46 protein-coding genes and 1 riboswitch (1 of these 47 cut by a window edge) are annotated in these 57671 nt (G+C 72.4%); of the genes, 13 read left to right on the top strand and 33 right to left on the bottom strand.

Going from position 1 to position 57671, the window contains the following annotated elements; genetic code table 11:
* Positions 1–602: the 3' portion of an amino acid ABC transporter permease gene (locus tag AB0877_RS10900; protein ID WP_366608374.1), read on the top strand. 385 nt of this gene lie to the left of the window's left edge; the window shows 602 of its 987 coding nt (coding positions 386–987); its start codon lies beyond the left edge, outside the window; its stop codon occupies positions 600–602.
* 99 nt (positions 603–701) lie between these two features.
* Here the strand turns inward: AB0877_RS10900 and rny are convergent, their stop codons facing one another.
* The 6 genes from rny to AB0877_RS10870 form a co-directional block, all read right to left on the bottom strand.
* Complete coding sequence (gene rny / locus AB0877_RS10895; protein ID WP_366608373.1) at positions 702–2468, bottom strand: ribonuclease Y; 1767 nt, start codon at positions 2466–2468, stop codon at positions 702–704.
* A gap of 555 nt (positions 2469–3023) precedes the next feature.
* The gene (locus AB0877_RS10890) at positions 3024–3728 is read right to left on the bottom strand and encodes a 3-keto-5-aminohexanoate cleavage protein (RefSeq protein WP_366608372.1); all 705 of its coding nucleotides are present in this window, start codon (positions 3726–3728) and stop codon (positions 3024–3026) included.
* Positions 3729–3765: 37 nt separating this feature from the next.
* Entirely contained in the window at positions 3766–4455 is a 690-nt protein-coding gene (locus AB0877_RS10885) for a regulatory protein RecX (RefSeq protein WP_366608371.1), read from the bottom strand.
* A 14-nt stretch (positions 4456–4469) separates the two neighbouring features.
* Entirely contained in the window at positions 4470–5516 is a 1047-nt protein-coding gene (gene recA, locus AB0877_RS10880) for a recombinase RecA (RefSeq protein ID WP_366608370.1), read from the bottom strand.
* 184 nt (positions 5517–5700) lie between these two features.
* Positions 5701–5901 carry a DUF3046 domain-containing protein gene (locus AB0877_RS10875; protein WP_366608369.1) on the bottom strand — a complete coding sequence of 67 codons (201 nt, stop codon included), beginning with the start codon at positions 5899–5901 and terminating at the stop codon, positions 5701–5703.
* Between the two features lie 5 nt (positions 5902–5906).
* The gene (locus AB0877_RS10870; protein ID WP_366608368.1) at positions 5907–7298 is read right to left on the bottom strand and encodes an MFS transporter; all 1392 of its coding nucleotides are present in this window, start codon (positions 7296–7298) and stop codon (positions 5907–5909) included.
* 114 nt (positions 7299–7412) lie between these two features.
* Here AB0877_RS10870 and AB0877_RS10865 point away from each other — a divergent pair, with 114 nt between their 5' ends.
* Positions 7413–7766, top strand: coding sequence for a nuclear transport factor 2 family protein (locus AB0877_RS10865; RefSeq protein ID WP_366608367.1), 354 nt, complete (start codon positions 7413–7415; stop codon positions 7764–7766).
* 6 nt (positions 7767–7772) lie between these two features.
* Here AB0877_RS10865 and AB0877_RS10860 read toward each other — a convergent pair whose 3' ends face one another.
* The 3 genes from AB0877_RS10860 to AB0877_RS10850 all read right to left on the bottom strand — a co-directional run bounded on the left by AB0877_RS10860 (position 7773) and on the right by AB0877_RS10850 (position 10507).
* A complete protein-coding gene (locus AB0877_RS10860) occupies positions 7773–7898 on the bottom strand; it encodes a hypothetical protein (protein ID WP_366608366.1) in 126 nt (41 codons plus the stop codon).
* A 199-nt stretch (positions 7899–8097) separates the two neighbouring features.
* A complete protein-coding gene (locus tag AB0877_RS10855) occupies positions 8098–8802 on the bottom strand; it encodes a UdgX family uracil-DNA binding protein (RefSeq protein ID WP_366608365.1) in 705 nt (234 codons plus the stop codon).
* A 364-nt stretch (positions 8803–9166) separates the two neighbouring features.
* Positions 9167–10507: an aminotransferase class I/II-fold pyridoxal phosphate-dependent enzyme gene (locus AB0877_RS10850; RefSeq protein ID WP_366608364.1), complete on the bottom strand. Its 1341-nt coding sequence runs from the start codon at positions 10505–10507 to the stop codon at positions 9167–9169.
* Positions 10508–10543: 36 nt separating this feature from the next.
* On the opposite strand from AB0877_RS10850, the gene AB0877_RS10845 reads away from it, so the two are divergent.
* Both AB0877_RS10845 and leuE read left to right on the top strand, forming a co-directional pair.
* The gene (locus AB0877_RS10845) at positions 10544–11788 is read left to right on the top strand and encodes a bifunctional pyridoxamine 5'-phosphate oxidase family protein/GNAT family N-acetyltransferase (protein ID WP_366608363.1); all 1245 of its coding nucleotides are present in this window, start codon (positions 10544–10546) and stop codon (positions 11786–11788) included.
* The gene (leuE, locus tag AB0877_RS10840; RefSeq protein WP_366608362.1) at positions 11788–12459 is read left to right on the top strand and encodes a leucine efflux protein LeuE; all 672 of its coding nucleotides are present in this window, start codon (positions 11788–11790) and stop codon (positions 12457–12459) included. The genes AB0877_RS10845 and leuE overlap by 1 nt, the downstream gene beginning before the upstream one ends.
* A gap of 388 nt (positions 12460–12847) precedes the next feature.
* Here the strand turns inward: leuE and AB0877_RS10835 are convergent, their stop codons facing one another.
* From AB0877_RS10835 to AB0877_RS10785, 11 genes are all read right to left on the bottom strand, one after another.
* On the bottom strand, positions 12848–13780 hold the full coding sequence (locus AB0877_RS10835; protein ID WP_366608361.1) for a sporulation protein: 933 nt from the start codon (positions 13778–13780) through the stop codon (positions 12848–12850).
* Between the two features lie 121 nt (positions 13781–13901).
* Positions 13902–14966 carry a hemolysin family protein gene (locus AB0877_RS10830; protein WP_366608360.1) on the bottom strand — a complete coding sequence of 355 codons (1065 nt, stop codon included), beginning with the start codon at positions 14964–14966 and terminating at the stop codon, positions 13902–13904.
* A complete protein-coding gene (locus AB0877_RS10825; RefSeq protein WP_366608359.1) occupies positions 14963–16318 on the bottom strand; it encodes a hemolysin family protein in 1356 nt (451 codons plus the stop codon). Before AB0877_RS10825 ends, AB0877_RS10830 begins: the two co-directional genes overlap by 4 nt.
* A 200-nt stretch (positions 16319–16518) precedes the next feature.
* Positions 16519–21534, bottom strand: a complete 5016-nt coding sequence (locus tag AB0877_RS10820) for a fibronectin type III domain-containing protein (RefSeq protein ID WP_366608358.1) — start codon at positions 21532–21534, stop codon at positions 16519–16521.
* Positions 21535–21713: 179 nt separating this feature from the next.
* Entirely contained in the window at positions 21714–22043 is a 330-nt protein-coding gene (mnhG, locus tag AB0877_RS10815) for a monovalent cation/H(+) antiporter subunit G (RefSeq protein WP_366608431.1), read from the bottom strand.
* Positions 22043–22306 carry a monovalent cation/H+ antiporter complex subunit F gene (locus AB0877_RS10810; RefSeq protein WP_366608357.1) on the bottom strand — a complete coding sequence of 88 codons (264 nt, stop codon included), beginning with the start codon at positions 22304–22306 and terminating at the stop codon, positions 22043–22045. Before AB0877_RS10810 ends, mnhG begins: the two co-directional genes overlap by 1 nt.
* Positions 22303–22914 carry a Na+/H+ antiporter subunit E gene (locus AB0877_RS10805; RefSeq protein WP_366608356.1) on the bottom strand — a complete coding sequence of 204 codons (612 nt, stop codon included), beginning with the start codon at positions 22912–22914 and terminating at the stop codon, positions 22303–22305. The genes AB0877_RS10810 and AB0877_RS10805 overlap by 4 nt, the downstream gene beginning before the upstream one ends.
* Entirely contained in the window at positions 22911–24416 is a 1506-nt protein-coding gene (locus AB0877_RS10800) for a Na+/H+ antiporter subunit D (protein WP_366608355.1), read from the bottom strand. Before AB0877_RS10800 ends, AB0877_RS10805 begins: the two co-directional genes overlap by 4 nt.
* Positions 24416–24895, bottom strand: coding sequence for a Na(+)/H(+) antiporter subunit C (locus AB0877_RS10795; protein ID WP_366608354.1), 480 nt, complete (start codon positions 24893–24895; stop codon positions 24416–24418). The genes AB0877_RS10800 and AB0877_RS10795 overlap by 1 nt, the downstream gene beginning before the upstream one ends.
* 114 nt (positions 24896–25009) lie before the next feature.
* The gene (locus AB0877_RS10790; RefSeq protein ID WP_366608353.1) at positions 25010–27844 is read right to left on the bottom strand and encodes a Na+/H+ antiporter subunit A; all 2835 of its coding nucleotides are present in this window, start codon (positions 27842–27844) and stop codon (positions 25010–25012) included.
* A 543-nt stretch (positions 27845–28387) separates the two neighbouring features.
* Complete coding sequence (locus AB0877_RS10785) at positions 28388–28774, bottom strand: hypothetical protein (RefSeq protein WP_366608352.1); 387 nt, start codon at positions 28772–28774, stop codon at positions 28388–28390.
* 178 nt (positions 28775–28952) lie between these two features.
* Between AB0877_RS10785 and AB0877_RS10780 the strand changes: the two genes are divergently transcribed.
* Complete coding sequence (locus tag AB0877_RS10780) at positions 28953–33656, top strand: DEAD/DEAH box helicase (protein ID WP_366608351.1); 4704 nt, start codon at positions 28953–28955, stop codon at positions 33654–33656.
* A 248-nt stretch (positions 33657–33904) separates the two neighbouring features.
* On the opposite strand, the gene AB0877_RS10775 is transcribed toward AB0877_RS10780, so the two are convergent.
* Positions 33905–34459: a hypothetical protein gene (locus AB0877_RS10775; RefSeq protein WP_366608350.1), complete on the bottom strand. Its 555-nt coding sequence runs from the start codon at positions 34457–34459 to the stop codon at positions 33905–33907.
* 102 nt (positions 34460–34561) lie between these two features.
* Between AB0877_RS10775 and AB0877_RS10770 the strand changes: the two genes are divergently transcribed.
* Positions 34562–35362 (top strand): SAM-dependent chlorinase/fluorinase, encoded by an 801-nt coding sequence (locus AB0877_RS10770; protein WP_366608349.1) that lies wholly within the window; start codon positions 34562–34564, stop codon positions 35360–35362.
* Between the two features lie 25 nt (positions 35363–35387).
* Positions 35388–35630, top strand: coding sequence for a CPCC family cysteine-rich protein (locus AB0877_RS10765; RefSeq protein ID WP_238671784.1), 243 nt, complete (start codon positions 35388–35390; stop codon positions 35628–35630).
* 33 nt (positions 35631–35663) lie between these two features.
* Here the strand turns inward: AB0877_RS10765 and AB0877_RS10760 are convergent, their stop codons facing one another.
* A complete protein-coding gene (locus tag AB0877_RS10760; protein ID WP_366608348.1) occupies positions 35664–36926 on the bottom strand; it encodes a hypothetical protein in 1263 nt (420 codons plus the stop codon).
* Between the two features lie 109 nt (positions 36927–37035).
* Between AB0877_RS10760 and AB0877_RS10755 the strand changes: the two genes are divergently transcribed.
* Together AB0877_RS10755 and AB0877_RS10750 are read left to right on the top strand one after the other, a co-directional pair.
* Positions 37036–37845 (top strand): DNA-formamidopyrimidine glycosylase family protein, encoded by an 810-nt coding sequence (locus AB0877_RS10755; RefSeq protein ID WP_366608347.1) that lies wholly within the window; start codon positions 37036–37038, stop codon positions 37843–37845.
* A gap of 165 nt (positions 37846–38010) precedes the next feature.
* Positions 38011–41622, top strand: coding sequence for a hypothetical protein (locus AB0877_RS10750; protein WP_366608346.1), 3612 nt, complete (start codon positions 38011–38013; stop codon positions 41620–41622).
* Positions 41623–41645: 23 nt separating this feature from the next.
* Here the strand turns inward: AB0877_RS10750 and AB0877_RS10745 are convergent, their stop codons facing one another.
* The 7 genes from AB0877_RS10745 to AB0877_RS10715 all read right to left on the bottom strand — a co-directional run bounded on the left by AB0877_RS10745 (position 41646) and on the right by AB0877_RS10715 (position 48096).
* Positions 41646–42431: a hypothetical protein gene (locus AB0877_RS10745; RefSeq protein ID WP_366608345.1), complete on the bottom strand. Its 786-nt coding sequence runs from the start codon at positions 42429–42431 to the stop codon at positions 41646–41648.
* A 22-nt stretch (positions 42432–42453) separates the two neighbouring features.
* Positions 42454–43326 carry a PspA/IM30 family protein gene (locus tag AB0877_RS10740; protein WP_366608344.1) on the bottom strand — a complete coding sequence of 291 codons (873 nt, stop codon included), beginning with the start codon at positions 43324–43326 and terminating at the stop codon, positions 42454–42456.
* 199 nt (positions 43327–43525) lie between these two features.
* Positions 43526–43960, bottom strand: a complete 435-nt coding sequence (locus tag AB0877_RS10735; protein WP_357195216.1) for a helix-turn-helix transcriptional regulator — start codon at positions 43958–43960, stop codon at positions 43526–43528.
* Between the two features lie 209 nt (positions 43961–44169).
* Complete coding sequence (locus AB0877_RS10730; protein WP_366608343.1) at positions 44170–44691, bottom strand: CinA family protein; 522 nt, start codon at positions 44689–44691, stop codon at positions 44170–44172.
* Positions 44692–44916: 225 nt separating this feature from the next.
* Positions 44917–45507, bottom strand: coding sequence for a CDP-diacylglycerol--glycerol-3-phosphate 3-phosphatidyltransferase (gene pgsA / locus AB0877_RS10725; protein ID WP_357195219.1), 591 nt, complete (start codon positions 45505–45507; stop codon positions 44917–44919).
* 77 nt (positions 45508–45584) lie between these two features.
* Complete coding sequence (gene rimO, locus AB0877_RS10720) at positions 45585–47093, bottom strand: 30S ribosomal protein S12 methylthiotransferase RimO (protein ID WP_366608342.1); 1509 nt, start codon at positions 47091–47093, stop codon at positions 45585–45587.
* Positions 47094–47172: 79 nt separating this feature from the next.
* Positions 47173–48096, bottom strand: a complete 924-nt coding sequence (locus AB0877_RS10715; protein WP_366608341.1) for an ornithine cyclodeaminase family protein — start codon at positions 48094–48096, stop codon at positions 47173–47175.
* Between the two features lie 91 nt (positions 48097–48187).
* Positions 48188–48259: riboswitch (guanidine-III (ykkC-III) riboswitch) on the top strand.
* Positions 48260–48320: 61 nt separating this feature from the next.
* Between AB0877_RS10715 and AB0877_RS10710 the strand changes: the two genes are divergently transcribed.
* Together AB0877_RS10710 and AB0877_RS10705 are read left to right on the top strand one after the other, a co-directional pair.
* Complete coding sequence (locus AB0877_RS10710) at positions 48321–48635, top strand: SMR family transporter (protein WP_112586602.1); 315 nt, start codon at positions 48321–48323, stop codon at positions 48633–48635.
* An 82-nt stretch (positions 48636–48717) separates the two neighbouring features.
* On the top strand, positions 48718–48963 hold the full coding sequence (locus AB0877_RS10705) for a hypothetical protein (protein ID WP_366608340.1): 246 nt from the start codon (positions 48718–48720) through the stop codon (positions 48961–48963).
* A 66-nt stretch (positions 48964–49029) separates the two neighbouring features.
* On the opposite strand, the gene AB0877_RS10700 is transcribed toward AB0877_RS10705, so the two are convergent.
* Complete coding sequence (locus AB0877_RS10700) at positions 49030–51489, bottom strand: DNA translocase FtsK 4TM domain-containing protein (protein WP_366608339.1); 2460 nt, start codon at positions 51487–51489, stop codon at positions 49030–49032.
* 113 nt (positions 51490–51602) lie between these two features.
* Here AB0877_RS10700 and AB0877_RS10695 point away from each other — a divergent pair, with 113 nt between their 5' ends.
* Positions 51603–52082, top strand: coding sequence for a YbjN domain-containing protein (locus AB0877_RS10695; protein WP_366608338.1), 480 nt, complete (start codon positions 51603–51605; stop codon positions 52080–52082).
* Between the two features lie 86 nt (positions 52083–52168).
* Positions 52169–53749 (top strand): YbjN domain-containing protein, encoded by a 1581-nt coding sequence (locus AB0877_RS10690; protein WP_366608430.1) that lies wholly within the window; start codon positions 52169–52171, stop codon positions 53747–53749.
* Positions 53750–53813: 64 nt separating this feature from the next.
* On the opposite strand, the gene AB0877_RS10685 is transcribed toward AB0877_RS10690, so the two are convergent.
* Genes AB0877_RS10685 through thyX form a run of 3 tightly spaced genes read right to left on the bottom strand, consistent with a single transcriptional unit; the run spans position 53814 to position 57269 of the window.
* On the bottom strand, positions 53814–55502 hold the full coding sequence (locus tag AB0877_RS10685; protein ID WP_357349902.1) for a ribonuclease J: 1689 nt from the start codon (positions 55500–55502) through the stop codon (positions 53814–53816).
* Positions 55503–55554: 52 nt separating this feature from the next.
* Complete coding sequence (gene dapA, locus AB0877_RS10680) at positions 55555–56481, bottom strand: 4-hydroxy-tetrahydrodipicolinate synthase (protein ID WP_366608337.1); 927 nt, start codon at positions 56479–56481, stop codon at positions 55555–55557.
* Between the two features lie 47 nt (positions 56482–56528).
* Entirely contained in the window at positions 56529–57269 is a 741-nt protein-coding gene (thyX, locus tag AB0877_RS10675) for an FAD-dependent thymidylate synthase (protein WP_124816891.1), read from the bottom strand.
* Between the last annotated feature and the right edge of the window lie 402 nt (positions 57270–57671).

The raw sequence follows: 57671 nt of genomic DNA, 5'->3' as shown, positions 1-57671 counted from the left end.
TGCTGTCGGCGGTCACCCGGGTCTGCGTCGAGGTGTTCCGCGGCCTGCCCGTCGTGCTCACCATCTTCTTCGTGGCCCGCGGTTTCCCCGAGTTCGGCCTCTATCTCGACAACTTCTGGTACCTGGTCATCGGCCTCACCATCTACAACTCGGTGGTGATCGGCGAGATCCTCCGCTCCGGCATGGAGGGGCTGCCCGGCGGTCAGGCGGAAGCCGCCGCCGCCATCGGGCTCGCCCCGGGACAGACCACCCGGATGATCCTGCTGCCGCAGGCCTTCCGGGTCATGCTGCCGGCGCTGATCAGCCAGCTCGTCGTCGTGCTCAAGGACACCTCGCTGGGATTCATCATCAGCTACGAGGAGACCCTGAACATCGGCAAGCAGCTCATCGGCGTGCTGAGCAACCCGATCCAGGTCTACGTCGTGATCGCCGTGCTCTTCATCGTGGTGAACTACTCGCTGTCGAAGCTCGCCCAGTACGTCCAAACGCGGCTCGCCCGGGGCCGCAAGACCGCCGGCACCCCGGCACAGAACCCGCCCCCTGCGGCCCTGATGTCCCAGGCCGAGGGCGGTGGAGGCGGCATCGGAGGCGGCGGCGTCTGAGCCACCCACACCGACCAGAAGCCCGAAGGCCGCCCCGAGCAGTTCGGGGCGGCCTTCGATCATCTGCCAGTGCTTGTTCGGCGAGCGCCGCCGGCCTACTCAGCGGGCGATCTCGGTGACCCGGGACTCGCGGACCACCGTGACCCGGATCTGACCCGGGTAGGTCAGCTCCTCCTCGATCTGCTTGGCCACGTCGCGGGCCAGCACCGCCGCCCCGATGTCGTCCACGTCGTCCGGCTTGACCATCACCCGGATCTCACGACCGGCCTGCATGGCGAAGACCTTGTCCACGCCGAGCTTGCCGGCCGCGATCTCCTCGATCCGCTCCAGCCGCTTGACGTACGCCTCCAGGCTTTCCCGGCGCGCGCCCGGCCGACCACCGGAACAGGCGTCGGACGCCTGGGTGAGCACGGCCTCGATGGTCTGCGGCGGCACCTCGTTGTGGTGCGCCTCGATGGCGTGCACCACGTCCTCGTGCTCGCCGTACTTGCGGGCCAGGTCCGCGCCGATGATGGCGTGGCTGCCCTCCACCTCGTGGGTGAGCGCCTTGCCGATGTCGTGCAGGAACGCCGACCGTTTGATGATCGGCACGTCCAACCGCAGCTCGGCGGCCATGATGCCGGCGATGTGGGCGGTCTCGACCAGGTGCTTGAGCACGTTCTGCCCGTACGAGGTGCGGTAGCGCAGCCGACCGAGCAGGGTCACCAGCTCCGGGTGGATCTCGGTGATGCCGACTTCGACGAGGGCGTCCTCGGCGGCCCGGAGACAGAGCTGCTCCACCTCCTGCCGGGCCAGGTCGTAGACCTCCTCGATCCGGTGCGGGTGGATGCGTCCGTCCAGGACCAGCTTCTCCAGGGTCACCCGACCCACCTCGCGACGTACCGGGTCGAAGCAGGAGAGCAGCACCGCCTCGGGGGTGTCGTCGATGATCAGGTTGACGCCGGTCACCGACTCGAAGGCGCGGATGTTGCGCCCTTCCCGGCCGATGATCCGCCCCTTCATCTCGTCACCGGGGAGGTGCAGGACGCTGACCACGCTCTCCGCGGTCTGCTCGCTGGCGACCCGCTGGATCGCGTCCACCACGATGTGTCGGGCGCGCTGCTCGGCCGTGTTGCGCGCGTCGGACTCGATGTCCCGCACGAGCAGCGCCGCTTCCCGCTTGGCAGACGTCTCGATGGCGTCGACCAGTTCCAGTCGCGCCGAGTCGGCGGTGAGACCGGCGACCCGCTCCAGCTCCCGGCGGCGTAGCTCCTCCGACTCGGTCAGCTCGGCCTCGCGCTGGGCGAGCGCGGCCTCCCGGGCGGCGAGGGCGGCCTTCGCGGCGGTGAGCTGCCGTTCCCGCTCGGCGAACCGCTCCACCTCCTCGGTGTGCATCCGTTCCCGCTCGTCCATCCGAGCGGCCCGACGTTCCACCTCGGCGGCCTGCTCCCGGGTGGTGGCGGCGAGCACGGCGACCTCCCGTTCGCCGCTGCGCCGGGCTGCCGTCCGCAACTGTTCGGCGTCCGTCTCGGCCTGCTTGTGGGCGCGCTCCAGAACGGTGTCCGCCTCAGCCCGGGCGTCGTCGAGGACCCGCCGTGCCTCGGCACGGGCCGCCTTCGCCTCGGCCTTCGCCGCCGCCGCCTCGGTACGGGCCGCCGCCGCCGCCGACTTCGCCACGTCGATCGTGCTGTTCGCCTCGTCGGCCGCGGTGCGCAGGGCGGCCAGCGACTGCTCCTGGCGGTCCTTCTCGGCGATGAAGGCGGGATCCTCCGGCGCCGGCGCGGCGCCCATCCGGCGCAGTGTCCGGATGCCGACCAGCACGGCCCCGATCACCACCACCGCGAGGACGAGGACGGCCGCGAGGAGCACGACGTCGAACGCGTTCATGCCGGGACCCCGTCGGGTCTACCGCTGAACCTGTGCCGCCGCCCCGCCATGGCCGCCTCCCCTAACGTCGAGACCGCAGCGACTGTGCCGGGGGCACACTCCTGCGGCTGTGGACGCCCGACCGGAGCGGCTGGCCGTGGGTAGCTTTCTCCGCCGGCGGTGCCCAGGGGGCAGCGTCGGCGACCGGGTGCAGTTGTCGCAGCGTTCCGGACCGGCCTGTCCGGAACTGCCGCCAAAGGCCGCGGAGTCGGCCAAAGTGATGCTGTCTTGTTACGCGATCTATGTTGTGCGCTTAGCCTGCGCTGGTCGGGCAATGTGAGCCTGTATGGCGAGGCTAGGTCTCCAGGGGTGTTCTGGTCAAGGACTCATGATCAAACCCCCCGAACGGAGAGAAGTTGAACCGTCACCACGAGCTGATATTTCGCCGGACAGGAGGGGACAAACTCCGCGAGGCGTGCGCGGGCCTTGACGTGTTGGGCCTGCTCAGCGCCGTCCAGCCGGCTGTCGGACGCGGCCGACGACAAGCGAGGTGTGACGGAACCGTCTCACCAGACGTCAGCCGGCTCCGACCGCCACCGCCGCGACGACCAGTGCCGCGTTGCCCCCGGCGGGTGAGCCGTCCGGCAGGCACAGGGTGTCCTCGAGCCCGATTCGGGTGTCCAGACCCCGGCGCACCGCCTCGGCGAGGACCGGCCAGGTCGCCGGACCCTCGCCGTGCAGCAGCACCGACGGCGCGCCCGCCGGCAGCGCGGCGAGAATCCGGGAGGCGTCGGCCAACGCGACAGCCACGTCCTCGGCCATGCACTCGACCAGAACCCGTCCGGCCGGCACCCGCCACCGCCGGTACGCCGCGAGCGCGTCGAGCGTCCACAGCCCTGCCTCGACGAGCACACCACGCTCGTGCAGGGCGGCCGCGACCACCTCGGCACCGGGCTCGTGCGCGTTGACCGAGGCGAAGTCGGGCAGCACCGGCCAGGCCCGGACGGCGGCCACGCGGGCAGCCGGATCCGGCGAGATCCAGGCGCCGGTGCTCACCCCGACCGGCAGCCCCGGCCGAGCGGCACGGATCGCGGTCAGCGCGTCGGCGACCACCGCCGGCCTCAGCGACTCGGCACCGGCCTCGTCCCGGGGATGGACATGGACGGCCGCCACGCCGAGCGCCGCGCAGCGGGCCGCGTCGGCGGCCAGCTCCGCCGCCGTCAGCGGCACGGCCGGATGGGCCTCCCGGCCGTGCCCGCCGTTCAGACATGCCTTCAACATCGGGCCCGCACCTCCATCGGGAGTCGCAGCGGACCGCTCACTCGACCAGACGGTTGTCGCGCTCGAGCTCACCCTCGGCGTCGGCGAGCGCGTCAGCGTCGATCTGCTCGGCGAACTCGGCCGCCTCGGCGCTCTGCGCGGCGAGCGCGTCCTTCACCGCCCGGATGGCCACGCCGGGCGGATAGCCCTTGCGGGCCAGCATGCCGACCAGCCGCCGGAACACCGCGTCCGGCTCGCCTCGGGCGGTGCGCAGCTTGCGCTCCACCAGGCTACGGGCGGTGTCCGCCTCGGTCTCCTCGTCCAGCTCACCGAGCGCCTCGGTGGCCACCTCGCCATCCACGCCCTTGCGGCGCAGCTCGTTGGCGAGTGCCCGGCGAGCGAGGCCACGCCCGGTGTGCCGGCTGGACACCCAGGCCCGGGCGAACGCGGCGTCGTCGATGATGCCGACCTCGTCGTACCGGTCGAGCACCTCGGCCGAGACCTCCTCGGAGATGCCCCGCTTCGCCAACGCCCCGGCCAGCTCGGCCCGGGTGCGGGGCCGGACGGCAAGCTGGCGCAGACAGATCTCGCGGGCCACCTCGGACTCGTCGCGGGGTGGGGGCGCCGGCTCGTCCGCCGGCGATTCGGCCCGGCGGCCCCGACGGGGACGCGGTGGGTCAGCGGCGTCGCCCGTACGAGGCGGACTGGCATCCCAGCCCCGCCCCGTACGAGCGCGTCGTCCTGCCATCGGTCAGCGACCGGTCAGAAGTCGACCGGCGGCAGCTCCGGGCCACCGGCGGCGTCACCCGCGCCGACCCCGACGCCGAGCTTCTCCAGGATCTTCTTCTCGATCTCGGCGGCCACGTCCGGGTTCTCCTTCAGGAACTCCCGGGCCTTCTCCTTGCCCTGGCCGAGCTGGTCGCCGTCGTACGTGTACCACGCTCCGGACTTGCGGATGATCGCCTGCTCCACGCCGACGTCGATCAGCGAGCCCTCACGCGAGATGCCCTTGCCGTACATGATGTCGAACTCGGCCTGCTTGAACGGCGCGGCGACCTTGTTCTTCACGACCTTGACCCGGGTGCGGTTACCGACCACGTCGGTGCCGTCCTTGAGGCTCTCGATGCGTCGCACGTCGAGCCGGACCGAGGCGTAGAACTTCAGCGCCCGACCACCGGTGGTGGTCTCCGGGCTGCCGAACATGACACCGATCTTTTCCCGCAGCTGGTTGATGAAGATCGCCGTGGTGCCGGTGTTGCTAAGCACACCGGTGATCTTCCGGAGCGCCTGGCTCATCAGCCGGGCCTGGAGGCCCACGTGGCTGTCGCCCATCTCGCCCTCGATCTCGGCGCGCGGCACCAGGGCCGCCACCGAGTCGATCACGATGATGTCCAGAGCGCCGGAGCGGATCAGCATGTCCGCGATCTCCAGCGCCTGCTCGCCGGTGTCCGGCTGGGAAACCAGCATCGCGTCGGTGTCGACGCCGAGGGCCTTCGCGTACTCCGGGTCGAGCGCGTGCTCGGCGTCGATGAAGGCGGCGATGCCGCCGTTGCGCTGGGCGTTGGCCACCGAGTGCAGTGCCACAGTGGTCTTACCGCTGGACTCGGGACCGTAGATCTCGACCACCCGGCCACGGGGCAGGCCGCCGATGCCGAGGGCCACATCGAGCGCGATGGAGCCGGTCGGAATGATCGCGGTCTGGACGACCGGCCGGTCGCCCAGCCGCATCACCGAGCCCTTGCCGAACTGCTTGTCAATCTGAGCGAGAGCAAGGTCGAGTGCCTTCTCCCGGTCAGGCCCTGCTGCCATGGTTGCCACCCCTGCCTTCGCCGGCGTCTTTGCTGAGCTTCGCGTCACGCGGACACGCTAGGCGCTAGGTCCGACAGAAAACCAGCCGACGGGCCGCGAGCTGTGGACGAGCACCCCGCTGTGGACAATAGCCGAACAGGTGTACGACTCGACAAGTGACACGCGGAACCGGCAAAAAGGCTGCTCAGCGTAGTCGCGCGGGCACTCGGTCGGGGTACGCGGCACAAACCGCCCGCCACACCACGTGCGTCTGCTCCCCCGATGCCAGGGCCTGCTCGATGGTCCGCCCGCCGAGCTGGGACAGCACCTGATCGCGGGCGAGGCTGGCCGCGTAGCCGGGCCCGAACGCCTCGTCCAGCCGCGTCCAGAAGTCGGTCAGCCGCACAGTGATCAGCCCTCCTCGTCCGGTGCCCCGGTCGGCACCGGGCGCAACGCTAGCGCCACCAGGGGCGCCACCGCGACCGCCGCGAGCAGGGTGAGCACGGGATAACCGGCGAACTGCATGACAAACCCGCTGAGCACGGCGGCCCCGGCCCCGGCCAACCCCATGATCAGGTCGGACAGCCCCTGGACGCTCGGCCGCACCGCCGCCGCCACCGACTCGGACAGCAGGGTCGAGCCGGCCACCATCGTTCCCGACCAGCCCAACCCGAGCAGAACCAGACCGACCGAGAGCCGAGGCGTGTGGTGCCCGGCGGTGCCGGCCACCGCGCAGGCCGCCAGCAGCAGCACGACCCCACCGAGGATCACCGCCCGTCGACCGAGCCGGTCGGTGAGCCAACCCACCACCGGGGAGAACGCGTACATGCCGGCGATGTGCAGGCTCAGCACGATCCCGACCAGCCGCAACACGTCGGCGTCGGCATGCGACTCACCGAGCCGGACCGGAGTCATCGCCATCACCGCCACCATCACCAGGTGACCCACCGCCACGGCGGCGATGCCGAGTCGGGCGGCGGGCTGTCCGCGTACCACCGACCAGGCCGCACGCATCCCGGCGCCGCGCGGCACGCGCGCCTTGACCGGCGCGGCGGCCGGCATCGCGCCGCCACCCGCCGCCGGCGCCTCGGCCGCCACAGCGGTCGCCGTCGCGTCGGCGGCCGGTGGCAGGTCGGTGGTCGGTGCGTCGGCCGCCGCGAGCCGCCGCGCCGTGAGCAGCGGGTCGGGCCGGAGCAACCCGAGGAGTACGACGGCAGCCAGCACGAAAGCGGCCGCGCTGAACGCGAACGGGCCGGCCAACGGGGGCAACCCCCACCCGGTGGTGACGCGATCGGCCAGCGCGGCGAAGTTCGGCGCGGCCACCGCACCGATGGTGGTGGCCCAGACGATCAGGGAGAGCTGCCGCCCCCGGCGGACCGGCTCGGCGAGGTCCACGGCCGTGTAGCGGGCCTGGAGGTTCGCCGCGGTGCCCCCGCCGAAGAGCAGCATGCCGAGGAAGAGCAGCGGCACCCAGCGGGTGGCAGCGGCCAGCACCACCAGCAGGCCGCCGACGGCACCGACCGAGTACGCCAGCACCAGGCCCGGCCGGCGGCCGTGCCGCGCCATGATCCGGGTGACCGGGACGGCGAGCAGCGCGGCACCGACCACCCCGGCGCTCTGCGCGACACCGGCCACCGCCGTCCCGGCGATCCGTGCCGCGAGCAGCGCGCCCACGGCGATGCCGATGGTCACGCCGATCCCGCCGATGATCTGGGTGGTGAAGAGCAGCCGCAGGGTACGGCGCTGGATGGACGCCACGTCGGGTCGGGCGACGGTACGCGGCGCGGTCAGGTCGGTCGCCATCGACGCTCCTGTCGGAAGGGGTGGCTCATCTTCGCGCACCCACATCTACCAGCGGCAGTGGATGTCGCCGCAACGGGGTCGCGACCGGCGCGCCCCCACGCCTATGGTGCCCGGGTGAGCGATGCCGGGATGGTGGTGGTCGAGCGGTTCAACGCGGCGTGGCACCGGGGCGACCTGGCCGCGGTGTCGGCCTGCCTCGCCGGGGACGTGAGCTACAGCCCGAGCGCCTGGGACGGGCCGGCGGTCACCCTGCGCGGCCGGGATGCCGTGTGCCGCGCCTTCGCCGACCAGCTCGGCCCCGGGCCGGCCCTCGAAGCGGTCCGCTCGGCCGGCGATCGGGTCTGGTGCGAGTGGAGCTGGCCGCCGGCGGAGGACGGGACCGTGCTCCGCGGAGTCGATCTCTATCTGGTGCGCGGTGGCCTGATCGCCGCCAAGGACGTGTTCAGCAAGATCACGGCGGGCGGCTGAGCCGCTCTACCCGCACGATCCTGGTGTCTCCGGTGGGTTGGGCGCGGCCAGCAGGGATGCCAGCCGACGGATCCGGGTCAGGGTACGTACGGCGACGGCCACACTGACGGCGGCGACCACACCGAAGATCACCGCGAAGCCCTCGTTGTCGGCGGCGAGCAGAGCGAGCAGGACCAGCCCGAGGCAGATGCCCAGGATGGCCAGCAGCGCCGCCCAGGTGGCCCGCCGCTGCTCGGCCAGATAACCGGGGAGCGCGGCCCGGGTGGCCTCGTCCGGCTGCCGGTTGTCGCCTGGGCCCGCCGCAGGCCGGCCAGGGGCTTTGACACAGTCCCTAGCCGGGCAGGGCGCGGGTGACGACGGTGAGGTCGGCGACCAGCCCCTCGTACGCCTTGTCCTGGTCGTCGGCCCGCAGGACGGCGGACGGGTGGATGGTGGCCAGCAACCGAGCCGGTGGCGCGTCGGCCCGCTTTCCGGCGTTGTCCACCGGCACCTGCTCGAAGTCCGCGGGGTGCTGGGCCGACTCCGGCCAGGGCAGCAGCTCGCCCCGCTGCCGGGTGACCCGGAAGGACGGGCCCAGCAGCGCCTTGGCGGCGGTCGCGCCGAGCACCACCACGACCTCCGGACGCAGCCGGGCGAACTCGGCGACCAACCAGGGGCGGCAGGCGGTGATGTGCGTCTGGTCCGGGGTCTGGTGGATCCGCCGCTTGCCGCGCAGCTCAAAACGAAAATGCTTTACGGCATTTGTCAAGTAAAGGTGACCCGGGTCCAGCCCGGCGTCGTCGACCGCGCGGCGCAGCAGGCGACCGGCCGGGCCGACGAAGGGCAGCCCCTTCTGGTCCTCCATGTCGCCGGGCTGCTCGCCGACGAGCACCACGCGGGCGCTCTCGTCGCCCCGGCCGAAGACCGTCTGCGAGGCGTCCCGGTACAGCTCGCAGCCCCGACAGCCGCCCGCGGCGGTGCGCAGGTCGTCAATGGTGTCGGCGTCGGGCGGGATGAACCGCTGGGCGCCCGGAGCGCTCCCGGTCTGCTCGGCCATGCCGACTGTTATATACCCGTTCGATGCTCACCGCCGGAAACGCCCCCGGCGTCCCGGCCCCAACGCGTCAGTACCCGTTCCCGCCGCCGTCGCCGCCGGACGCGATCGCGATCAGCACGATCACGATGATGATGATCGCCACCGCGATGGCGATCCAGATCCCCTTACGAGCCCCACCAGAAGCCATGTCCCCCACCTCCGGGCGCCCGCATACCCGTCCCCGCCGTCCCGAATCCCCGCGATCTTGCACTTTCTGTGCAGACCAATGCCCACACGCCGGACATTTCGACAACAGAAACTGCAAGATCGCGGGGGCGGGGTGGGGTGGGGCGGGGGCGGGGCGGGCGGGGCGGGGGCGGGGTTGTCAGGTGGGGAAGCCCTTGGTGGGGGGTGGGTTTTCGGCGTGGGCCAGGGCGGCGGCCAGCGGGGCCAGGTCGGCAGCGTCCAGGGAGCTGACGGTGATGCGCAGGGCCGGCGGGGCGGCGATCCGGTAGAGCGCGCCGGGGGCCACCGCCCAGCCGGCGTCGCGGAGCGCTGTCACGGTGCTGGTCTCGTCCGCGACCGGCAACCAGACGTTGATGCCGCTGCGGCCGTGTGCGGTCAGGCCGTGTTCGGCCAGCGCGGCGAGCAGCCCTTCGCGGCGCTGCTCGTAGCTCTGCGCCGCCCGCCGCACCAACTCGGTGACCGCCGGGTCCCGCCAGAGAGCGAGCACCAGACGTTGCAGCACGGTGGAGACCCAGCCGGCACCGACCCGGGTACGGCCGCTCACCCGGGCCACGGTCGTCTCGTCGCCGACCAGCACCGCCAGCCGCAGGTCCGGGCCGAAGGGCTTGCTCACCGAGCGGAGGAAGGCCCAACTCGCCGTCGCACCGGCGAGCGGATGCAAGGGTACGAAGGCCAGTTCGGCCGCGTGGTCGTCCTCGATCACCAACAGGTCCCGTCGGCCGGCGAGTAGCGTCCGCAGCGCCTCGGCGCGGGCCGCGGAGACGGCGGCACCGGTCGGATTCTGTGCCCGGCTGGTGACGATCAGCGCCCGCGCTCCGGCGGCGAGTGCCGCGGCCACCCCGGCGACCAACGGCCCCTCGTCGTCCACCGGTACGCCGATCGGGCGCAGGCCCAGCGCGGCGACGAGGTCGAGCAGGTTGGCCCAGCCCGGGTCCTCGACCGCCACCGCGTCGCCGGGACGCAGGTGGGCGCCGAGCAACCGCTCGATGCCGTCCAGCGCACCGCCGGTGAGGGTCAACTCCCCGGCCGGTACACCATCGGCGCGCAGCCGGGCGCGGGCCGCCTCGGCCAGTTCGGGCAGGACTCCGGCATCGGAGTAGCCGACCGTCGGGCCGTTCTCGGTGGCGAGCGCCGCCAGGTGCGGGCCCAGCGGCGGCAGCAGACGGGGGTCAGGTTCCCCGCGGGACAGGTCTCGGACGCCGGGCAGCGGTGGGGTGCGCAGTGCGGAGCGACGGGCGGCCACCGGCGGGCGGGGACGCACCCGGGTGCCGTGCCGACCAGCGGTGGCCAGCAGGCCGCGCTGGCGTAGCTCCTGGTAGGCGCGGGCGACGGTGGCCGGACTGACCCCCAACTCGGTGGCGAGCGCCCGCACGGGCGGCAGGGCGGCTCCCGGCGACAGGGCGCCGGCCCGGATGCCCGACTCGATGCTGGCCGAAATCTCGACGGCTGCCGTACCGGTGAACTGATACTGTGCTGACACAAATAAGGGATTGTACTAGAACAAAGGGGCGAGCGCATGTATCCACCCACCGCCCGGACCACACCTCACCGCTCCCGCGACAAGATGAGCTACGACCAAGCCGCTGCCCACGCCGTGCTCGACGAGGCGTACGACTGCGCGCTCAGCTTCACCGTCGACGGCCAACCACGGGTGCTGCCCACCCTGCACGTCCGCATCGGCGACACGCTCTACCTGCACGGCTCCACCGGCAGTCGGCCGCTGCTCGCCGCCCGGGGCGACGACGGGTTGCCGGTCTGCGTCGCGGTGACGATTCTCGACGGGCTGATCTACGCCCGCTCCCAGTTCCACCACAGCGCCAACTACCGCTCGGTCGTCGCGCACGGCACGGCCCGACTGGTCACCGACGAGCGGGAGAAGCTGGCCATGCTCACCGCGCTGGTCGAGAAGGTCGGCGCCGGACGCAGCACCGCCACTCGTCCGCCCAGCCGCCGCGAGTTGGCCGAGACCGCCGTACTGGCGCTGCCGCTGCGCGAGGTGTCCGTCCGGGCCCGCACCGGCGGGGTCCGCGAGGACGAGGCCGACCTGGACCTGCCGCACTGGGCCGGCGTACTGCCGCTGCGACTGACCGCCGGGGCGCCCGAGCCGGACGCCGGCGTCACCACGCCGCTGCCGGCGTACCTGCGCACGCCCCGCACGCCCTGGCACGACCCGGTGCCGCTGCACGGCGAACACGTTCGGCTGGAGCCGCTGGAGCTGGCGCAGGCCGACGAGCTGCACGCCGCCACCACCGACGCCGACGTCTGGCGGCACCTCAGCGTCCCGCCGCCCACCACCCCCGCCGAAACCGCCGAGGTGATCGGCACCGCCCTGGCCGCTCAGCACCGGGGCGAGCGGGTGGCCTGGGTGCAACGGTGCGCGGCAACCGGCGCGGTGGTGGGCAGCACCTCGTACTACGAGATCGACCCGCAGCGGCGGGCGGTGGCGATCGGGCACACCTTCCTCGGCCGGCCCTGGTGGCGTACCGGAATCAACACCGAGGCGAAGCTGCTGCTGCTGCGCCGGGCCTTCGACGACCTGGGCGCGGTACGGGTCACCTGGCACACCGACATCCGCAACGTTCGCTCGCAGACGGCCATCGAACGGCTCGGCGCGACCCGCGAGGGAGTGCTGCGGATGCACCGGCAACGCCCGGACGGCTCCTGGCGCGACACCGTGCAGTACGCGATGACCGTCGACGAGTGGCCGAAGGCACAAGCCAGGCTGCGAGAAAGACTTCTGCGAACGGCACCGGTGGCGTGATGATGGCGGGCGTGCTGGGGATCACCGACATCTGGACGTACGTGCTGGGCACCGTGGCCATCATCCTGCTGCCCGGGCCGAACTCACTCTTCGTGCTTTCCACCGCGGCCAAACGGGGCGTCGCGGTCGGCTACCGGGCCGCCGCCGGAGTGTTCGTCGGCGACGGGGTGCTGATGTTCCTCTCCGCCGCCGGGGTGGCGTCGCTGCTCAAGGCGTACCCGCCGCTGTTCTTGGTGATCAAGTACGCCGGCGCCGCGTACCTCGGTTATGTCGGGGTGACCATGTTGCTCGGCGCGGTACGGCGCTGGCGCGACCGCAACGACCCGAGTACGCCGCGGCTCATCGACGCCGCGGAGCCGGCGGCGATGCGTAGCCCGTTCCGCAAGGCGCTGGTGATCAGCCTGCTGAACCCGAAGGCGATCCTGTTCTTCATCTCGTTCTTCATCCAGTTCGTCGACCCCGGTTACGCGTGGCCGGCGCTGTCGTTCCTGCTGCTCGGGCTGATCGCGCAGGTGACCAGCGCGCTCTACCTGACCGCGTTGATCTTCGCGGGCACCTTCCTGGCCGCCCAGTTCCGCCAACGACGCCGCCTGGCGGCCGGTGGCACCACCGCCGTGGCAGCCCTGTTCCTGGCCTTCAGCCTCAAGCTGGCCACCGCCACCGCCGGCTAACCCCCGCGCCCCGCCCGCGCACCTCGCCCGCTCCCGCCCGCGCACCTCGCCCGCTCGCCCGCCCGCCCGCCCGCTCGCCCGCTCGCCCGCTCGCCCGCTCCCGCCCGCGATCTTGCACTTTCGGTTGTCGAATTGCGCGCTCTGAACCGATTTGTCGGCACAGAAAGTGCAAGATCGCGGAGGTCAGCGACGTCGCGCCCTCCGAAAGCCGTCGATCATGGAGTTGTGGCGCCTCATCAAAGGCGCGAAACGGGATGTTCATCCCACCACGACTCCATGATCGACGGGCGGGAGGGCGGCGCAGGCGCGAGGGCGGCCCGGGGCGGGGCGGAGGGCACGAGGCGGGGCGGGCGCGAGGCGGCGCGGGGCGGGGCGGGGGCGCGGGGGGTCAGGTGCCGTCGCCGCCGCCGGAGCCGCCGCCTCCTACGCCGGCGCCGCCGGCGGTGCCGCCCAGGCCGTAACCGGGGCGGATCGGCTCGTCGGGGTGGCGACTGACGTGGGCCGAATGCGTGATCTGCGCGGACCAGTCGGCGTGTGCGGCGGCTTCGGCGTGCCGGTTGATGGCCTGGCGGATCCAGCCGTCCACGGTGGCGACCCAGTCCCGCCGGTCGGCGTCCTCGTGCCAGATCCGGAACCGGCTGATGCTCTGGTGGGTTATACCGGCCAGGGCCAGCTTGCGATCCATCCAGAGGATCGCCTCCAGGCCCGCCGAGTTGGTCACGAAGATCACCTCCATCTCGGTGATCGGGCCGGCGTAGAGGGGACCCACCCAGAAGCCCCACCGCTGGTGCAATGGCAGGGTGTGCTCCACCCCCGGCAGCCCGCCCTCGACCAGGCCGGCTTGACGGATCATGAAACCCAGTGTGTCCAGCGCCGCCAACACGTGCTGCTGGGTCGGGATCGGGTGCACGAAGACCGGCACCATGGCCCCCTGGTCGAGGTCGGGGTCGAGGGACACCTCGGTCCGCAGACCCATCCGCAGGCTCAACAGCGGCACCCCGCCGAAGGTGGTCAGCGGGGTCTCCCACGGCAGCGGGAACGCGAAATCGACAGCCCGCCGCCGACCGGCCGGTACGACGAACCGGCCGGCGATCGGCACCTGATGGAACTGCATGAGACGGCGCGCCCCGGCGGGGTCGTCCGGCTCGACGGTGGTGACCAGGCCGAGCCGGATGTGCCGCACCAGCACGTTCTCCGGGCCGGCCGCGAGGGTCACCCGACCGGGCAGGCGCAGGCCCGGTCGGGTACTCGGGTTGGGCAGCGTGGTCTGCACGGAGAGCCCGGTCCCACCGGACTCCGGGGACACTCCCGTCAGCCGCACCGCACGCCCCCTCCCGGGACGGGGCCGTGTAGGCCCCCCGGCGCGCCTACCCGGTCGGCGTGACCTCACGCGTGCCGCGCCGACCCGGCCGCGCCTCCTCGGCGCGGCCGGGTCGTAGGGGTCACCGCAGTCGACGTCCGCGCGGCACCGTGTCGGTCTCGTCGTCGAACTCCCCGATGACCTCCTCCAGGAGGTCCTCCAGGGCCACGAAACCGATCGGCCGGGCCGGGCCGCCGCCGTTGCGGACCAGCGCGAGCTGTGACTGCCGGGCCCGCATCGCCGCCACCGCCTCGGTGACCGAGGACGTCGCGGGCAGGGTGAACGCGGGGGTCATCAGCTCCCCGGCGGTCGCAGCCCGGCCGGTGGTGACCACCCGTACCGCCTCCCGGACGTGCACGAGCCCGCACACGTCGCCCGCCTCGTCGAGCACCGCGAGCCGGGATCGGCCGCTGTCCCGACTGACCTCCTCGATCCGCTCGGCCGGGTCGTCGCGGCGGACGGTGACCATGGTCGAGAACGGTTCCATCACCTGCGCCACCGACGTGCCCTGCAACTCCAGCATGCTGGTCAGCAGTTGGTGCTGCTCGGCGCCGAGCAGCCCGTGCTCTCGGGACTGCTCCAGCAGGATCCGCAGCTCGTCCGGGCCGTGCACCTGGGCGAGCTGGTCCTGCTGATTGACGCCGAACAGCCGCAGGATCGCGTTGGCCAGGGCGTTGAGCGCGGAGAGCACCGGTCGGGAAACCCGGGCGAAGGCGCGGAACGGCAACGCGAGCAGCGTCGCCGAGCGCTCCGCGTCGGTGATCGCCCACGACTTCGGTGCCATCTCCCCCACCACCAGGTGCAGGAAGGTCACCACCCCGAGGGCGAAGATCAGGGCGATCAGGTGACTGGCAGCGTCCGGTAGGCCCACCCCGTGCAGCAGAGGGCTGAGGAGGTGCTCGATCGCCGGCTCGGCCAGCGCGCCGAGACCGAGGGTGCAGAGCGTGATGCCGAGCTGCGCGCCGGCCAGCATCAGCGACAGCTCACGGACGCCGTCCAAGGCGGCCCGTGCCGCCCGGCCACCGTTCGCCGCCGCCTGCTCCAGGCGGTAGCGCTTGCTGGCCACCAGGGCGAACTCGGCGGCCACGAAGAACCCGTTCAGCGCCAGCAGGATGACCGAACTGAACAGTGCGATCCCGGGGCTCATGCGGTCACCTCGGGCTTGGTCAGCTGCAACCGCACCGAGTCGGCCACGTGCCGGTCCACGGCCAGCACCTCGACCAGCGCCCGGGGCTCCGCCTCGTTGACCTCGCCGTCCGCGCCCTCGGGTTGCAGGCTGATCTCCAAGCGGTCGCCGACCTCGGGCACCCGGCCCAACTCCCGCATCACCAACCCGGACAGGGTGTCGTACTCGGGGGCCTCGGGCAGGGCGATTCCGGTGCTGTCGGCGACCTCGTCGATCCGCCAGCGGGCCGGCACCACCCAGGACCCGTCGTCCTGTCGGGCCGGTGCCCGCTCCGGTGGGTCGTCCTCGTCGCGGATCGGGCCGACCAGCTCCTCGGCGATGTCCTCGAGCGTGATGACGCCGGCGAAGCCGCCGTACTCGTCGACCACGCACGCCATCTGCCGGTGCCCGGACCGCAGGCGGTCGAGCACGGTCGGCAGGGGCAACGTCTCCGGTACGAGCAGCGGCGGCCCGGCCACCGCGCTCACCGGGGTGGTGGCCCGCTCCCCCGGGGGTACGCCGAGCACGTCGGCGATGCCGACGATGCCGAGCAGGTCGTCGACGCCCTCCGCACCGCGTACCGGGAAGCGGGAGTGGCCGGTGTCGAGCAGCTCGACCACCCGGCTCACCGGCTCGTGCGCCCGGAGGGTGTGCACGTCGACGCGGGGCACCATGGCCTCGCCGGCGGTCAGCTCACGGAAGTCCAGACCTCGGTCGAGCAGCGTGGACATCTCGGCGTCGAGGCTGCCCTCCTCGCGGGACTCGGCGATGATCTGCTCCAGGTCCGCCGGGGTGGCGCCGCTGGGCAGTTCCTCGATGGGTTCGATGCCGACCCGGCGGAGCAGCCGGATCGACGCCCGGTCGAAGAGCCGGATCAGCGGTCCGGCGATGGCCAGGTAGATGAGGGTGGACCGGCTCAGCGCGCGGGCCAGTTGCTCGGCCCGCGCGATGGCCAGGTTCTTCGGGGCCAGCTCACCGAGGACCATCTGCACGATGGTGGCGATGACCAGGGCCAACGCGACCGAGAGCGGCAGAGTGACCGCCTCGCTGACGCCGGCCACACCGAGCAGGTCGGCGAGGCCACCACCCAGGTACGGCTCGGCGACGTAACCGACCAGCAGGGCGGTGACGGTGATGCCGAGTTGGGCTCCGGAGAGCATGAAGGAGAGCCGGCTGGTGACGGTCAGGGCCCGGGCGGCGGCTGGATCGCCGTCATCGGCGAGCTGACGCAACTTGCCCCGGTCCACGGCGACGTAGCCGAACTCCTGAGCCACGAAGTAACCCGTGGCGGCAGTGAGAACAACGATCAAGAGGAGACCAACGACGATCAACACGGGTCGCTCAGGGCTCCCGGGGTCGTCGGTACGGGAATATGCCGGGCACGACCCGGCTGGCTACTGCTGCCCTCCTGGGCAGAAGAGTCGATCATGCCGCCATTTTATCCATCCCGGCTGAAGGGCCGCTGAGAGATGGTCGCGATGCCGGCGGCCGGCCCCGGACTGCGTCCGGGGCCGGCCGTCTGGTCGGTTCAGGGTCAGTACAACCAGTTGCACTCGGAGGTACCGCCGTAGCGACGCGCCGTATCGAAGACGAAGTATCCGCCCCAGTAGAGATTGGCCTCTTTCTCGAACCTGTTCCCCTCGTAGGCGTTCCCCGTCGTCAGTCTCGAGTAGGCCGACTGGACTCCGTAGTCCGCCAGGAAGTTTGCCGCGGACAGGTATCGCGAGTATGCGTCGGAGTGGATCACCTCGTGCCGTGGGAGATCCGGGCCCCTGATGTCGGCAGAGACGCGGCCATAGCCAAAGCGGATGTTCGCCCGCTTGTACGCCTCACACCGCAGACGGGACCGGTACGAACTCTCGCTCCCACCGTAGAAGAAGTAGTCTCCGACGGTTGCCGGTTGATCTCCTGCCGGGGAGGTGCCGTAGCACACCCGCGAGCCGAAGCCCGGGTCACACCAACTCCCGCCCCCCAACACCCGGGTGGCGACGAGGTTGCTGCCGTTGATGTCGTTTCCACCGCGGGTCCTCGCGTACTCGGACCGTTGGACGACCGCCTCGGCGATCGGGGAGTCGGCGCTCTCCCCGGACATGTTGAAGGCGACCACCCGGAACTCATGCAACTCGCCGTCCGAGAATCCGTACTTCAGGGCGGCGGAGGTGCCCGTGGCAGGCAGCGGCAGACGGATCCAGTGCCAATCCCCGGCAGTCCGGTACTCCATCCAGTAGTACACCCCGGCGGTGCTGCTCCTGGTCCAGCTCAGGTTCACCTGGCTGACCCCGTTGGAGCTGGCGGAGAGCGACGACACGCGCGTGGGCACGGGCGGCATGGGTTTGGCCGAGGCGACGTTGCTCGGCGTGCTGTCACCGGACATGTTCGTCGCCCGCACCCGGAAGTTGTACGTGGTGCCGTTGCCCAGGTAGCCGGCCACGAAGGTGCAGCACGACGTGATCGGCACCTTGACCCTGGTCCAGGTCGACGAGGTGCTCGTCTTGTATTCGACCAGGTAGTAGACGTTCGGCGTCGAACTCCTGGTCCACGTCAACGTCACCTTGCCGTTCCCGGCCGCCGCACTGAGCCCGGACGGCGCCTGCGGGAACGGCGGCATGGGCCGGGCCGACGCCGTGTTGCTCGGAGAACTGTCCCCCGCCTGGTTGGTGGCCCGTACCCGGAAGTCGTAGGTCGTGCCGTTGCCGAGGTACCCGGCCACGAAGGTGCAGCACTGGGTGACCGGCAACTTGAGCCGGGTCCAGTTCGCCGCACCGGAGGCCCGGTACTCCACGAGGTAGTACACCTTCGCAGTGGAGCTGGCCGTCCATCGCAGCGTCACCTTGCCGTCGCCGGCACTGGCGGTCAGGCCGGACGGCGCCTGGGGAAACGGCGGGAGCGGGGTCGCCGCCGCGACGTTGCTGGTCGCCGACTGACCGGCCATGTTGCTGGCCGCCACCCGGAACTCGTAGCGGTGACCGTTGGTGAGGTACCCCGCGGTCATCGTGCAGCAGGTCGCCGGCAGTGCGACCTTCTGCCAGGACTGTCCCGCGGTCGCGTCGCGGAGGTAGACGTCGTAGTAGACGCCGCCGGTCGAGCTCGCCGTCCAGTTCAGGACGACCTTCCCATCTCCCGAGGTGGCGGTCAGACCGGACGGCGCGGCCGGTACCGGTGGCAGGGGCTTGGCGCTGGCCACCGACGTCGGCGTGGACTCCCCGGCACCGTTGATGGTGGTGACCTTGAACTCGTAGACATCGCCGTTGGTGAGGTAACCGGCGGTCATGGTGCAGCAGGTGGTGACCGGAGTGCTGACCTTCTGCCACGACTGGCCGGCGCTCGCGTTGCGCAGATAGACCTGGTACCAGGAACCGCCGGTCGGGCTGGCCGTCCAGTTGAGGATCACCTTGCCGTCGCCGGCGGTGGCCGTCAGCCCACCCGGTGCCTGAGGCACCCCGCCCACGGCGGTGACCCGGACGGTCGACGAGGCGACACCCTCCCCGCCCTGACTCTCACCGGTCACCTTGAACTCGTAGACATGGCCGTCGGCCAGATAGCCCCGGGTCGCCGAGGTCGTGCTGCTGGGCAGCGTGGACTTGGTGAACGTCGTCTGCCCCGCGGTGACGTCGCGCTGGTAGACCCAGTAGAAGAGGCCGGACGCCGGCGCGTCCCAGTTCAGTTCGATGGTGCCGGACCCGGCCGGTTGACCGCGCAGGTTGGTCGGTGCGGCCGGACGGGGCTGGCTACTCGTCGCGGACACCACGTTTCCGGTGGGGCCCTCACCACCGGAGTTGATCGCGGCGATCTTGAACTCGTACGAGTGGCCGTTGGTGAGGTAGCCAGCGGTCATCGTGCAGCAGCTGGTGACCGGGGTGGCGAGCTTGGTGAAAGCGGCGTCCCCGGCGGTGACGTCCCGCTGGTAGACCTGGTACCAGAGATCCGGGCCGGGAGCCGTCCAGGCCAGCTTGATGGTGCCGTCGGCCTGGGCCGTCGCGGTCAGTGCGCTGGGGGCCGCGGGCAGCGGGGCCGTCGGCGTCACCGCGACGACGTTGCTCGCCGTGCTCTCCCCGCCCGACCCGCTGGCGGTCACCTTGAACTCGTAGCGATGGCCGTTGGTGAGATAACCGGCCGTCATCGTGCAGCAGGTGGTGACCGGAAACTCCAGCTGGTTGAACACCGTCTCGCCGGCGGTCACGTCCCGCACGTACACCAGGTGCCAGTTGTCGGCGAGACCGTCCCAGGTCAACACCGCCTGGCCGTTGCCGGCCGTGGCCCGCAGGTTGGTCGGGGCGGCGGGCGCCGCGACGTCCGCGGGCGCGGAGGCGACGGCGGACGTCGGTGACTCACCGGCGGCGCCGAGCGCGCTGACCTTGTACTCGTAGGTGTGCCCGTCGACCAGACCGCCGGCGGTCATCGTGCAGCAGGTGTCGACCGGCCACTCCAGTCTGGTGAAGTCCGCCTCGCCGGCCGTGACGTCGCGCTGGTACACCTGGAACCAGACGTCGGGCTGCGACTGCTGCCAGGTGAGCTTGATGCTGCCGTCCGGCTGCGCGGCCGCGGCCAGGGCGGTGGGGGTGGCCGGAAGGGGGCGCTGCGCGGTCGCCGTGGCCACGCCGGACTGCGCCGACTCACCGCCCTTGCCGAGGGCGGTGACCTTGTATTCGTAGGTGTGCCCGTTGGCCAGGCCGCCCGCGGTCATCGTGCAGCAGGTGTCGACCGGCCACTCCAGCCTGGTGAAGTCCGTCTCGCCGGCGGTCACGTCGCGTTGGTAGACGTAGAACCAGTCGGTGCTGTTGGTGTGCGTCCACTGGAGTTTGATGTCGCCGGTGGTCTGGGTGGTGGCGGTCAGCCCGGTGGGCGTCGACGGTCTGCTGTAGAACGCTGTCGCGGTCACCTCGACCGACCGTGGCGACTCGCCGCCGCCGTGCACGGCCACCACCTGGAACGCGTACTGATGGCCGTTCTCCAGGCCGTTCATCGTGAGAGTGGTGTCCTGCGGGGAGGAGTCCCACTGCCGGCTGGCCTCGGTCTCGCCGGCGGTGATGTCGCGCCGGTAGACCTCGTAGCGCCAGACGTTCGCAATGGTGTTCCAGTTGAGCGTGATGGCACCGCCGTCGGCGGCGGCCGCCACCACACCGGTCGGCGTCGTGGGCACTCCGATGGTGACGGTCACCGTGGCGGGGGCGGAGAGCGGTCCGGCCCCGGCGGTGTTGCGGGCCGCGACCCTGAACTCGTAGGCGTGGCCGGTCTCGTAGAACACACTCAGCGCGGTGGAGGTCCCGGTGATCCCGGTGGAGACCCGCGCGAAGTGGGTCTGCCCCGCCGTCACGTCCCGCTGGTGGACCTCGTACGTCAAGGCGGTGCCGGCGGGCGCCTGCCAGCGCAGGCTGACGGCGCCGCTACTGTCGGCCTGCGCCGTCAGGGCGGTGGGCGCGGCGGGCACCGCGGTCGGATCGGGAGTGGGCCGGGGCCAGTCGACCTCGACGAACCGGGGCCGGTAGGTGCTCACGTCGCCGTAGACGGCGTCCGCGACGAGACTGTTGACGTTGTACGACACCAACAGCTTCCCGGCGCGCGCCAACTCCGGGTGCACACGGGAGTCGTACACCATGCTGCCCGGGATGGTGGCCGGTTCCGGGGCGGTGAACAACGGCAACGGGCCGGCGAAGGGCCCGGTGGGCGAGCTGGCGGTGTAGGCCACGAAGTCGGCCGAGAAGATCAGGTTGTTCTCCTGGGTGACCAGAACGTAGGTGCCGCCCACCTTCTGGATGCCGAAGCCGGCGCCAACGCCGGAGAGCACCCGAGCGGAATCGCCCTGGGCGGTGGACCAGCCGCTGCCGGTCCAGAACTGCCAGGCACCGGAGAGTCCGCCGGCCGGTACCCGGGCGACGTGGGCGAAGCGCATCTGGCCGACGGTTTCGGCTCCGTAGATGTAGGTGAACGCGCCGTCCTCGAGCACCGCTGAACCCCAGGCGACCCTGTTGCCGTACCCCCGGTCCACGATGCTTCGCACGGTGAGCGCCGGCAGGTCGAAGGTGACCACGGCGCTGTCCAGTTGGGCGAAGTCCAGCGGCCCGGTGCCCGTCGTCTTCATCCGCTGGTAGACCACCCGTAGCACGCCACTCTCGACGGTGCCGTCGCCGACCCAGTACTTGTCGGCGCTGCCGTCGGTCGGACGGACGAGCGAGGCGGGTGCGGCGGCCGAGCCGCCGTGCAGTGTCTGGACCAGGTCGGATCCGTCCTGCACCACGATGGAGTTGTTCACCATCGGGGTGTTCTTCGGCAGAGTGTGGTCTGCGTTGACGGTGCCGATCAGGCTGTCCGAGAACAGCCAGGCGTTACGGCCGTCGGGCAGCGGGATCGAGACGGTGCTGTCTCCACTCGTCCACTTGCCGCCGGTGTCGCCGTACGAGTTGAATTCGGTGTTGAGTGCGGCGGCCGTCATCCCGCCCTCGGGCAGGGCGGCGGCGGCTGGCCCGGGGGGCACGCCGACCAGCAGGCCGAGGGTCACCGCACCGATGAGTGCGCCAGCGACACGGGCCCGGGCCCGCGAATGTCTCTTCAATTTGTGTCTCCCGTTGTGAGGCGCACATCGTCACAACGGTCGATTCACGGCAGCAAGAGACGTTCAGGCGATGCATAGATACGTCTACATCTAGAGATCGAACAGGAGTGTGTGCTAACCGCGGGGCACGATCGGCCCGGTGACCACACCTGCGGCTGGGTCGGGGCGGCCGGGTCGGGTCACCGGTCGGCCAGCTCATCGGTGTCGAGCAGGCTCCGGTCAAGACGCCCCGACCGGTACGCGGCCCGCCCGATCATCTGCGCCGCGACCGGCGCGGTGGACAGCTGGAAGACCGCCACCAGCAGGATCATGCCCAGGTCTGCCGGGGACCGCAGCCGCAACGCGATGCCCAGCAGCAACAGGAGCACCCCGAGCACCTGCGGTTTGGTGGCCGCGTGCATCCGGGACAGCGCGTCCGGGAACCGCAGTACGCCGATCGCGGCGGCCAGGGCGAGCAGCGCGCCGCCCACCAGGCAGAACGCGCCGAGCCAGTCGGCGATCGTCGCGATCACTGCTGCTCCCGGACGGCGAAGCGGACCAGCGACACCGAGCCCACGAAGCCGAGCAGGGAGAGCACCACCAGCACGGGCAGCGTGGTGGCGTGCCGGTTGACCGCCGCCTCGGCGCCCACCGCGGCGACCATGGTGGCCAGCAGCATGTCCGCGGCGATCACCCGGTCGACCAGCGACGGGCCACGGTAGAGGCGGGTCAGCGCGAGCAGCGCCGTCACCGACAACAGCGCGGTGAGGACGACGGCCAGGAAGGTGGTCACGGGCGGGTTCCCTTCTCGGGTGAGGTGACGTCGAGTCGGCGCAGTTCGCTGGTGGAGCCGACCGCGCGGATGATCCGTCGTTCGACGGTGAGGGTGCGTTCCCGGGCCACGTCCAGGTCGGCCGGCCGGTGGGTGTCCAGGACGTGCAGGTAGAGCGTGCCGGCATCCCGGTCCACTTCGAGGATCAACGTGCCCGGCACCAACGAGACCGCCTCCGCGGTGAGCGCCAGGTTCAGGTCGGTGGCCACCCGCAACCGGACCGCGATGATCGCCCCGCGCGGTCGGTAGCCGGGCTGCACGGCGATCCGGGCGATGTGCAGGCTCGCGCTGACCAACTCGACGGCGAACCGGCCCGCGAACACCAGCAGCGCCCACGGTCGCAGCCGGCCACCGAAGCTGACCGCCGGCAGCGGATAGAACACCAGCACGGCCGCGCCCACCAACAGGCCACCGACCAGGTTGGCCCAGTTGATGTCACCCCAGAGCAGGATCCAGACCAGCACCAGCCACCCGAGCGCCACCGCCTGGTCCCGCCAGCGCCCGAGCCGGCCCCGCCCCACCGGAGCGGGCCCGGGGGCGTCGGGAGCCGGCTGCGGGGGGCCGGTCACGGCACACCGCCCGGCAGCACCGCACGGACGTACGGGGTACGCAGCCGCAGGTCCGAAGCCGCGTCGGTGGTGACGTCGAAGAGCGGACCGGCCAGCACTGTCAACGCCAGCCCCAGGGCGACCAGGGCCACTGTGGCGCCCACCATCAGCCTCGGCAGTTGGGTCACCGGCTCGCCGGTGGCCAGCCGGGGCGCGCGCCAGAAGGCGATGTTCCACACCCGGGACGCCACGTACAGGGTGAGCAGGCTGGTCAGCGTGCCGGCCGCGACCAGCACCCCGGGCAGTGGCCCGCCGGCGGCCACCCCGGCCTGGAGCAGGCCGAGCTTGCCGAGGAAGCCGGAGAACGGTGGCACTCCGGCGAGATTCATGGCCGGGATGAAGAAGAGCACACCCAGCAGCGGCGCCACCCGGGCCAGCCCGCCGATACGACGCAGGTCGGTGCTGCCGGCACGCTCCTCGACCAGGCCGGCGACGAGGAACAGCGTGGTCTGGATGGTGATGTGGTGCACCACGTAGAAGATCGCGCCGGAGAGGCCGGCGACGGTGCTCAGCGCCACCCCGAAGATCATGTAACCGATGTGGCTGACCAGGGTGAACGAGAAGAGTCGCTTCAGGTCGGACTGGGCCACCGCACCGAGGATGCCGATCACCATGGTCAGCCCGGCCACGACCATGAGCAGGATGTGGGCACGCCCACCCGGAAACAGCAACGTCTCGGTGCGGATGATCGCGTAGACGCCCACCTTGGTGAGCAGACCCGCGAAGACGGCCGTGACCGGAGCCGGCGCGGTGGGGTAGCTGTCCGGCAGCCAGGCCGACAGCGGGAAGACGGCCGCCTTGATCGCGAAGGCCAGTAGCAACATCAGCTCCAGGGCCAGTCGGACACCGCCGGGCAGGGCATCGAGACGCTGGGCGAGCTGGGCGAGATTGAGCGTGCCGGTGGCCGCGTACACCAGACCCACCGACGTCAGGAAGATCATCGAGGAGAGGATGCTGACCACCACGTACGTCGATCCGGTCCGGATCCGGGTCTCGGTGCCCCCCAGGGTGATCAGCACGAAACTGGCGGCCAGCAGGATCTCGAACCCGACGAAGAGGTTGAACAGGTCACCGGCCAGGAACGCGTTCGTGACACCTGCCGTGAGCACCAGGTACGTCGGGTGGAAGATCGACACCGGGGTGCTCTCGCTCGTCTCGCTGCGGCCCTGGCCCACCGAGTACAGCAACACGCACAGCGTCACCGCCGACGAGACCACCACCATCAGCGCGGCCAGCTGATCGGCCACCAGGACGATGCCGACCGGCGCCGGCCACCCCCCGACCGCCACCACCACCGGCCCGTGCCGGTACGCCTGCACCAGCAGCACCACCGCCACCGCGAGCGTGCCGCCCAAGCACAGCACACTGATGGTGCGCTGAATCCGGGGCTTCCCGGCCAGCAGCAGGGTCAGCGCCGCACCGAGCAGCGGCACCACCACCGGCAACGGCACCAGGGCGCGCATCACGACTCGTCCCCGCGTCGCAGCCGTCGGCGGGCCGGCTCGGGATCGACCTGTTCCGGGTCACCGTTCGGGCCCTCCCCACCGTGATCGACCGCACCCATCTCGTTGCGCCCGGCGCGGCGGATGATCTGCCTGTCCTCCAGGTCGTCGGGCACCTCGTCGTCGCCGGACAGATACCAACTGCGGTACGCCACAGCCAGCAGGAACGCGGTGAACCCGAACGTGATCACGATGGAGGTCAGCACCATCGCCTGCGGCAGCGGGTCGCTCATCCGCTGCACCGGGCCGGTGCCGACAATCGGCGCCCCACCCGACCGCCCGCCCAACAGGATCAACAGGTTCACCCCGTTGCCGAGCATGATCACCCCGAGCAGGATCCGGGTCAGGCTGCGCTCCAACAGCAGGATCACCCCGCACCCGACCAGCACCGCGACGGCCAGCACCAGCACCAACGTCGGCCCCGCGCCGCTCGCCGTCACCGTGCCACCCCTGTTCGCGACTGCGGGGCTCCCAAACCCGGCTCACTCCTCGCGCTCACCGTGCCACCCCTGTTCGCGACTGCGGGGCTCGCAAGACCGGCTCACTCCTCGCGCTCATGCCCGGTCCCCCTTGTCGACGGTCAACCCGCCGGCGGCCGTTCCGGTGGCCTCGATGTGCCGGTCCACCTCGGCACCGAGGCTGCGCAGGATGTCCAGGACCAACCCGATCACCACCAGGTACACGCCGATGTCGAAGAAGAGCGACGTGACCAGATGGGCATCACCGATCAGTGGCAGGGTTCGGTCGACCTTCGCGCTCTCCAGCACCGACCCGCCGACCAGCAGCGCCACCACCCCACTGCCCACCGCCAGAGCCAGCCCGGCGCCGAGAATCGCGCCGGCGCCGATCGGGGCCGCCTCGGTCAGCTCGTACCGGCCGCCGGCCAGGTAGCGCACCACCAGGGCGAGACCCGCCACCAGCCCGCCGGCGAACCCGCCGCCCGGCGCGTTGTGCCCGGAGAAGAGCAGGAACAGCGAGAACAGCACCACGGTGTGGAAGATCAGCCGGATGACCACCTCCAACACGATCGAGCGACGCTCCTCGTAGAGGGTGGGGCCACCGCGCAGCCAGACCGGCCGGCCGCGTCCACCCGCCCCCTGCTCGGCATCGGGCCGGCGCGGCCGCGGCCCGGTGCGGGAGCGCTCGAAGATCAGGCTGGCCACCCCGGTCGCGGCCACCACCAGCACCGCCAGCTCGCCCATCGTGTCCCAGGCCCGGATGTCGACAAGGGTCACGTTGACCACGTTGCGGCCGTACCCGTGCACCACCGCCAGGTCCGGAAAGGCGGCGGAGATGTCCGGCGCCCGGCGGGCGCCGACGGCGGTGAGGGCCAACGCGGCGGCCACCACCCCCGCCGCCACCCCGATCACCCGACGGACCCAACGGGTACGGCGCAGCGGGCGGGCCGAGAACCGCTCCGGCAGGCGACGCAGCACCAGCACGAAAACCGCGATCGTCGCGGTTTCCACCAGAAACTGGGTGAGTGCCAGGTCGGGCGCTCCGTGCAGAACGAACAGCATCGCCGTGCCGTAACCGGTCATGCCCACCAGCAGCATCGCGGTCAGCCGGCGACGGGCACCGACCGCCAGCACCGCCGCCACCGTGATCACCACGACGACCACCGGTTGCAGCGCGCTGTCCCAGAGGGGAATCCGCGCCCGCCACGGGCTGGCGGACAGCATCGCCGCACCCGGCACCAGCACCAGTGTCACCAGGATGATGCCCAGATACTGCGGCAGCGACCCCCGTTGCGTCGCGCTGGTGACCTCGATGGCCAGCCGGTCGAACCGGCCGACCACCCACTCGTACCCCTGGTTGCCCCCCACCGGCGACCGGAGCCGCGCCAGCACCGGGGCTAGCGGCCCGCGCACGGCGAAGAGCAGACCGCCACCGACGAGCGCCAGCACGGACAGGCCGAGCGCCGGGGTCGGTCCGGCCCAGAGCGCCAGGTGCGCGTCGACCTTGCCGAGCAGATCGGCGTACGGGCGCAGCAGGTCTTCCAACACGCTCGCGGCCGGACCGGCGAGCAGACCGACACCGGCGAGCACCGCGGGCGGTACCAGCAGCGACGCGGCGATCGGCCCCGGCGGGACCGGGTCCACGCCGGGCCGGTCAGCGAACGCGCCCCAGAGAAAACGGGCGCTGTACGCGACGGTGAGCACCGTCCCGGCGACCAGGCCGGTGAGGAGCGCCGGTTGGTCGGTGAACGCCGCGAACACCGCCTCCTTGGCCACGAAGCCGACCAGCGGCGGCACCCCGGCCATCGACGCCCCGGCCAGCACGGCGACCACGAACAGCGGCCGGGACCAGTGCCGCACCCCGGACAGCTCGCGCAGGTCACGGGTGCCGGCACCGTGGTCGATGATGCCGACGACCAGGAACAGCGCCGCCTTGAACAGGGCATGCGCCAGCAGCATCGCGGTGCCGGCCAGCGCGGCGTCGGGGGTGCCCGAGCCGGTGACCGCCACCAGCAGGCCGAGTTGGCTGACCGTCCCGTACGCCAGCAGCAGCTTGAGGTCGGTCTGACGCAGCGCGGCCCACCCGCCGAGCAGCATGGTCGCCACGCCGGCGACCTGAACCACCGGCCGCCACGGACCGACCGTGGCGAGCACCGGCGCGAGCAACCCGACAAGATAGACACCGGCCTTGACCATGGCGGCGGCGTGCAGATAGGCGCTGACCGGCGTGGGTGCCGCCATCGCGACCGGCAGCCACGAGCTGAACGGCAGCACCGCCGACTTGGACAGCGCGCCGGCCAGGATCAGCAGCACGGCGCCCACCAGGTACCCGCCGCCGGGCAGAGGCTGCTCGCTGATCTCCGACCAGCGGTAGGTGCCGGCGTGTTCGCCCAGCATGATGAAGCCGACCAGCATGGCGAGGCCGCCCAGCGTGGTGACTGTCAACGCCTGCGCGGCCGCCCAACGGCTGGACCGCCGTTCGGTGCTGTGCCCGATCAGCAGGTACGAGAAGATCGTGGTCAACTCCCAGCCGACGTAGAGCAGCAGCAGGTCGTCCGCGAAGACCAGCACGAGCATCGCGCCCGCGAAGGCGACCAGGACCGCCGCGAACCGCGCCAACCCGGTGGAGCCGGCACCGAAATACCGGGCGCTGTAGACCAGCACCAGCGCGCCGACGCCGCCGATCAGCAGCGCCATCAGCCAGGACAGCGTGGTGAGCCGGAACGCGATGTCGAGGCCCAACTGCCGGATCCACGGATACGTCTCGACCACCGCCCCGCCGTCGGCGACGGCCGGGCTGCGAGCCACCGCCCAGCAGAACGCGGCGGCCGGCGCGAGCGCCAGCGGGTAGCACGCGCGCGGACCCCACCAGCGGACGAGCAGGGGCGCGGCGAGGGCCGCCACGAGATGGAGGATGAGCAGTACCAGCACCTGCGCTCCTGATCGACATGGCCGACGCCCGTGGCAGCGGTGGCGCCTTAGCAGCGATCAGACGCCAGTTCCTCCCCCGCCGGGCCGTTTTGCCAGAATTTGCCCCCCAACCCCACCCATCCCGCCCTCCCCCAGCCCAGCCCGACCCCCCAGCCCAGCCCGACTCCCAGCCCAGCCCAGCCCGACTCCCAGCCCTGCCCAGCCCCAGCCCCAGCCCAGCCGGGGTCAGGCCCAGCTCCAGCCCAGCCCCGGGCCAGCCCAGCCCCAGCCCCAGCCCCAGCCCGGCAACCTCCCCTACTCGCGCCGATCTTGCAGTTTCGGCTGTCGAGTTGCACCGAATGCCCCATATGCCGCGACAGCAAGTGCAAGATCGCGCGGAACGAGCAGCGCACCCCGGTCGATCATGGAGTTGTGGTGCCCGGTTTCGTCTTTCACGGGGCACTTGTCACCCGCCACAACTCCATGATCGACAGGGTGGAGCGGGCGCAGGGCAGGACCGTGAACGGGCGGGCGCAGGCGGGGCGCAAGGCGCGGGCGGGGTTGTCAGGTCAGGAGGGCGTTGTTGAGGGGCTGCGCGTCGTCGGGTGCGGGACGGTCTCGGCGCAGCTCGGCCAGCAGGTCGAGGCGGCCGAGTTGGCGGGCGACCCGGCCGACCACCCGCTCGGCGGCGGTCAGCGACCGCACCGACAGCAGGCGGCCACGGCTCTCGCGGCGCAGCACGAAGTAGTGCACTGCCACGCGGACCTGACCCCGGTCGGCGGCGCTGGCCTGGGCGGTGCAGAGAACCATTTCGCGTAGACAGTGGGCGAGTCGTTCGGCGAGCTCGAGCTCGGGGCCGTGCAGGCCGGCACGGAGCGCGGCGAGGTGGCTGTCGACCTTGCGAATCAGCACGTCGGTGCCCGGTTCGACGGTGCGCTGCTCGCCGGCCATCAAATCCCCTCACCCCGGTTCGCGTTGCGAGTGAAGTTACTTTATGTTGCTCCTTAGAAGCAAGCAGTTAAGTGAGACTTAACGTATTAAGCGCACCTTCCACGCTTTTTGCCTTTTGCTGGTTCATTCCGTCGTGAGGTCGCTCGTGGATGTCGCACCCGCGGGGCACGATGGACCGGTGACCGGGGCAGACACAGACGCCGGCGCGGTGCTGGCCGGGTTCGGGCCGGCCACCCGCGCCTGGTTCGACAACGCCTTCGCCGCCCCGACCGCCGCGCAGACCGGCGCCTGGCGGTCGGTCGCCGCCGGCCGCAACGCGCTCGTCGTGGCGCCCACCGGCTCGGGCAAGACGCTCGCGGCCTTCCTCTGGTCACTGGACCGACTCGCCAGCGAACCGGCGCCGGCCGAGGCCCGCCAGCGGTGCCGCGTGCTCTACGTCAGCCCACTCAAGGCTCTCGCCGTCGACGTGGAGCGCAACCTGCGCGCCCCGCTGGCCGGCATCCGGCAGGCGGCCACCCGGTTGGGCGTCGCACCGCCCGACATCACCGTCGGCATGCGCACCGGCGACACGCCCGCCGACGAGCGACGCGCCTTCGCCCGCACCCCGCCGGACATCCTCATCACCACGCCCGAGTCGCTGTTCCTGCTGCTCACCTCCGCGGCTCGCGACTCGCTGCGCGGCGTCCAGACGGTGATCGTCGACGAGGTGCACGCGGTGGCCGGCAGCAAACGCGGCGCCCACCTCGCCCTCTCCCTCGAACGCCTCGACGAGCTGCTGCCCGCCCCGGCACAGCGCATCGGCCTCTCGGCCACCGTCCGACCGATCGACGCCTGTGCGCAGTTCCTCGGCGGTGCCCGCCCGGTCGACGTGGTGCAGCCGGCCACCCCGAAGACCATCGAGGTCAGCGTCGAGGTCCCGGTGGAGGACATGACCCGCCTGGACGAGCAGGAGCAGCCACCGGAGGACGACCTCGGCGGCCCCGGGCCACGTCGGGCGTCGATCTGGCCGGCCGTGGAGGAACGGGTCTTCACCCTCATCGGGCAGCACCGCTCGACCATCGTCTTCACCAACTCCCGGCGCAGTGCCGAGCGCCTCTGCGCCCGGCTCAACGAGCTGGCCGCCGAGGCGGTGGCCGCATCCGCGTCGGGCGAGGGCGCGATCGGCGTACCGGAGGGGTTGCCGGCCGGCGACGACCCGGCGGGCGACGGTGACCCGGCATCCGGCGCTCAGCGCTGGGGTGGCCCCGCCGGTCCGGTGCGAACGGCCAGTAGCCAGTCACCCAGGTCGTCGCCGAACCGGCCGCCGGCCGAGGTGATGGCCCAGTCCGGCGCGGCGACCGGCGCGGCGCCCGTGATCGCTCGTGCCCACCACGGCAGCGTCTCCCGGGAGGAGCGCAAACACATCGAGGAAGCGCTCAAGTCCGGCCAGCTTCCGGCGGTGGTGGCCACCTCCAGCCTGGAGCTCGGCATCGACATGGGCGCTGTCGACCTGGTGGTGCAGATCGAGGCGCCGCCGAGCGTGGCCGCCGGGCTGCAACGGGTCGGCCGGGCCGGGCACCAGGTGGGCGCGGTCTCGCGGGGGGTGGTCTTCCCCAAGCACCGCGGCGACCTGCTCTCCTGCGCGGTGGTCGCCGAGCGGATGACCGTCGGCGCGATCGAGGAGCTGCATTACCCGCGCAACCCGTTGGACGTGCTGGCCCAGCAGATCGTGGCGATGGTGGCGCTGGAGCCGTGGGCGCTGGGCGACCTGGCCGTGCTGGTGCGGCGGGCCGCGCCCTTCGCCGAGCTGCCCGACTCGGCGCTGCACGCCGTGCTCGACATGCTCTCCGGCCGCTACCCGTCCACGGCGTTCGCCGAGCTGCGCCCCCGGCTCGTCTGGGACCGGGCCACCGACCTGCTCACCGGCCGTCAGGGCGCGCAACGCCTCGCGGTGACCAGCGGCGGGACCATTCCCGACCGAGGTCTGTTCGGGGTCTTCCTGGCCGGCGCCGAGCGGGCCGCCCGGGTCGGCGAGCTGGACGAGGAGATGGTCTACGAGTCCCGCGTCGGCGACGTCTTCCTGCTCGGCTCGTCCTCCTGGCGGATCGAGGAGATCACCCCGGACCGGGTGCTGGTCTCGCCCGCCCCGGGGCAGGCCGCCCGCATGCCGTTCTGGAAAGGCGACCAGTTGGGCCGGCCGGTGGAGCTGGGCCGGGCGATCGGCGCCCGGGTGCGCACCCTGCTGCGGCAGACGGACGAGGCGGCAGTGGCCGCGCTGCGCGACGGCGGGCTGGACGACTGGGCCGCCGCCAACCTGATGGCCTACCTGCGCGAGCAGCGGGAGGCCACCCGCTCGCTGCCGGACGACCGCACGGTGGTGGTCGAGCGGTTCCGCGACGAGCTGGGTGACTGGCGGCTGGCGGTGCACAGCGTGCTCGGCGCCCGGGTCAACGGACCCTGGGCCCTCGCGGTGGGCCGCCGGCTGGCCGAGCGGTACGGGGTCGACGCCCAGGTGATGCCCTCCGACGACGGCATCGTGGTGCGTCTTCCGGACACCGCCGACGAGCCGCCCGGTGCCGACGTGGTGGTCTTCGAGCCCGACGAGATCGCCCAACTCGTGGAGGAGTCGGTCGGCACCTCCGCCCTGTTCGCCGCCCGTTTCCGGGAGTGCGCCGCCCGGTCTCTGCTGCTGCCGCGCCGCGACCCGCGGCGCCGCCAGCCGCTCTGGCAGCAACGGCAGCGGGCCGCGCAACTGCTCGACGTCGCCCGCGAGTACGCGGACTTCCCGGTCACCCTGGAGGCTGCCCGGGAATGCCTCCAGGACGTCTTCGACCAGCCGGCGCTGGCCGGGTTGATGCGCGACCTGGCCACCCGCAAGGTGCGGCTGGTCGAGGTGGAGACCAGCGTGCCGTCGCCGTTCGCGCGGTCGCTGCTCTTCGGCTACGTCGGCGCGTTCCTCTACGAGGGTGACGCTCCGCTGGCCGAGCGCCGCGCCGCTGCCCTCGCCCTCGACTCCACGCTCCTCGGCGAGCTGCTCGGCCGCGTCGACCTGCGGGAGTTGCTCGACCCGGCGGTGCTCGCCGAGACCGACCGGCAGCTGCGGTGGCTGACCGAGCAGCGCCGCCCCCGCGACGCCGAGGACGTCGTCGAGCTGCTGCGGGTGCTCGGTGACCTGAGCGACGCCGAGTTGGCCGAGCGGGGTGTGCCGGAGACGTGGCTCAGTGAGCTGGAGGCCACCCGCCGGGTGCTGCGGGTCCGGATCGCGGGCGAGCAGCGTTGGGTGGGTGTCGAGGACGCCGCCCGCCTGCGCGACGCCCTCGGTGTGGCGCTGCCGATGGGGGTGGCCGAGGCGTACCTCGCCCCGGTGGCCGATCCGCTCGGTGACCTGGTGGCCCGCTACGCCCGCACCCACGGGCCGTTCGCCGCGGCCAGCTGCGCGGCCCGGTTCGGGCTCGGCGTGTTCGTCGTCGAGCAGGCGCTGCGTCGGCTCGGAGCCACCGGGCGGGTGGTCTCCGGGGAGTTCACCCCGGATTCGGCCGGCGCCCAGTGGTGCGACGCCGAGGTGCTGCGGATGCTGCGTCGCCGGTCGCTGGCGGCGCTGCGCCGGGAGATCGAGCCGGTGCCGCCCCGTGCCCTCGCCACGTTCCTGCCGCGCTGGCAGCAGGTGGGCTCGTCCGCTCGAGGTGTGGAGGCGCTCGCCGCCACCGTGGAGCAGTTGCAGGGCACCGCCGTGCCGGCGTCAGCTCTGGAGCGGTTGGTGCTGCCCGCCCGGGTCGCTGACTACTCCCCCGCCCAGTTGGACGAGCTGTGCGCCAGCGGGGAGGTGCTCTGGGCGGGGTCGGGCGCGATCTCCGGGGGCGACGGCTGGGTCACCCTGGCGTACGCGGACGCCGCACCGCTGCTGCTCCCGCCGCCCGACGAGGCGTTGACCCGTACTCCGCTGCACGACGCGGTGCTCGACGCGCTCGGCGACGGTCAGGCGCTCTTCTTCCGCCCGCTGGCCGACCGGGTCGGGTCGACCGATGACGCCGCGTTGACCGCGGTGATCTGGGACCTGGTCTGGGCGGGGCATCTCAGCAACGACACCCTGGCCCCGCTGCGCGCGGTGCTCGGCGCCGGCGGCGCGCACCGCTCCCGGCCGTCCGCGCCCCGCACCCGTTACCGGCGGCCCGGTCGGGTGGCATTGCCGACCCGGGGTGGCCCGCCGACGGTCGCCGGTCGCTGGTCGCGTCTTCCGGATCGGGACCTCGACCCGACCCGGCGGGCCGCCGCGCTCGCCGACCTGCTGTTGGAGCGGCACGGGGTGGTCACCCGGGGCGCGGTGATGGCAGAGCAGGTGGTCGGCGGCTTCTCGGCGGTCTACCCGGTGCTGTCGGCGTTGGAGGAGCGCGGTGCGGCACGCCGGGGTTACTTCGTCGAAGGGCTCGGGGCGGCGCAGTTCGCCGTACCCGGTGCTGTGGACCGGCTGCGCGCGCTGGCCGAGCCGACCGACGGCGCCCGGGGTCGGGGCGCGGTGGCGACGGTGCTCGCCGCTACCGACCCGGCCAATCCGTACGGTGCGGCGCTGCCCTGGCCGGAGCGGGTGATCGACTCCGGCGACGGCGCCACCCCGGCGACCGGGCACCGGGCCGGGCGCAAGGCGGGCGCCCTGGTGGTGCAGGTCGGCGGTGACCTCGTCCTCTACGTCGAACGCGGCGGCCGGACGCTGCTCTCCTTCACCGACGACACCGACGCGCTCGCCGCAGCCGGTAAGGCGCTCGCCGACGCCGTGCACTCGGGGGCGTTGGGTGCGATGTCGGTGGAGCGGGCCGACGGCGAGGCGGTGCACTCGTCGCCGCTGCGGGACGCGTTGACCGCCGCCGGCTTCCGGGCCACCCCCCGCGGCCTGCGTCTGCGCGGCTGACCCACCACTTCCGTCCGCCGGCGGCGCGGCGGGCAGCGACTCCTCGGACCACCCCGGTGGGCAGGGCTTGCGCGGCCGCCCCTCGGCACCACACGGACGAACGTCCGCCGAGCGACGCCCGATGGGCAACCGGCCGGCCAAGGAGCCGCCGAGGGCAATGTCGCGCAGAGCCTGATGTCTGTGAGTCATCGTGATGACTCACCGACATCAGAGTCAAAAGAACAACATGCTCCGGCCCCGCCGGTGGCTCAGCCCAGCCTGTCGAGGGCCTTCTCGTAGCCGGGGCGGTCGGCGGCCGGGGTCTTCGCCTCCAGGTAGTTCAGCACCACCGCGCCGCGCCGGTACGACTGGCCACCCCACGTCTCCGCGATGTCACTGGCGCTGGTCTCGTCCGGGAAGACGTAGACGGTTACGGCGTCGGTGGCGATCAGTTCGGAACAGCCCAGGCCGAGGCCGTCGGGCCCACAGTCGACCGAGCGGTCCTTTGGGTGCGGCACCTTCAGGCCGGCGGCCCGGAAGGCGTCGACGACCTGCTTCGCGCCGGGGGCACTGGCCGGGCGCTTGGGCAGTACCACCGGCGGCGGGCTGGCCGGCCGTCGCTGCGTCGTGCCCTGTGCGGCGGGCGGCGGAGTCGCGTCGTCGGCACTGGGTGCGGCCTGGGGCGTGGGCGGGCCGGTCGGGGCCGCCTCGGACGAGACGGACGGGGTCGCGGCCGGGCTGCCGTCGTCGTCACTGCCACAACCGGCGCTGAGGGCGACGGCGACCAGCAGGATTCCGACTGCGGGGAGGTTCCGAGTTGTCACCAGGGCAGTCTGCCCAACGTCGTCGCGCGGCGGGAGGGGCCGGTCGGCCACTGCGCTGTCCCGTATCCGCCAGCACAGCGCGGGTTCCACTAGCCTGCGGGCATGTCCGCCGTGCCCTGGATCTCGCTCACCACCGACTACGGCCTCACCGATGGCTTCGTGGCCGCCTGCCACGGGGTCATCGCCCGGATCGCGCCGGCCGCCCGGGTGATCGACGTGACCCACCTGGTGCCGCCGGCGGATGTCCGGCGCGGTGCTGCCGTACTGGCGCAGACCGTGCCGCACCTGCCGGTGGGAGTGCACGTCGCGGTGGTCGATCCGGGTGTGGGCACCGCCCGGCGGGGCGTCGCGCTGGCCACCCCGGGCGGACTGCTGGTCGGTCCGGACAACGGGTTGCTGCTGGACGCGGCCACCGCGCTCGGCGGGGTGACCGACGCGGTCGAGCTGACCGCGCCGCGCTGGCTGGCCGACCAGGTGTCCGCCACCTTCCACGGCCGGGACGTCTTCGCACCGGCGGCGGCCCGGCTGGCGCTCGGCGCGCCGCTGGCCGAGGCGGGCCCACCTGTCGACCCCGCTGGGCTGGTGCGACTGCCGACTCCGACGGTGTCCAGCGACGCCGAGGGCTTCACCGCCGAGGTGCTGACGGTGGACCACTTCGGCAACGTTCAACTTGCCGCGCCGGCCGAGTTGCTCGATCAGCTGCCGGCCACGATCCGGGTGGGTCCGTCGGGACCGACGCCGGCCCTCGCGGCGGTGCACGGGCGCACCTTCGGCGACGCCCCGGCCGGTGGCCTGGTGGCTTACGTCGACTCGGCCGGTCTGGTGGCGGTCGCGGTCAACGGCGGGCGGGCCGCGGACCTCCTCGCCGCCTCCCCGGGGGACCTCCTGCGGGTATCGGGCTGATGTTCGACTGTGGAATGCTTCTCCGGTGGGTGAGCATGTGGTTCCTGTGGGCTGTCCCTGCTGTGCATCCCGAACCGGCGGGGGGACCTGCCCCGTCTGTTTCTGGACCGACGACGGCCAGACCGACGCCGACGCCGACGCCGTCCGGGGCGGCCCCAACGGCGACCTGAGCCTGACGCACGCCCGCCTCAACTACGCCGTCTACGGTGCCAGCCACCCGCGCTACCAGGACATGGTGCGCACGGCTCGCCCCGACGAGCGCCCCTGACATCGACGGGGCGCCCGACGGGGTGAGCGTGGCTCAGCAGACCGGCACGCTGCCGCCGTACACGTTGGAGATGTACGCGTGGCTGACGTACTGGCCACTGGCCAGACGGTTCCAGCGGGTGGTGGTCCGGTAGGGGCCGGCGACCGACTGACCGGTGACGTAGCACTGGATCGGCACGTGGGCCAGCCGGGCGGCGAGGCCTCGCGTCGCGTACGACGTGCTGGCCCCGGTGCGGATGTTGAGCGGCCCGTCCCCGACCACACCGCGCGGCCCCGCGCCGGTCCACAGGTAGGCGACGTCCACCCAGGAGTTGGTGGTCAGCCGCAGCCCGTCCCAGAACGTCCCGTCGGCCAGGTCGATGCCGGCCGGGTTGAGCACGGTCCGCCCGAACTGGTCGCGTCCGCCGTTGTAGCCGGACTGGTAGGCGGCCTGCGCCTCGGGCCGGCCCTGCGGCAGGTTCTTCCAGTTCTCCCGGACCGACGAGGGGTTCCAGTAGTCGTCGCGGGTGTTCCACGGCCCGACATCCCAGACCGGGGCGTACTCGCAGCGGGAGCCGCTGGTGGTGCAGACCCGCACGGTGTAGTCGCCGGTGTTCAACGGGGAGAGCCCCCTGCGCGACGGCAGCGCCGCGAAGTGGTCCCGGGGTTGCACGGTACGGCCGTTGGCGGTCAGCTCACCGACCAGGCCGATGCGGGTGGCGTACACCCGGTAGGTGCGGCCGGGCGTGGCGGCGGAGACGGCGGCGTTCGCGTCGGCGGTGAGCCGCACGCCCCGTACCGTCGCCGTGGCGCCGCCGTCGGGGGCGGTGAGCACCACCCGGGTCTGCACCCTGCTGACCGGCCGGTCGAAGACCGCGCCGGTGGTGGCCGCCCGCCACTCCGTCCAGCCGGCGGCCCGCCAGCCGCGGACCTGCGCCTCTACTGTCGCCCCGGCCGGAATCGCGGCGTCGACCTCGGCGCGGACCCGGGTGGCCGGCCGGGCGAGGGTGCGGGGAGCCGTCAGCAGCATCCCCTCGGCGACCGCGCTGTGCGGGCTGCGGGCGCCGCGCCCGTTGGACCGGGCCTCCCGCAGGCGGAGGCCCGCGGCGGTACGCCGGACGTTGACATCGTCGCGGTCGACGATGGTGAGGTCGGCGCTCCACCGCTCGTCGCCGGGCGCGGCGGCGACGAGAGCGATCGGAGCGCCGCCGGGTGCGGCCGGGGCAGAACCGCGGGCGGGCAGGAGCGCTGCGGTGAGCAGGAGTGCGAGGGTGGCGATGAGGGCGACGGATGGGATACGACAAGAGGGTCGCGTCATGGGCATTCTCCTCAGAACCTCCTGACCTTCGCATGTCAGGAGATCATGAGGAACCTGAGTACAAATAGCGACACATGCGAATCTTGCTCGAAAGAGGGAGGATGGCAGGGTGCCCGAAGGCGACACCGTCTGGAACACCGCGCGCGTACTGCAGCGTGCGCTGGCCGGCGCGCGGATCACCGGCAGTGACTTCCGGGTGCCGCAGCTGGCGACCACGGACCTCACCGACTGGACCGTCCGCGAGTCGGCCAGCCGGGGCAAGCACCTGCTGCTGCGGCTCGACGCCCCGACCGGGGAGCACTGGACCCTGCACTCCCACCTGCGGATGGACGGCGCCTGGCGGGCGTACGCCCCGGGGGAACGCTGGAGCGGGCGGCCCGCGCACCTGATCCGGGTGGTGCTGCGCAGCCCCGGCGCCGTCGCGGTCGGCTACCACCTGCACGACCTGACCCTGGTGCCGACCGTCGACGAGGACAACCTGGTCGGCCACCTCGGCCCCGACCTGCTCGGCGCCGACTGGGACCCGGCCGAGGCGGTCCGTCGGCTCGCCGACCACCCGGAGCAGACCATCGGCGAGGCGCTGCTCGACCAGCGCAACCTTGCCGGCGTGGGCAACCTCTACAAGTGCGAGGTGCTGTTCCTGCGGGGCGTGTCACCGTGGACCCCGGTCGAGAAAGTGCCCGACCTGCCGGGCCTGGTGGCCCTCGCCCAGCGGCTGCTCGCCGCCAACCGGGGTCGGTGGACGCAGAGCAGCACCGGCTCACTGCACCGGGGGCAGACCAGCTACGTGTACGGCCGCCGCGCCCAGCCCTGCCGCCGCTGCGGCACGGCTGTCCGCAAGGAGGAGCTCGGCGAACGGGTCACCTACTGGTGCCCGGTCTGTCAGCCCGAACGTCCGCGCCCCTCGCCTTCCGGCTGACCAGGCTCTCGCCAGACGGGATCCATGGCAGAAACGGACGATTGGGTAATTCCTAACCGGCCGCCGGAGTCGCATGCTGCGGTTGAGCGCTCACCGACCGTCAGCAGAGTGCCGAGGTCCCCCACGCCGGGGTGGCGGACCTCGCGCCCCGAACCGGGGAGAGTCATGGCGATGTTCCGCAGACTCCGCTCCACCTTCCTCGCGCGGACCACCCGCGACACCGACGCCGACGGCCGGGCGGCGTCCGTGCCGGCCCCGCGTACCGCCGAGGAGACCGTTGTCACGCCGAGCCTGGACCCGGCCGTCGTGCCCCGCTACTTCGGCCCGGTGCCGAACTTCGCCCACAGCCCCCGCCCGACTCGGGACCCCGACGGGCAGGTGGTGGCCGGGACCGGACTGCGCAAGTTCGTCGACCCACTGCCCGTGCCGGGCCAGCCCGGCCACGGCGAGCTCGGCAGCCACCTGCCGGTGGCGGTCCCGGACACCATCAGCTACCCGGGCTGTGACTACTACGAGATCGGCCTGCAGGAGTACGCCCAGCGGCTGCACCGGGACCTGCCGGTCACCCGGCTGCGCGGCTACCGGCAACTCAACCTGGGCACCGACCCCGCCGGACACAACACCGTGGCGCCTCCGGAGCGGCCCTGGCACCTCGGGCCGATGATCCGCGCCCGTCGGGGTCGACCGGTCCGGGTGAAGTTCATCAACCAGCTCCCCACCGGCCGGTCCGGCGAGCTGTTCCTGCCGGTCGACGACACCGTCGAGGGGGCCGGCCTGGGCCCGCTGGACGGCCCGGCACCGTACCCGCAGAACCGGGCCGTGCTGCACCTGGCCGGGGCGCAGACCGGCTGGACCAGCGCGGGCAACCCGGGGCAGTGGATCACCCCGGCCGGGGAGATCACCCCGTACCCGACCGGGCCCGGCCTGGCCCACGTGCCGGACATGCCGGCGCCCGGCGCCGGGGCCACCACGCTCTACTTCCCGAACGAGCAGAGCGGGCGGCTGCTGTGGTTCCACGACAACACCCTCGGCCTGGCCCGGCTCACCGTCTACGGCGGACAGCTCGCGCTCTACCTGCTCACCGACCCGGCCGAGGACCAGCTGATCGCCGACGCGGTGCTGCCGGCCGACCAGGTGCCGCTGGTGATCGAGGACAAGACGTTCGTTCCGGACGACACCCAGCTCGCCGCCGAGGACCCGACCTGGGACCGGGAACGCTGGGGCGCCCGGGGAAGCCTCTGGCACCCGCACGTCTACCAGCCCCGGCAGAACCCGTACCGGTCCGGCGGACGCAACGCCACCGGCCGGTGGGACTACGGACCCTGGTCCCGCAACCCCGCCCCCGGCGACGCCCACGCCGACGGCTGGGTGCCGAACCCGTACCACGATCCGGTGGGCGCGCCGGACGAGCCGCCGTCGAGCCCCGGCGTACCGCATCCGTCGGCGGTGCCGGAGGCGTACGGCGACACCCCGCTCGTCAACGGTGTCGCCTACCCCTACCTGGAGGTACGGCCGCGGGCGTACCGGTTCCGGATCCTCAACGCCTGCCTGGACCGCAGCCTCAACCTCCAGCTCTACCGCGCCTGCTCCGACGCGGCGATGTGGACGGCCGACGGGGCGCTCGCCGACCCCGACGCCGGTGAGGTGCCGATGGTGCCAGCCGCGCGGGCGTCGGACCGGCCGGCGGGGTGGCCCACCGACGGACGCGACGGCGGTGTGCCGGATCCGCGCGCCGCCGGCCCGGACTTCATCCAGATCGGCAACGAGGCCGGTCTCCTGCCGGCGCCGGTGGTGCTGCCGAACAACCCGATCGGCTACCGCTACGACCGGCTCGATCCGACCGTGCTGAACGTCGACGGACACACCCTGCTGCTCGCCCCGGGCGAACGGGCCGATGTGCTCGTCGACTTCACCGCCGTGCCGCCGGGTAGCACGCTGATCCTCTACAACGACGCTCCGGCCCCGCTGCCCGGCTTCGACAGCCGCTACGACCAGCACACCGACGCACCGGATCGCAGCGCCGAGGGCGGCCCGCCCTCGACCGAACCGGGGTACGGCCCGAACACCCGCACCCTGCTCCAGTTCCGGGTCACCGGTACGCCTGAGCCGCCGTACGACCTGAACCGGCTGCGCGAACGGCTGCCCCTGGCGTACGCGGCCAGTCAGCGCCCGCCGATCGTCCCGCAGCCGGCGTACGACCCGGCGTTCGGCACCCGGACCCCGGCGCAGACGACGGTGCCGGTGCACGCCCGCACGGTGACGTTCACGCCGACGGCCGGCACCGGGCCGGTGACCCTGCCGATCGCGGTGAAAGCCGCGCAGCAGATCTTCGCGCCGGACCACGGCCGGTCGGCGGGCCGGCTCGGCGTCGGGCACCCCCACGCCGGGCCGCTGAACCCGACGACGTTGCCGCTCGGTACGACCGACCCGGTCACCGAGGTGCTCTTCACCACCGACCCCGCCGTGCCGGTGGGCTCCCCCACCGACGGCACGCAGCTCTGGCGGATCAGCGGCAACGTCCGGCAGACCGAGCCGTTGCACGTTCCCGGCTGCGACGTGCAGGTGATCAACCGGGTTGGCTGGGACGGCACGCTGCGACTCCCGCACGGCACGGAGCTGGGCTGGAAGGGGATCATCCGGGTCAACCCCCGGGAGGACGTGGTGGTGGCGCTGCGCCCGGTCGCGCCGGTGCTGCCGTTCAAGCTGGGGGACAGCGTCCGGCTGCTCGACCCCGGTCGTCCGGCCGGAGCGCGGACCGGGTCGACGCCGATCAGTCCGGTCGACGGGCGACCGGCCACCGTGGTCAACCAACTGGTCAACCTGGGCTGGGAGTACCGCTGGCACAGTCAGCTCGCCGGCCACCGCGACGGCGGGATGAGTCGCCCACTGGTGCTGCGGGTGGCGCCGAAGGCGCCGACCGGGCTGACTGCCACACCGGTACCCGGCTCGGCCACCGCGCTACCCGCGATCGCGCTGGCCTGGACCAGCAACGGCGGGCGTCCGCCCGCCACCAGCCACCTGCTGCAACGGGCCACCGACGCGACCTTCGGCGGTGAGGTCACCACGATCACCGTCGCGGCCGCCGCCACCCGCTACACCGACGCGACAGTCACCCCCGGCGTGACCTACCACTACCGGATCCGGGCGGAGAACGCGGTCAGCTACTCGTCCTGGTCGAACGGGGTACCCGCCTCGGTGCACCTGGCCGCGCCGAGCGGTGTGGTCGCGACGCTCCCGCCGGCCGCTCCGCTGCGGGTGGCGCTGCGTTGGACGAACCGCTCGTTCGCCACCGGCATCGACGTGCAACGGGCCACCAACCCGACGTTCACCAGCGGCCCGGGCACCACGGCGATCGGAGTCGGCGACAACCACCTCGACCCGACAGTGGCACCGGACACCACGTACTACTACCGGGTGCGCACCACCTACCTGGGCTCCGCGTCGGCGTGGTCGACGGTCGCCACGGTGACCTCGCCGCCCGCGCCGGGAACCCCCACCGGGGTGATCGCCACCGCCAGCGCACCGGGGCCGGACACCGCGACGGTGATCCTGGCCTGGGAGGCGAGCACACCCGGCGGCCCCGGGTCCGGGTTCATCGTGCAGCGGGCACTCGACCCGGCCTTCGAGCAGGAGGCGGCCACCTTCACGGTGACCGGCCGCGGCTTCACCAACACGGGGTTGGCCCGGGGCGTCGCGTACCACTACCGGATCCGGTCGTTCAACGTCGTTGGCACCTCGCCGTACACCGGGCCCGTCCTGGTGACGACACCACAGTGACCGGCCCGGGGCCGACGCGCCCGTCAGCGGGTGGGCGCGCGCAGCGGGGTGCCGACGGCCCGCAGCTCGGCGAGCGCCCCGGCGACCCCGTGCAGCAGGTCCGTCGCCTCGGTGAGCCGGTCGGCGGCCGGGTGGGCGGTCTCCGGTCGGGAGTCTTCGGCAAGGTAGCCGGCGGCGGCGACCACCAGCCGTTCGTACGCCGCCACCCCGCCCTCCAGTTGAGCGGTCAGCGCGGCGTGCGCCTCGGCCAGCGGTGGTCGGGCGTCGGCCGGGGCCAGCCGCAGCGCGCGTTCGACGCTGGCCACCCGAGCGGCCAGCTCACGCAGCGAGCGGTCGGCGGCGGCGGCTTCCAGCACCGCCGGCTCGGCCAGCCCGGTGAGTCGGGGGGCCATTCCGGCCAGGGTGAGCGCCGCCCGGTCCAGTCGGGCCCACTGCTCGCCGGCGCTGGTGCCGCGCAGCGCGATCCGGGAGCGGACCCGGCGCACCTCGGCCAGCACACCCGGGCCGACCGGCAGCCGCTCGACAGCGGCGATCAGTCGGGCCCGCGACCGGGCCGCCGCCTCGGCCGGGTCGAGCGCTGGGGGCGCCGGCTGGGCGGCCAGGGCGCGCACGTCGATCCAGCGCCAGGCGGCGAGCGCCACCGCGCTGCCCGCGGCACCGGCCCAGGCCGCGTCGGGCAGACCAAGGCCGGCGTACGGAGTCAGCACCACCGCCGCGCCGCCGAGCCCACCGGCCAGCACGCTCCACCGTCGGGCCGACCGGCGAAGCCGACCCAGCCTCCGGAAGTACCGGGTCCGTTCGTCTGCCACAGTGCCCCCTCGATCCGGTGGTTCAGCCGGCGGCGGTCGGGTCGCCGGTGCCCCGCTCCCGAGCCATGCTCGCGCGCAGCTCGTCCAGCCGAGCGGCGGCCGTCGGGTCGTTGGCCGGGCCGGTCTTCTCGGCCTGCGGAACGGCCGGCCGCTGGGCCGTGCCGCCGAGCTGCTCCCCCGCCATGCTGGACCGGATCTGCTCCAGCCGGGCGGAGCCGGCCGAGTCGATGGTGGCCTTCTGAATCTCCAACATACGGCCCTCGACGGAGTTGCCGGCCAGTTCGGCACGACCCATCGCGTTGGCGTACCGCCGCTCGATGCGATCGCGCACCTCGTCCAGCGACGGGGTGTTCGCGGGTGCGGTCAGCGACGACATCGACTCCAGCGAGCGGGCCACCGTCTCCTGCATCTTGGCCTGCTCCAGCTGGCTGAGCAGCTTGGTGCGCTCGGCGAGCTTCTGCTGGAGGATCATCGAGTTGTTCTCGACCGCTCGGCGGGCCTGGGCGGCGGCGCCCAGCGCCTGGTCGTGCAGCGTCTTCAGGTCCTCGGTGGCCTGCTCGGCGGAGACGAGCTGGCTGGCCAGTGTCTGCGCGGACTGCTCGAACCGCACCGCCTCGGCCTCGTCGCCCTTGGCCCGGGCCTGGTCGGAGAGGACCAGGGCCTGGCGGGCGTTGCCCTGCAACCGCTCGACCTCGGTCATCTGCCGGGACAGCTTCATCTCCAGCTGACGCTGGTTGCCGATCACCGCGGCGGCCTGCTGAACCAGCGCCTGGTGCTGCCGCTGGGCATCCTCGATGGCCTGCTGGATCTGCACCTTGGGATCGGCGTGCTCGTCGATCTTCGCACCGAAGAGTGCCATCAGGTAGTTCCAACCCTTGACGAACGGGTTCGCCATCTCCGCGGTATCCCCTCAGTAGCGTCGCTCCACCACAGCCGGGCCGGCTGGACCGACCGACCGTCACCGGCTGGTCTCCATCGTCCCAGCCGAACGCCAATGAGGCATCCGTACCGGGCGGTCGACAGCACCGGCGGCTCCTGCGAGCAACCCTACGCGGCCGGGGCCAACCCGCCCCACGGTCAACTGATTCGGCGGCTCAGGCCGCGCAGACCACGTCCCGGTCGCGCTCGGTCGGGCGGACCCGGGTGCTGCGCAGGGTGGCCTTGAGCGGCGAGTCCTGGCGGACCGAGACGGCGACCTTGCCGTCGGAGGTGACCTGACGGACACCCCGGCTGGTGCTCTTGGCTGCGGCTTCGGCCGGCTCGTCCGGCATCGAGACGAGCACCCCGGGCATCTGCTCGGCGAGCGCCACGGTGTCGCTCACCTCACGCAGCAGCTCGGAGAGGCGGGCGCCGAGGGCGTCACAGATCGCGGCCAGCAGCTCGCTCGACGGTTCCTTGTGCCCGCGCTCGATCTCGGAGAGGTAGCCGAGGCTGACGTTGGCGGCGGTGGAGACCTCACGCAGCGTGCGCTGCTGGCCCTGCCGGCGCGCTCGCAGTGCGTCACCGATCACCCGGCGTAGCAGGATCATCGCACCTCCCCCTGAGGGATACCTCGCGCCCGCCGCTGGGCGGCCGGCTGCGGCGGACCGCGCCGACCCCGAACGTCGGAGCCTTCCCGCAACCGTACCCGTTGCGGGCCCGGGCGACATCCCGCCCCGCCCGTCGGGTTCGTCGGGGCGGCCCGCCGCCGCCCGTGCGGCGTCGGCTCGGGTGGCTCTGACCGTTTCGGCCCTGGGGGTCACGAGGTGGTGGCGGCCAGCCGCTCGGCCAGCAACCGCAGCGCCTCCACCACCGCCTCCGCTCGGACCTGGTCCCGCCCGCCGCCCAGGTCGAGCTGGCGGACCTCGCTGCCGTCCGGTCCGGCGACCGCGACGTAGACCAGGCCCACGGGTTTTCCGTCCTGCGGCTCCGGGCCGGCGACCCCGGTGGTGGCCAGCCCCCAGTCCGCGCCGCACCGCCGCCGGCCGCCCTCGGCGAGCGCCACCGCCACATCCGGGTCCACCGGCCCCCGGTCGGACAGCAGATCAGCCGGTACGCCAGCCAGCGTCGCCTTCAACTCGGTGGCGTAGACAATGAGGCCGCCCCGGTAGACCCCGCTGACCCCGGCGATGTTCACGATCGAAGCGGCCAGCGACCCACCGGTGAGCGATTCGACGGTGGCCAGGGTTTCGTGCCGCTCGGCCAGCCGGTGCACGACCCCCGCCGCCGCACTGCCCACCTCGGCAGAACCCACCTCGGCACCGGTCACCTCAGCGCTCATGTCAACACCACTCACCTCGGAACCACCCGCCCCAGCGCCGTCCTCGGTCACCCACCCCCCCCCCGCCCCGGTCGCAGAAACCAGTCCTTCCCCACCACAAGTGCCCAACCCGCAGGTCCCCAACCGTCACCCCCACATCGCGTTGATCATGAAGTTAGCGTCACGACACGCCGCGCCGACTGACAACAACTTCATGATCAACGGCGGGAGAGCCCGGGCGGTGGGTTAGCGGGGGCGGCGGAGGCGGAGTGCCTGGGCCACGTAGTCGAAGCCGGTGGCGACCGTGACCAGGACGGCGGCGGCCATGATCCAGGGACCGACGGCGGCGAGCGCGGCCGGCATCGGCCAGAGGTACCAGGCGATGGCGAGGATCTGGAGCGCGGTCTTGACCTTGCCACCTCGGCTGGCGGCGATGACACCATGCCGGATCACCCAGAACCGGAGCCCGGTGATGCCGAGCTCGCGAACGAGAATCAGCGCGGTCACCCACCAGGGCAGTTGGTCGTACCAGGAGAGCAGCACCAGCGCCGCGCCGGTCAGCGCCTTGTCAGCGATCGGGTCGGCCACCTTGCCCACCGAGGTGACCAGCCCGAAGCGGCGGGCGATCCAGCCGTCCACCAGGTCGGTCGCCGAGGCCACCGCGAAGATCAGGCAGGCCGCCATCCGCCAACCGGCGTGGGTCATCCCGGACATGATCACCGAGGCGGCGAAGACCGGCACCAGCAGCAGCCGCAGGGCGGTCAACGCGTTCGCCGCGTTGACGACGGGCACCACGGCCACCACTCGGCCCGGCGTCGACTCCGTCGCCCCGGTCACCGCCGCACTCCGCTCGGGCCGCCGTGGCGTTCCCGGCACCGCACCACCTGGGTCCCCCGCTCCGCTCGGGCCCGCCGTCACCGCGCCGCGCCGGGCGCCGCCGAGATCATCTCATCCGGCACAGCGAGCAGGTCCACCCCTTCGGTGCCGGTCACCGTTGCGCGTACGAGATCGCCCGGGCGCAGCGCGGCCAGGTCGACCCCGCCCTCGACCGGGGCGACGAGGGTGGTGGAACCGTCCACCTCCGGCGCCTGGTGGGCCGCCCGACCCTCCACCACGCCGTCGGAGATCGAGTCGACGAGCACCTCGACGGTCGAGCCGAGCCGGTCCTCGGCCCGCTGCGAGCAGAGCTCGTCGGCGAGGGCGCTGAGCCGGTCGTAGCGCCGCTTGATCGTCGCTGCGGAGACCTTGCCGGGCAGGCCGGCCGCCTCGGTGCCGTCCTCGTCGCTGTAGTCGAACATGCCGATCGCGTCGAGCCGGGCCTCGGTCAGGAACCGGACCAGCTCGTCGACGTCGCCGCGGGTCTCGCCGGGGAAACCGACGATGAAGTTGCTCCGCGCGCCGGCCTCCGGGGCCAGGGCGCGGGCACTCGCCAGCAGCTCCAGGAACCGGTCGGTGGAGCCGAAACGCCGCATCCGGCGCAGCACCGGCTCACTGGAGTGCTGGAACGACAGGTCGAAGTACGGTGCCACGCCCGGGGTGGTGGCGATCGCCTCGACCAGCCCGGGCCGGGTCTCGGCCGGCTGGAGGTAGCTGGCCCGCACCCGGACGATGCCGGTCACCGCGGCGAGCTGCGGCAGCAGCTTCTCCAGGGCGCGTGGGTCACCCAGGTCCTTGCCGTACGAGGTGGAGTTCTCGCTGACCAGCACCAGCTCCCGTACGCCGGTCTTGGCCAGCCACTCCGCCTCGGCCAGCAGCTCGTCGGGCGTACGCGAGACGAAGGCCCCCCGGAAGGCCGGGATGGCACAGAACGCGCAGCGACGGTCGCAGCCGCTGGCCAGCTTCAGCGAGGCCACCGGACCGGTGTCGAGCCGTCGACGCAGCACCTGGCGCAGGTGTGCCGGGGTGTGCTCGTCGGTGTCGACGACGGTGCGGGTCACCGTGCCGTGGCCGGGGAGCGACACCCCGCTGTCGCGGCGCTGCACCGGGGTCAGCGGCAGCAGCTCGCGCCGGTCCCGGGGGGTGTGCGCGCTGATCTGCTCGCCGGCGACGACGGCGTTCAGCCGGGCGGCGATGTCGGGGTAGTCGTCGAAGCTCAGCACCGCCTGGGCCTCGGGCAGGCTGTCGGCCAACTCACGGCCGTACCGCTCGGCCATGCAGCCCGCCGCGACCACCTTGGCGCCCGTTCCGGCGGCGGCGAGGAGGGTCTGGATCGAGTCCTGCTTGGCCTTCTCCACGAAACCGCAGGTGTTGACGACCACCACGTCGGCGCCCTCGCCGTCGGTGGTCACCTGCCAGCCGTCGGCGTGCAGGCGGGCGGCCAGCTCCTCGGAGTCGACCTCGTTACGGGCGCAGCCCAGGGTCAGCAGGGCGACGCGACGGCCGTCGGCGTGGTCAGCGGGAGAAGGAGAGGTGGCAGACACCATCCGAGGGTACCGGGCCGGCCGGGTGAGCCCACGCACGCGGGCTGCGGGAACGGTCGACACGGAGGCGGACGTCATTGCGTCAGCGCGCCTCGACGCCAACCCGGGTCAACGCGTCGAGCAGAAAGACCTCGGTTCCGGCCAGGCCGGTGCAACAGAAGACGGAGATCTGGTCCGCGGTGGTCCGGCCAGGGACCGCGCCGGCCAGGATGCCACCCAGGTCGCGCAACCGCCCGGCGTACGGAGGTGTGGCCGCGAGCATCGGCGGCTGGTAGTCCGCCGCCTGGGCCGGCGAATCGGTGACCAGCAGGTCGGCGGTGTCCAGCAGGTCGGTGCCGAACTCGCTGCGGTCACGCTGCTTGAAACCGACCGCGTTGACGTGCGTGCCGGGGCTGAGGTCGGCGGCGCAGAGCACCGGGGTCGGGCTGGTGGTCGCCAGCACCACCAGGTCCCGCCCGGTGGCGGCCGAGCCCGGATCTGTCACCGCGCGGGCCGGCACGCCCAGTTCGACACGGACCCGGGCGGCGAAGGCCTCCCGGCGAGCCACGGAGCGGCTGTGGACCACCACCTCGCGCAACGGGCGGACCGCGGCGGCGGCCCAGACCTGGGTCCACGCCTGCCGACCGGAGCCGATCACCCCGAGGGTGGCGGCGTCGGGACGCGCCAGGGCGTCGACCGCGAGGCCCCCCAACCCTCCGGTACGGCGGGAGCCCAACTCCTCGCCCACCGCGACCGCCCGGACCGCCCCGGTTCGGGCGTCGTGCAGCACCACCACCTGCTCGCCCTGCGGGTGACCGAAGGTGTCGTAGGAGCGGAAGCCGTACCACTCGCCGACCAGGTGCCCGGCGGTGAGCACCATCCGTCCGCCGCTCAGCGGTACGGCGGCCCGCGGCGGCGCGATCAGGCGTCCCTCGTACGCGGCCAGGAGGGCGGCGCGCATGGCGTCGACCGTGGTGGCGGCGTCCAGCGCGGCGGCGACCTCGGGGTCGGCGTAGAGGATGGTCATGATGGCGATACTGCACGTTGAAGTCAGGTAGAGGTCAACGGATCGTGGTGGCGGTCACCGCCCCGCCGCCGGGGTCGGTGCTAGCGTCGGCACCGGCGGCCGGATGCTCGTGGCCGCTCCGGACGAGTGGTGGGCGTACCCGGTCAGGCCAAGACGCCCCGCGTGACGTGCAGACTCGACTCGTCCCGGCGCGGCAGCCCCGGGCACTTCCGGTGAGGTGAACGATGGCCTGGCTCGTACTGGTGATCTCGGGACTGTTGGAGACGGCCTGGGCGATCGCCCTGGACCGCTCCGCCGGCTTCAGCCGGCTGGTCCCGTCGGTGGTGTTCGTGGTGACCCTGCTGCTGAGCATGGCCGGGCTGTCGTACGCGCTCCGGGACATCCCCGTCGGCACCGGCTACGCGGTCTGGGTCGGCATCGGCGCGGTCGGCACCGCGCTGGTCGGGATGCTGGCGCTCGGCGAGTCGGCGAGCCTGCCCCGGATCCTCTGCCTCCTGCTGGTGGTCGCCGGCGTGATCGGTCTCAAGATCTTCCACTGAGGTGCCTCACCGGCAGGCGTGGCGAGCACCCACAGTGGGTAGTGATCGATTCGTCACGACAGGCTCTCACCCGGAGGAAGACATGGCCGACATGCCGAGCACTGCCCGTCCCCGCAGCAACGCCGCCCGCATCCTCACCATCGTGGGCTTCGTCTTCGCCGTCCTGGCCCTGCTGCTCAACCCGGTCATCTTCGGCGTGCTCGGCATCATCGCGGGCGTCGTCGGCGCGGTGCTCGGCGACAAGCCGCTGGGTTGGTACGCCGCCGCGGCGAGCCTCGTCGCCGCGATCATCAGCCTGGTGATCATCGGCACCCTGATCAGCAACTGACCACTCTCCTGTCGCGGGCCCGCCGGAAACCGGCGGGCCCGTCCTGTGTCCAGGGTCGACCGTGCGTCAGTCCACGTCGCCGCGCAGGCCGGTCAGGACCTCGTCCAGCTCGTCCGGCTTGACCAGCACGTCGCGCGCCTTCGACCCCTCGGACGGCCCGACCACACCCCGGGTCTCCATCAGGTCCATCAGGCGGCCCGCCTTGGCGAAACCGACCCGCAGCTTGCGTTGCAGCATCGAGGTCGAGCCGAACTGCGAGGTGACCACCAACTCCACCGCCTGTACCAACAGGTCCAGGTCGTCGCCGATGTCCTCGTCGATCTTCTTCTTGTTGTCCTGCGCAGGAGCCAGCACGTCCTTGCGGAACTCCGGCTCACGCTGGTCCTTGCAGAACTTCACCACGTCGGCGATCTCGCGCTCGGTGACCCAGGCACCCTGGATGCGGACCGGCTTGGAGGCGCCCATCGGCAGGAAGAGCCCGTCACCACGGCCGAGCAGCTTCTCCGCGCCCGGCTGGTCGAGGATGACCCGGGAGTCCGCGAGGGAGGAGGTGGCGAACGCCAGCCGGGACGGCACGTTCGCCTTGATCAGACCGGTCACCACGTCGACCGAGGGGCGCTGGGTGGCCAGCACCAGGTGAATGCCGGCGGCCCGGGCCAGCTGAGTGATCCGGACGACGGAATCCTCCACGTCGCGTGGGGCGACCATCATCAGGTCGGCCAACTCGTCCACGATCACCAACAGGTACGGGTACGGACGCATCTCGCGTTCGCTGCCCGGCGGGGCCTTGATCTCGCCGTTGCGGACCTTGCGGTTGAAGTCGTCGATGTGCCGGACCCCGTTGGCGGCGAGGTCGTCGTAGCGCATGTCCATCTCGCGGACCACCCAGTCCAGCGAGTCGGCCGCCTTCTTCGCGTTGGTCACGATCGGGGTGACCAGGTGCGGGATGCCCTCGTAACCGGTCATCTCGACCCGCTTCGGGTCGATCAGCAGCAGCCGCACCTCGTCCGGGGTGGCCCGGGTGAGGATGGACACCAGCAGGGTGTTCAGACAGCTCGACTTGCCCGCGCCAGTGGCTCCGGCGATCAGGATGTGCGGCATCTTGGCGAGGTTGGCCACCACGTAGCCGCCCTCGATGTCCTTGCCGAGCGCCACGACCATCGGGTGGTGGTCGCTGGTCGCCGCGCGCGATCGCAGCACGTCACCGAGGGCCACGTTCTCCGGGTCGGTGTTCGGGATCTCCACGCCGACGGCGCTCTTGCCCGGGATCGGGCTGAGGATCCGTACGTCAGGTGACTTCACCGCGTACGCGATGTTGCGGGACAGCTGGGTGATCCGCTCGACCTTGACGCCGTGCCCCAGCTCCACCTCGTACCGCGTGACGGTCGGGCCACGGGTGAAGCCGGTGACGGCGGCGTCCACGTCGAACTGGTCGAACACGCCGGTCAGCGCGGCGATCACCTCGTCGTTGGCCTTGCTGCGGGTCTTCGCGGCGGCCCCGGCACTGAGCATGTTGGCCGGCGGCAGGGTGTAGTCGCCGGACAGCCCGGTCAGCGCGAGCTGCTCGGCCCGGGTCGGGGCGGGCGAGTGCTCCGGCGGCTCGACCGACGGCTTGCGGCTCGCCGGCACCTTCGCCGGAGACTTGCGCGGCAGCACCATGGTCTCCTGGAGGTCCGCGCCGTCCAGGTCCTCGAAGTCGTCCGGGTCCAGTGGCGGGGGCATCCGCTTCGCCGGTCGCTTACGCGCCGGCTTGGCGGCCACCTCGTCCGCCTCCTCATCCGCCTCCGGCGCGGCGACCAGCCCACCGGCGAGCAGGCCCAGCCGCTCCGGGATCTTGTTGATCGGCGTCGCGGTCACCACGAGCAGGCCGAAGAGCAGCAGCAGGACGAGCAGCGGCACCGCCACCCAGGCGGTGACCGCCCGCTCCAGCAGCCCACCGACGCCCGCACCGACCAGACCGCCGGCGAAGTCACGCTCCAGCGGGTCGGCCGGGTCCTGACCGATCTGGAGCAACGCGGCGGTCGACACCAGCAGCGAACCCCAGCCGATCAACCCACGGCCGCGGTGCTCCGGATCGGCCGGCTGACGCATCAGCCGCCACGCGCCGATCATCAGCAGCACCGGTACGACAACCGAGATCGCGCCCAGGAACAGCCGGATCGTGTCGGCCAGCCGCGCGCCGACCGGCCCCGCTCCGGACAGCCAGAGCGCCACGGCGCTGAGCAGGGCGAGCCCGAACATGAGCAGCCCCGCGCCGTCCCGGCGGTGCTCCGGGTCGAGGTCGCGAGCCGAGGCAGCCTGCCGGCCAGCGGCACGCACCGCCCAGCCCATCCCGTGCGCCAGCCCCATCCACAGTGCACCCACCGCACGACCGACGTAGACGGCCGGGCCGGGCCGGGGCGGCGTGGTGCGACGTCGGACCGGTGCCCGGGTGGTCTTCTTCGCCGGTTGACGGGCACGACTGTTGGTGCCACCGCGCGGCGACGCGCCGCGCCGCCGGCTCGCCTGAGAGGTACGGCCCGCCATAGAGTCACGGTAACGGTGGGGCCGGGCAGATCCCCGCTTTTCCGGGTCGTGTCCGCGCGTCGTAACACGAACCCCACCGCCGGTCGTGATATCCGCCTCAGAAGGGATGCCCCATGGCGTCGCCGGACATCGAAGGCGATCCGGACGATCCGTTGGCCGGGCACCCCGGCTTGCTGCGCCCGCTGACCGGTGAACTGGTCGCCACGGTGCTCGCTGCCCGGGGCCGGTCCGTCGGCCCGACCCCGGACGGCGACCTCGTCGGCCGCTTCGACGACAACCTGATCTGGTTCCTCCGCGTCGGCGGCGACGGTGAGCTGCTCCAGATCCGCACCATGGTCGATCCGACCTTCGGCATCGAACGGGTGCCCGACCTGTACGCGTTCTGCAACTCCTGGAACCACGACCGGCTCTGGCCGAAGGCGTTCGTCCATGTCGCCGACGACGGTCGGGCCCGCGTCTACGGAGAGGTGATCACCGACCTGGAACGCGGCGTGACCCCACACCAGCTCGACCAACTGCTCGACTGTGGCATCTCCACCGGGTGCCAGCTCGCCGTGGCGGTTCGTCGACTGCCCGGAGCGGTGCCGTCGTGACCGGCCGGGACGAGTTCACCGGCAGCCGCGCCGGCACGCCACCCACCGGTGCCGGTGAGCGGCTCGCGCGGGGCCGCGTACCGGCGCTGGAGGCCGCACTCGCCGAGGCTCGGGACCTCCCCGACGGCCCGGCCCGGCAGGTGGCCCTGGAACGGCTCGCCGAGCGCGCCGACGCCGCCGGCGACGTCCGGTCCGGGATGGACGCACGGTTCGCGTTGATCGAGGCGTACCTGCTGCACGGGCAGCGGTGGCGTCTGGTGGAGCCGGTCCGGCGCTGTCGGGCCGCCGCCGACCACCGGCCCGACGTGCTCAGCGAGACGGAGACCGGGCTGCTGCTGCGTTACCAGCGGTACGCGGTGGAGGCGCTGCTCGGCACCCCCCGGGTCGGGCTGGACCAGACCCGGTCCCTGTTGCACGACCTGGCCCACCGCGTCGGCACGGATGGTCCGGACACGCCGACCGTCGCGGAGCTGCACTGCCGGATCGCCGATCATCTGGGCGACGAGCCCACCGCCCGGCACTGGTACGAGCGATGGTCCGGGAGAAGGCCCGGCCCGGCCGGCGGCTGCCCCGGCTGCGCCTCGGCCCGGCGTGCCGAGCTGCTGGCCGGTTGGGGCGAGTGGAATGCCGCGGTCACCGAGCTCGAGGAGACCGACGGCGACCCGCGGTCCTGCACCGACCAGCCCGAGCGGGACCTGGTCGCCGGTCTGCTGCCGGCACTGCGCACCGCTGAGCCGCAACGGGCGGCGGCGGCTCACGTACGGGCGTACCGCCGGCACCGGCGGGAGCGCGCGGCGTTCCCACACCTCGCCGCACACCTGCGGTTCTGCGCGCTGGGCGGGCACCTGGAGCGCGGGCTGGCCATCCTGGCCGAACAGCTGCCCCGGCTGGACCGACCCACCGACGACCTCGCCGCCATGGAGTTCGCCGCCGCCGGGGCACTGCTCTGCGGGCTGGCCGCCGACGCCGGGCTGGGCCGGCGGACGATGCCCCGGCCCGCGTACGGCGAGCGGACGGCCACCGAGTTGGACGTCGCCACACTCGGCGCGCTGCTGCTCGGGGTGGCGAACGACCTGGCCGGCAGTTTCGACGCGCGCAACGGCACGGGGCACCACTCCGGGCGGATGGCCGCCTGGCTGGCCGAACGCCCACTCGCGGTGCCGGTCCCGCTGCCCACCGACGACGAACCTGACGAACCCGACGAACCCGACGCCGACCGGTCCGACGGCGACGTCGACGCCGAGGCCGAGCTGGGCGACCGCGAGATGTCGGCGCTCTCCCTCGACATGATCACCGGGATCCTCAACGGGCGCGGCGACCGGTACCAGGTGGACGAGGGCGGGACGGTCGTCGGTCACTGGGCGGGCACGGTGATCCAGTTCCGGCGGGCCGGTGAACGCGGCGAGGTGCTGCACGCCCGTGCCATGGCCAACCGCCGGCTGCCGGCGGCCCGCCGCGCCGAGGCGTACGCCTTCTGCAACGCGTGGAACCACGACCGGCTGCTGCCCAAGGCGTACGCGCACGATCTCGGCGACGAGTTGGTGCTGGCCGGCGACGTGGCCACCGACCTGGCACACGGGGTCGCCCCGGCGCAGCTACGGGTCCTCATGGACGCCGCCATCGCCACCGGCATCGCGTACGCCGAGGCCGTCGCCGCGCTGCCCTGACCCGCCAGGCAACGGCAGACGCCGGCCCACCCTGTTCAGGTGGACCGGCGTCAGCGGGAGTCGGTCAGACCTCGACGACGGTGGGCACGATCATCGGCCGACGACGGTACTTGTCGTTGACCCACCGCCCCACGGTCCGCCGGACGATCTGCTGAAGCTGGTGCGGGTCGGTGATGCCGTCCGCCGCGGCCCGGTTGAGCGCCTCGGTGACCAGCGGCACCACCGGGTTGAACGCCTCCGGGTCCTCGGAGAAGCCCTTCGCGGAGAGCGTCGGGCCGGCGACCACCTTGCCGGTGACCGAGTCGACGACCACGGTGGTGGCGATGAAGCCTCCGTCGCCGAGGATCCGCCGTTCGGTGAGCAGCGACTCGCTGACGTCACCGACGGCGAGGCCGTCCACGTAGACGTACCGGCTCTTCACGTGCCCGACCAGGCTGGCGCGGCCCTCGACCAGGTCGACCACGTCGCCGTCCTCGCAGAGCACCACCCGGTCGGCGGCGACGCCGGACTCGATGCCGAGCCGGGCGTGGGCGCGCAGGTGACGCCACTCGCCGTGCACGGGCATCAGGTTGCTGGGCCGGACCACGTTGAGCAGGTAGAGCAGTTCCCCGGCGGGGGCGTGCCCGGAGACGTGCACCTTGGCCACGTCCTTGTGCACGACCACCGCGCCGGCCCGCGCCAGCCGGTTGATCACCCGGTAGACCGAGGTCTCGTTGCCGGGCACCAGTGAGGAGGCCAGCACGACCGTGTCACCGGGGGCGATGGTGATGTGCCGGTGGTCGCCGCTGGCCATCCGGCCCAGCGCGCTCATCGGCTCACCCTGGGAACCGGTGGACATCAGCACGATCTCATCCGGCGGCAGCGTGGTCGCCTCGTCGATGCTGATCACCAGGCCGGCCGGGATGTTGAGCAGGCCGAGGTCCCGGGCGATGCCCATGTTGCGGACCATGGACCGGCCGATGAGCGCGACCTTGCGGCCGTGCTCGACGGCGGAGTCGAAGACCTGCTGCACGCGGTGCACGTGCGAGGCGAACGAGGCCACGATGATGCGGCCCTTGGCCTTCGCGAAGATCGAGTCGAGCACCGGGCCGATCTCGCGCTCCGGGGTGACGAAACCGGGGATCTCCGCGTTGGTGGAGTCGGACAGCAGCAGGTCGACGCCCTCGGCGCCGAGCCGCGCGAAACCGGCCAGGTCGGTGATCCGGCCGTCCAGCGGCAACTGGTCCATCTTGAAGTCGCCGGTGTGCAGCACCAGGCCGGCGGGGGTGCGGATGGCCACCGCGAGGGCATCCGGGATCGAGTGGTTGACAGCGAAGAACTCACACTCGAACGGACCGAGCCGCTCGCGGCCGCCCTCCCGCACCGTCAGCGTGTACGGCTGGATCCGCCGCTCAGCCAACTTCGCCTCGACCAGGGCGAGGGTGAACTGTGAGCCGACCAGCGGGATGTCGGGCTTGTGGGCGAGCAGGTACGGCACCGCGCCGATGTGGTCCTCGTGACCGTGCGTCAGCACGATCGCCTGGACGTCGGCCAGCCGGTCCAGGATCGGACCGAAGTCGGGCAGGATCAGATCCACACCCGGCTGCTCGACGTCGGGGAACAGCACCCCGCAGTCGACGATCAGCAACTTGCCGTCGTACTCGAAGACGGTCATGTTCCGACCGATGGCGCCGAGCCCGCCGAGCGGGATGATCCGCAGGCCGCCTTCCGGCAACGGCGGGGGTAGCTCCGCCTCGATGTGCGCCTCGGTCACGCGTCCACCTCATTCTGCGACGCCGTTACTCGACGTCCATCGTGTCGTTCGTTCATTCGGGCAGCTCCAGGCCCGCTGCCGCGAAGTCCGCGCGCAGCTGGGCGATCTCGTCGTCGGTGGCGTCCACCAGCGGGGGTCGCACCGGGCCGGCCGGCAGACCCTGCGCTGCCAGGCCCGCCTTCACCAGGATCGCGCCCTGGGTGCGGAAGATGCCGGTGAACAGCGGCAGCAGCCGCCGGTGCAGCGCCAGCGCGGTCGGCATGTCCCCCGCGTCGTACGCATCGATCAGTTGTGCGGTCAGCGCCCCGGTGAAGTGCGTGGAGGTGCCGACCACGCCCACCGAACCGACGGCCAGCGCCGGCAGGGTGAGAGCGTCCTCGCCGCAGTAGAAGGCGAGGGCGGTCCGGCTGGTCACCCAGCTGGTTTCGGTCAGGTCGCCCTTGGCGTCCTTGACCGCGACGATCCGGCCGTGCTCGCCGAGCCGCACCAGCGTCTCGGTCTCGATCGGCACACCGGAACGGTGCGGGATGTCGTACAGCATCACCGGCAGGCCGGTGGCGTCGGCGACGGCCGTGAAGTGCCGGACCAACCCCGCCTGCGGCGGCTTGTTGTAGTACGGGGTGACCACCAACAGGCCGTGCGCACCCGCCTTCTCGGCGGCTGCGGCCAGCTCGATGGTGTGCCGCGTGTCGTTGGTGCCGACGCCCGCGACCACCTTGGCCCGGTCACCGACAGCCTCCACCACGGTCCGGATCAGCTGCTCCTTCTCCGCTTCCGTGGTGGTCGGCGACTCGCCGGTGGTGCCGTTGACCACCAGCGCGTCGTTGCCCTGCTCGTCGACCAGGTGGCTCGCCAGCTGGGCGACGCCGTCGAGATCGAGGGAACCGTCGGGGGTGAACGGGGTCACCATGGCTGTGATCAGCCGGCCGAAGGGGCGGGACGCCGGTCGGGCCGCGGCATCGAGGTGGTCGTGCGTCATACCCTCCAACCTAGCGGACGACCAGCCGGGGCCCGCCGGGGAAGGGCTCAGGACGCCTCGTGCGGGCTGGCCGCCACCTCGGTGCCGTCCGGCAGCGTGGAGATCACGAAGTCGGCGAACACGTTGGGGGCGACCCCTTGGAGCTGGCGAAGGCACTCGACGGCCAGCTCGCGGATCTCCACGTCGGCGTGCTCGGTGGCCCGCATCGCGATGAAGTGCCGCCAGGCCCGGTAGTTGCCGGAGACCACGATCCGGGTCTCGGTGGCGTTGGGCAGCACCGCGCGGGCCGCCTGCCGCGCCTGCTTGCGGCGCAGCGTCGGGTTGGGCTCGTCGGAGAAGCGCTGCTCCAGGCCCTCCAACAACTCGGTGTACGCCCGAACGCTCGCCTCGGCGGCCTCCACGAACTTCTTGTGCAGCTCCGGGTCGTCGGCGATGACGGCCGGCTCGACCATGGCCGCGTCCCGCTCCGGGACGTAGCGCTGCGACAACTGGGAGTACGAGAAGTGCCGGTGCCGGATCAGCTCGTGGGTGAAGGAACGGGACACCCCGGTGAAGTAGAAGGTGACCGACCCGTGCTCCAGCACGCTGAGGTGCCCGACCTCGAGGATGTGCGCCAGGTAGCCGGCGTTGGTGGCCGTCGCCGGGTTCGGCTTCTTCCACGACTGGTAGCAGGCCCGACCGGCGAACTCGGCGAGCGCCTGGCCGCCCTCCGCGTCGGTCGACCACGGCACGTCGTCCGGGGCCGCGAATTGGGTCCACGCGATCAACTTGACCTGGGGCTGCACCATGTCCGGCATTCCTGGGACTTTAGTGGTGGGGTGCCGCCCGACCCAACTCAGGCGCGCCCCGTGCAATCTCGATCACTCAGACCCCGGCGCACCCGCCGCCGCTCCCGGCCTTCAGACAGAGGCCGGGACCGGGACCGGGCCGGGACCAACCGGGACCAGGACCGACCGGGACCGGGAGCCGTAGGCGGGGCCGCGACCCCGGGCCGAGGTCCGGGTCTGGGCCGAGGCCGGGCCGGCCCTGCCTGGGCCGGGCCGGGTCCGGGGCCGGGGCCGGGGCCGGGGCCAAGGCCGGGGCCAAGGCCAGGTCCGGGGCCAAGGCCAGGTCCGGGGCCAAGGCCAGGTCCGGGGCCAAGGCCAGGTCCGGGGCCAAGGCCAGGTCCGGGGCCAAGGCCAGGTCCGGGG

This window comes from Micromonospora sp. NPDC047644 (assembly GCF_040704315.1).
Taxonomy (GTDB): domain Bacteria; phylum Actinomycetota; class Actinomycetes; order Mycobacteriales; family Micromonosporaceae; genus Micromonospora.
This window is presented reverse-complemented; position numbering and strand designations above follow the sequence as displayed.

What these genes read in the sequence shown, in the direction of transcription:
- rny (WP_366608373.1), bottom strand. Translation starts at nt 2,468, where the DNA reads ATGAACGCGTTCGACGTCGTGCTCCTCGCGGCCGTCCTCGTCCTCGCG.
- AB0877_RS10890 (WP_366608372.1), bottom strand. Translation starts at nt 3,728, where the DNA reads ATGTTGAAGGCATGTCTGAACGGCGGGCACGGCCGGGAGGCCCATCCG.
- AB0877_RS10885 (WP_366608371.1), bottom strand. Translation starts at nt 4,455, where the DNA reads ATGGCAGGACGACGCGCTCGTACGGGGCGGGGCTGGGATGCCAGTCCG.
- recA (WP_366608370.1), bottom strand. Translation starts at nt 5,516, where the DNA reads ATGGCAGCAGGGCCTGACCGGGAGAAGGCACTCGACCTTGCTCTCGCT.
- AB0877_RS10870 (WP_366608368.1), bottom strand. Translation starts at nt 7,298, where the DNA reads ATGGCGACCGACCTGACCGCGCCGCGTACCGTCGCCCGACCCGACGTG.
- AB0877_RS10855 (WP_366608365.1), bottom strand. Translation starts at nt 8,802, where the DNA reads ATGGCCGAGCAGACCGGGAGCGCTCCGGGCGCCCAGCGGTTCATCCCG.
- AB0877_RS10845 (WP_366608363.1), top strand. Translation starts at nt 10,544, where the DNA reads ATGTATCCACCCACCGCCCGGACCACACCTCACCGCTCCCGCGACAAG.
- leuE (WP_366608362.1), top strand. Translation starts at nt 11,788, where the DNA reads ATGATGGCGGGCGTGCTGGGGATCACCGACATCTGGACGTACGTGCTG.
- AB0877_RS10830 (WP_366608360.1), bottom strand. Translation starts at nt 14,966, where the DNA reads ATGAGCCCCGGGATCGCACTGTTCAGTTCGGTCATCCTGCTGGCGCTG.
- AB0877_RS10800 (WP_366608355.1), bottom strand. Translation starts at nt 24,416, where the DNA reads ATGCGCGCCCTGGTGCCGTTGCCGGTGGTGGTGCCGCTGCTCGGTGCG.
- AB0877_RS10785 (WP_366608352.1), bottom strand. Translation starts at nt 28,774, where the DNA reads ATGGCCGGCGAGCAGCGCACCGTCGAACCGGGCACCGACGTGCTGATT.
- AB0877_RS10770 (WP_366608349.1), top strand. Translation starts at nt 34,562, where the DNA reads ATGTCCGCCGTGCCCTGGATCTCGCTCACCACCGACTACGGCCTCACC.
- AB0877_RS10760 (WP_366608348.1), bottom strand. Translation starts at nt 36,926, where the DNA reads ATGACGCGACCCTCTTGTCGTATCCCATCCGTCGCCCTCATCGCCACC.
- AB0877_RS10750 (WP_366608346.1), top strand. Translation starts at nt 38,011, where the DNA reads ATGGCGATGTTCCGCAGACTCCGCTCCACCTTCCTCGCGCGGACCACC.
- AB0877_RS10740 (WP_366608344.1), bottom strand. Translation starts at nt 43,326, where the DNA reads ATGGCGAACCCGTTCGTCAAGGGTTGGAACTACCTGATGGCACTCTTC.
- AB0877_RS10735 (WP_357195216.1), bottom strand. Translation starts at nt 43,960, where the DNA reads ATGATCCTGCTACGCCGGGTGATCGGTGACGCACTGCGAGCGCGCCGG.
- AB0877_RS10730 (WP_366608343.1), bottom strand. Translation starts at nt 44,691, where the DNA reads ATGAGCGCTGAGGTGACCGGTGCCGAGGTGGGTTCTGCCGAGGTGGGC.
- rimO (WP_366608342.1), bottom strand. Translation starts at nt 47,093, where the DNA reads ATGGTGTCTGCCACCTCTCCTTCTCCCGCTGACCACGCCGACGGCCGT.
- AB0877_RS10715 (WP_366608341.1), bottom strand. Translation starts at nt 48,096, where the DNA reads ATGACCATCCTCTACGCCGACCCCGAGGTCGCCGCCGCGCTGGACGCC.
- AB0877_RS10710 (WP_112586602.1), top strand. Translation starts at nt 48,321, where the DNA reads ATGGCCTGGCTCGTACTGGTGATCTCGGGACTGTTGGAGACGGCCTGG.
- AB0877_RS10705 (WP_366608340.1), top strand. Translation starts at nt 48,718, where the DNA reads ATGGCCGACATGCCGAGCACTGCCCGTCCCCGCAGCAACGCCGCCCGC.
- AB0877_RS10700 (WP_366608339.1), bottom strand. Translation starts at nt 51,489, where the DNA reads ATGGCGGGCCGTACCTCTCAGGCGAGCCGGCGGCGCGGCGCGTCGCCG.
- AB0877_RS10695 (WP_366608338.1), top strand. Translation starts at nt 51,603, where the DNA reads ATGGCGTCGCCGGACATCGAAGGCGATCCGGACGATCCGTTGGCCGGG.
- dapA (WP_366608337.1), bottom strand. Translation starts at nt 56,481, where the DNA reads ATGACGCACGACCACCTCGATGCCGCGGCCCGACCGGCGTCCCGCCCC.
- thyX (WP_124816891.1), bottom strand. Translation starts at nt 57,269, where the DNA reads ATGGTGCAGCCCCAGGTCAAGTTGATCGCGTGGACCCAATTCGCGGCC.